Genomic DNA, 53,957 nt, shown 5'->3' with positions numbered 1-53,957 from the left:
GCATGTACCGACGCAGCCGATCGTGCGGATGAACGCGTCGGATTTGTGAGTTCTGCGACAGTGAAATTTGCCCCTTCTAGTTCTCCCGCGAAAGCGGAAGCCCAGGAGTCGCAGGCGCAGCGTTTGTGGTCCTGGGCCCCCGCCTTCGCGGGCGAACTAGAATGAGTCAGGCATTGCCCTCCCGCGAGGCGATCGTTGCTACCGCGCATGAGTCGATCTCGCGTGGGTCGAAGAGTTTTGCGGCGGCCAGCTTGCTGTTCGACAGGCCTACGCGCGAGCGGGCTTGGCTGCTTTATGCTTGGTGCCGGCGGTGCGACGATATCGCCGATGGGCAGGATCATGGGCACGGGATGACCGTCGTCGAAGACGCGCCGGCGCGGCTCGTGGCGCTGTCGGCGATGACCGAGCAGGCGTTGGCGGGCGACGTAGTCGGCGAGCCGGCGTTCGATGCGCTGCGGATCTTCGCCGCCGAGACTCGGCTGCCGAAGCGGTTCGCGCGCGACCTCGTTGAGGGCTTCGCGCTCGATGCACGCGATTGGCGGCCGCGGTCGGAGAACGACCTATACAAATATTGCTACCATGTCGCGGGCGTCGTCGGGTGCATGATGGCGATCGCGATGGGCGTCGATCCCGACGACGAGGATACGCTCGATCGTGCGTGCGACCTGGGGATGGCGTTCCAGCTCGCCAATATCGCGCGCGATGTCGAGGAGGATGACCGGGTGGGGCGGTGCTACCTGCCCGAGGAATGGCTGGTCGAGATGGACTTTCCGCCGGGTCAGCACATGAAGCCGCCGTTTCGGCCTCGGCTCGCGGTGTTGACGAAGCGGATGGCGGATCGGGCTGCGGCGTTCGAGGCTAGCGCGCGGGAGGGGACGCCGGCGCTATCGTTCCGGTCGGCTTGGGCGGTGCTGTCTGCGGCTGGGATTTATGGGGCGATCGGGCGGACTGTGGCGGCGCGCGGGGAGCATGCTTGGAATCACCGGGTGACGACGTCGGGGATGCAGAAGTTGGGGTTTATCGTGACGGCGGCGCGGGAGGCGGCGCGGCGAGATACACTGTATCCGCGGACTAAGCGGGATACTCGGTTGTGGACTCGGCCTCGCTGATTGCCGGCGTCTAGCTTGTTCTCCCGCGAAGGCGGGAGTCCAGTCTGGGTTCCCGCCTTCGCGGGGAAACAATCTAGCCCTGCGACTTGGCCTTGCCGGTCTTCGCCATCAACTGGCCTTGCGCGCGGCAGTTCGCGCCGATCATCGGATACGGAACGTCGGTGTTCTGCGCCAGCTGGTCGGGGAGCGCCGCGCGGCACTGCGCCATTGTCTCGTACCGCGCCGGAATGACCCGTGCCTCGGTGCAGCTCGTGTTGCCGTCACCGCAGCCCATGATGGCCATGACGTAGAACAGCGGTTCCATTTCATTCTCCAGTGGATCGCGGTGGCCGGCATCGGACACGATACCAAAAGCGACGAAGTGGCAGGATTGTTCCCCCAACTGCTTTCACCGGGGCTTGACTGCACCTACATCGCATCGATCCATGCCACCCGATACGTACACCTCCACCCGCGCGGACCAGCCGTTGCTGCCGACGCTCCGCCGCTTCCTGCCGTTCCTGTGGCCGGCGGGGCAGCCCAAGCTGAAGGCGCGGATCGTCGTTGCGATGCTGCTCGTGATCGCGTCGAAGCTGATCCAGGTCTTTGGCGCGGCGTTTACGCTCAAATACGCGGTCGACCGGATGGCGGGGAACGATCGCGGGGCGCTGACTTTGGTCGTGCTGCTGGTGGTCGGGTATGCCGCGTCGCGGTTCGGGACGACGCTGTTCGACAATCTGCGCAATGCGGTGTTCGAGCGCGTCGGGCAGGATGCGTCGCGGCGGCTGGCGGCGCAGGTGTTTCGCCATCTGCATGCGCTGAGCCTCGATTTTCATCTATCCAGGCGGACGGGCGCGGTCACCAAGGTGGTCGAGCGCGGCACCAAGAGCATCGACACGATGCTGTATTTCCTGCTGTTCAACATCGCGCCGACGGTGTTCGAACTGGTGCTGGTACTCGGGCTGTTCTGGACCAAGTTCGGCTGGCCGCTGGTCGTCGCGACCGTCGTGATGGTGGTCGGCTACATCCTCTTCACGCGGATGGTGACCGACTGGCGCAACGCGCTGCGGGCGCGGATGAACGACCTCGATACCGGGGCGGTCGCGCATGCGGTGGATTCGCTGCTGAACTTCGAGACGGTGAAGTATTTCGGCGCGGAGGAGCGTGAGGCACGGCGCTACGACAGCGCGATCACGGCGTATTCCGAGGCGGCGGTGAAGAGCGAAAATTCGCTCGCGTGGCTCAACCTCGGCCAGGCGCTGATCACCAACGTGATGCTGGCGGGCGGCATGGGCTTCGTCGTGTGGCGGTGGAGCCGCGGCGAGGCGTCGGCGGGCGACGTGGTGTTCGTGTCGACGCTGCTGGCGCAGCTGTTCCGGCCGCTCGACCTGCTGGGGATGGTGTATCGCACGATCCGGCAGGGTGCGCTCGACATGGCGGCGATGTTCGACCTGATCGATACGCCGGCGACGGTGGTCGATGCGCCGGGGGCGCCTGCGCTGGCGGTGAGCGCGGGGCATGTCCGGTTCGAGGGGGTGTCGTTCGGCTATGATGCCGGACGGCCGATCTTGCGCGACATGAATTTGGATGTACCGGCCGGGTCCACTTTGGCTGTCGTTGGGCCGTCGGGGGCGGGGAAGTCGACGCTCGCGCGGTTGCTATACCGGTTCTACGACCTGACGGGCGGGCGGATTACCGTCGATGGACAGGATATCGCGCAGGTTCGGCAGGCGTCTTTGCGCGCTGCGATCGGGATCGTGCCGCAGGATACGGTGCTGTTCAACGACACGATCGGGTACAACATCGCCTATGGCCGTGAGGGTGCGGCGATGCCTGAGGTCGAAGTTGCCGCCAAGGGTGCGGCGATCGCCGGGTTCATCGAGCGCCAGCCGCTGGGGTACGAGACGCGGGTCGGCGAGCGTGGGCTGAAGCTGTCGGGGGGCGAGAAGCAGCGGGTGGCGATTGCGCGGACGTTGCTGAAGAACCCGCCGATCCTGATCCTGGACGAGGCGACCAGTGCGCTCGACAGCCGGACCGAGGCGGAGATTCTGGGTACGCTGGAGGCGATCGAGCGCGGGCGCACGACGATCGTGATCGCGCACCGGCTGTCCACCGTGGTGCATGCGGACCAGATCGTCGTGCTGGAGGCGGGGCGGATCGTCGAGAAGGGGACGCATGCGGACCTGCTGCGGCAGGACGGCGTGTATGCGGAGATGTGGAACCGGCAGGCGCAGGAGCGCGCGGGCGAAGCGGACGGAGCGCTGGCGGCGGAATAGAGGGCGGATCGGCGCTGGCCGTCCCGCGGGCGTCGAGCGGGACATGCGCGCAGACGGTGTCCGGCGCGCACGTCCCCAAACCGCTTGCCGTTGCGATGTAATGATGTACCATACCTAACGGCGGTATCTATCGCGCCGCCATCCTCAAGGAGATGCGAAGGAGACGGGCATGTACGCGGATCGACTGAACCGGACGGGCGGATTCAAACCCGGGATGCTGGGCGCTGCGCTGGCGATCAATGGCGCGGTGATCGGGGCGCTGTTCTTTGCGGCGCCCAGGCTGCTGCCGTTCACGCCGCCCGACGGGCCGCTGATCACCTATGTTCCCTACACCCCGCCGCCGCCGCCCGAACCCGTGCCGCCCGCCGACCCGCTAGTCCGCCAGCAACCACGCCCCGCCCCGCGTCCCGACGCGCCGGCTCCGCAGGTGCCGACGCCGATGGATACCGGCTTCGCGATCACGCCCGACCCGCTCCCCTATACGCCGCCGATCGGGATCGAGGGAACCGGCATCGGGACCGTCGCGGTCGATCCGCCAAAGCCTGCGCCGGTGTTCGTCCAGCCCGGAATCGACCCGCGCTATGCCGCCGATTTCCAGCCGGGCTATCCGTCCGAGGAGCGCCGCGCCGAACGCGAGGGCAAGGTGGTGGTGCGCGTGCTGGTTGGTGTCGATGGCCGGGTGAAACAGGCCGAGCGGGTCAGCGCGACCACCGACACCTTCTACCGTGCGACGCTCGATCGGGCGCTGGCGAAGTGGCGGTTCACGCCGGCGACGCGCGACGGCGTTCCGGTCGAGGCGTGGCGATCGATGGCGCTGACGTTCGTGTTGCAGAACTGAAGCGCCAGAAACCAAAGCCGGGGGGCGCGGGGCTGGCCTAGCCGGCTCCGCCGCCCTATCTTGACGCGCATGGGCTTTTTCAGTCGTTTCTCGCCGATCGCCGCGTACCGGGACTTGCGGCTCTTCTTCAGCCAGCGCCGGCCGTACGAGCTGGTTTTCCTGGTGGCCGCGCTCGGCGTCACCAGCTTCCTGATCTACGCGTTCATGAAGGATTCGTACGTCGAGAAGGAATACCGTCCGAAGATCATCTATGTCGAGCAATGGCCGGCGGATCGCACCGATGCGCAGATCGTCGCGCAGCAGAAGATCGACGCGCCGATCCAGGCCAAGAGGCTCGCCGAGCAGAAGGCGCGCGAGGACGCACAGCGCGCATCGTTCAAGCGGCTGGACGACAAGCTGAAGGCCATGGGAATCTGACCCGGGCTGACGCGCGCTGGATGGGTGTCGCGCTGGCCCTGGCCGAACGTGGCCGAGGACGGACCGCGCCCAATCCCAATGTCGGATGCGTGATCGTGCGTGAAGGCCGGGTGGTCGGGCGCGGGTGGACGCAGACGGGCGGACGACCGCATGCCGAGGCGATGGCCTTGGCCGAGGCTGGGGCGAACGCCCGGGGGGCTATTGCCTACGTCACGCTTGAGCCATGCGCCCATCGGTCTCCGCGCGGGCCTGCGTGCAGCGACCTGCTGAGCGAGGCCGGCGTTGCGCGTGTCGTCGCCGCCCTCGAAGACCCCGACGCACGAACGGCTGGCGAGGGATTTGCCCGGCTGGAGGCTGCTGGCATCGCCGTAACCCGCGGCATTCGCACGGCAGAAGCCCGCCGTTCGATGGCCGGCTTTCTCACGCGGCAGGCGCTCGGCCGCCCGCACGTCACGCTCAAGCTCGCGACATCGCTCGACGGGTGCATTGCGATGGCGGATGGGTCGAGTCGCTGGATCACCGGTTCGCAAGCCCGCGCGCACGCGCATCTCGAGCGGAGTCGGCACGAAGCGATCCTCGTCGGGCGTGGTACGTACGAGGCTGACGCGCCGCGGCTCGATGTGCGGTTGCCGGGTTTGGAAGAACGCGGACCCATGCGTGTGCTTTTATCCTCGACTGTCCAAGACGTGCCCGGTTGGACCGTCATCGCCACCCCGCAGGACATCACCGCCCTTCCCCGCGTCGACCACATCCTCGTCGAGGGCGGCGAGGCCGTAGCGTCGGCGTTCCTCGCGGCCGATCTGGTCGACCGACTTCTTCTCTACCGTGCGCCGATCCTGATCGGCGGCGGCAAGACGGCGCTTGGCGACATCGGCCTTACCGACCTCACCGCCGCGCATCGCCGCTGGGCGATCGTCGACGCGCGGCAACTTGGCATGGACCGGCGCGAGGTCTACGAGCGCGAACGAAACGAGGGATAATGTTCACCGGAATCGTCACCGACATCGGCACTGTTACGCGCGTGGAGTCGCCTGGCGACACGCGCGTGGTCGTCAGCACCGCCTATGATACCGCCACCGTCGATCTCGGCGCGTCGATCGCGTGCTCGGGCGTCTGCCTGACGGTCGTGGACAAGGGGCCTAACTGGTTCGCGGTGGACGTCTCGGGCGAGACGATCAGCCGTACCGCCAAGGATCAGTGGACCGAGGGGCGCCAGTTCAACCTCGAACGCGCGATGAAGCTCGGCGACGAACTCGGCGGGCATATCGTCACCGGCCATGTCGACGGTCTCGGCACCGTCGTGGCGGTAACGGCGGACGGGGGCTCGCACCGCGTCACGATCCGCGCCGGCGCCGATATCGCGCCGTTCATCGCGCCGAAGGGCTCGGTGACGATCGACGGCGTCTCGCTCACCGTCAACAGCGTCCGCGACATCGACGGAGAGGTCGAGTTCGGCCTCAATATCATCCCGCATACCTGGGCCGTCACCACGCTCGGTACGATCCACGTGGAACAGTCGGTCAACATCGAGATCGACGTCCTCGCCCGCTACCTCCAAAGAATGGAGCATTACCGTGCCCCTGCCCGCTGAACGTTCGTCCGAATTGGCCCGTCTGAAGCACGGCTATCTGTCGAGCCCCGAAGAGATCATCGACGAGGCGCGCAACGGCCGGATGTTCATCCTGGTCGACGACGAGGATCGCGAGAACGAGGGCGACCTCGTCATCCCCGCGCAGATGGCGACGCCGGAGAAGATCAACTTCATGGCGAAGTTCGGTCGCGGCCTGATCTGCCTCGCGCTGACCAGGGAGCGGACCGAAGAACTCGGGCTCGAGCTGATGAGCCGCAACAACGGCACGCGGCACGAGACAGCGTTCACTGTCTCGATCGAGGCGCTTGAAGGCGTCACCACCGGCATCTCGGCCGCGGATCGCGCGCGCACCATCGCGGTGGCGGTCGATGCGACCAAGGGCAAGCCGGATATCGTCACCCCCGGCCATGTCTTTCCGCTGGTCGCACGCGACGGCGGCGTGCTGATCCGCGCCGGCCATACCGAGGCGGCGGTCGACGTCGCGCGGCTGGCCGGGCTCAATCCCTCGGGCGTGATCTGCGAGATCATGAACGAGGACGGCACGATGGCGCGGATGGACGACCTCGTCACCTTCGCGCAGTTCCACAACGTCAAGATCGGCACGATCCGCGACCTGATCGCCTATCGCCGCCGCCACGATCACCTCGTCGAGAAGCGCGCCGAGGCCAAGTTCACCTCCGAATGGGGCGGCGACTGGAGCGCGCTGACGTTCTGGAACAAGGCGACCGGCACCGAGCAGGTCGCGCTGGTCAAGGGCAAGATCGACCCCGCCAAGCCGACGCTGGTCCGCATGCACGCACTGTCGCCGTTCGCGGACATCTTCGGCGAATCGGGCGATCGCGGCCGGATCCTCGCACGCTCGATGCAAATGATCGCGGACGAAGGCGCGGGCGTGATCGTCGTCATCAACCGCCCCCGCGGAAACACCTTCACCTCGGCGGTGATGAAGAAGGCCGGCGCGGAGATCACCCCGGACATGGAGGAACTGCGCGACTACGGCGTCGGCGCGATGATCCTGACCGAGCTCGGCGTCCACGACATGGTACTGATCACCAACACGCATCACACGCTGGTCGGCCTCGACGGCTACGGCCTGTCGATCGTCGGCGAGCGCCCGATCGCGTCCCTGAACACCGAAAAGAGCAACTGATGGCGCATCTCCTCATCGTCGAAGCCCGGTTCTACGACCACCTCAACGACCTGCTGGTCGAGGGTGCGAAGGCTGCGATCGAAGCCGCCGGCCACACGCACGAGACGATCACCGTGCCCGGCGCGCTCGAAGTCCCCGGCGCGATCGCGCTGGCGGCCGAGAGCGAGACGTTCGACGCGTATGTCGCGCTGGGCGTGGTGATCCGCGGCGAGACCTATCATTTCGAGATCGTCGCGGGCGAAAGCGCACGCGGGATCATGCAGTTGACGATGGACGGCTTGGCCGTCGGCAACGGCATCCTGACGACCGAGAACGAAGCGCAGGCGTTGACGCGGGCGAAGCCGACCGAGGGCGACAAGGGTGGCGGCGCGGCCAACGCGGCGCTGGCGATGCTGGCGCTGAAGGACCGGTTTCTCGCATGACCGCGCGTGGGTGAGGTGATTAACCTGCGGCTCGCGCGGAAACAGCGGGCTCGGGTTCATGCTGCGGGGCGGGCGGACCAGAACCGGCGGGTGTTCGGGCGGACTGGTGCGGAGAAGGCGGCGGATGCGGCTGTGAAGGCTCGGCTCGAAGCGACGCTCGATGGGGCGAAACTCGATAGCCCAACACCCGAAAAGCCCGCGAAATAACCTCACCCTTTCCAGCGAAGCCGGCGAGGGGTGAGCGTGGTACTCGACGTTGTTCCTCATAATTCTCTTCGCGAGCGCGCCTGCAATCCTCCCCCGCCAGGGGGAGGTGGCGCCATAGGCGACGGAGGGGGAGGACACCGAACCTGCGTTGTCGCCCCCTCCCCCTCCGTCAGGCAAGCGCCTGCCACCTCCCCCTTGCGGGGGAGGATACTCGGGGTCTGCGATCTTGAACGCCAGATTTGCGATCCTCCCCCCGCCAGGGGGAGGTGGCGCCATAGGCGACGGAGGGGGAGGACACGGAACCTGCGTTGTCGCCCCCTCCCCCTCCGTCAGGCAAGCGCCTGCCACCTCCCCCTTGCGGGGGAGGATACTCGGTTCTGCGATCTTGAACGCCCGATTTGCGACCCTCCCCCGCCAGGGGGAGGTGGCGCCGTAGGCGACGGACGGGGAGGACACGGAACCTGCGTTGTCGCCCCCTCCCCCTCCGTCAGGCAAGCGCCTGCCACCTCCCCCTTGCGGGGGAGGATCGTGAAGTCTGCACCCTTGATGGGTGAAGACTGTGAGAGCACTGGTTGAATCGGAAGGCGTCCACTCCAACCTGTGCCATCGCCCGCTCCACAGGAACGTCGCGACCGCCGCGCCGTTATGCCTCCGTAACAAAGGGGCGATCATGATTTCGGATGCGAATGCGACGTTGCTCGCCAAGCTTGGCTTTGCCGCGCGCGGGGTGGTGTATATCCTCGTCGGGTGGTTCGCGGTCGATGCGGCGCTGCACGGCGGCGAGGTTGCCGACAACCAGGGCGCGATCGGGTCGATGGCGGGCGGACCGCTCGGGCCCGTGCTGCTGGCGGTCGTCGCGGCGGGGTTGCTCGGCTACGCGATCTGGCGACTGACCGAGGCCGCGGCCAACCCGGAGCAGATCACGCGCGACGCCAAGGGCAGCCTCAGGCGGATCGGCCATGTCGTCAGCGGGATCGCGCATCTCGTCCTCGCCTGGACCGCGACCCGGCTTGCACTCGATCTGGGCAAGGGCAAGATCGCCGTCTCGCCCGGCGACGAGAGTGCGCGCGACTGGACCGCGCTGCTGCTCGACCAGCCCGCCGGCCGCCTCCTGGTCGGCGCGGTCGCGATCGGGATCCTTGTCGCCGCCTTCCAGCAGGCGCAGAAGGCGTGGCGCGGCGACTTCATCCACGACCTGCGCGGCGATGCCCCTGCCCCCGGCTATGTCTGCACGATGGGCCGAATCGGCTACGGCGCGCGCGCGCTCGTGTTCCTGATCGTTGCCGGGCTGTTCGCCCTTGCCGCCTGGACCGCGCATGCCAGCGACGCAGGCGGGGTGGCGGAGGCGCTGGAGCGGCTGCAATCGCAACCGGGCGGCAAGTGGCTGCTAATGCTGACCGGGATCGGTCTGGCGCTGTTCGGTGCGTACAGCCTGATCGAGGCGCGCTTTCGCCGGCTTCATGTCGATCTTCCCGGGACCGATTAAGCGATGGCAGCATATCGTTAAGACGCGGAGATTAATGGAGATCAGGATGTACACGATCTCCTTCGACGTTCCGACCAAGACGCTCACCATCGTCACCGAGGGATTCTGGTCGGTCGCAACGACCGCGGCGTTTTCCGCCGAACTGCTCGCGCGCGGCACCGCGGCACGGCTGTATCACGGCCGCTTCGTCGTGCTCGCCGACCTGCGCAAGGCTGCGATCCAGCCGTTGAAGGTGGTCGATGCCCTCGAAGCGATGATGCCCAAGGCGCTCAAGGTGACGTCCGCGCCGATCGCGGCAGTGGTCGCATCGCATCTCGCCAAGCTCCAGACCGAGCGCTATCTGAAAGCCGAGAACTGCCGGACCTTCCTCGACATCGACGAGGCGAAAGCGTGGCTGGCGCGCGACAGCCAGGCCGCCTGACGGGGATCAGTCCTGCGGGGCGGTTTCCAGCAACGCCGCCTCGACCTCCTCAACCGTGATGCCGAACGCGCCGGCGAGCCCCGACACCGACGCGCCGCGATCGGCGAGCGTGCGGATGCGGGCGGTGTCGACGATCGTCTTGTAGCTGCGCGTGTCGCGGTCGGTCTTCGACTCGGCGCCGCTGCGGGCCAGCGCGCCCGAGCGACGGCGCTTGGAGATTTTCAGCGCCTCGACATCGTTGGTCGGGGGCGCATCGAGCCGCGCCTTGATCCGCTGATCCTCTTCGATCCGGCGGCTTTCGCGGGCACGTTCGCGCTCCTGGGACTGGAGATCACGTTGCGCGGCGCGCGATTCGGACCGCTGTTCGGACGCGGCGAGCCGTTCCTTCGCGCGCTGCTCGCGGCCGTTGGCGCGTTCCTCTGCGCGCTTTGCGGCACGGTCGGCGGTGCCGGGCATCAGCGGCCCCGTTCCCCTGCCGCCGCTCGGCCAGCCGTCGGTCATGTCTAATCCTGTCACCGATGCGCCGTACGACGCGGAGGCGCGCTGCTAGGCGATGGCGGTGCGGGTGACCAGGGGCCTAACGATCCTCCCCCGCCAGGCGGAGGTGTCGCCGCAGGTGACGGAGGGGGAGGACACGGAACGGCGGTTCGCGCATGCCTCCCCCTCCGTCAGGCTGCGCCTGCCACCTCCCCCTTGCGGGGGAAGATCGAGCGTCAGCCTCATTCACCGCTTACGCGTCCGCAGTTTCCAGCGCGGGGTAGTCGATGTAGCCCTCGGGACCCTGGCTGTACCACGTCTTCGCATCGTCCTTCGCGAGCGGTGCGCCGGTGCGCAGGCGCTCGGGGAGGTCGGGGTTGGCGATGAACGTGCGACCGAAGGTGATCGCGTCGGCATTGCCCGAATCAAGCTCAGCCTGTGCCTCCTCGACCGTCGTGTAGTCCGAGTTGACGACCAGCACGCCGTTGAAGACCTTGCGGATCGCCGGGCTGAGCTTCGGCACGTCGGTGCGGCCGAACGTGCCGTCGGGGCCGGGCTCGCGCAGTTCGAGGAACGCGATGCCGAGATCGGACAGCATCTTCGCGGCGGCGGTGAACAGCGGCTCGGGATTGCTGTCATCGACACCCTGCGACTCGCCGTTGGGCGACAGGCGCACGCTGGTGCGATCGGCGCCGGCGACCGAGATCACGCGCTCGGCGACTTCGCGGAGCAGGCGGATGCGGTTCTCGATCGAACCGCCATACTCGTCGGTGCGCAGGTTCGCGTTGTCACGCAGGAACTGGTCGATCAGATAGCCGTTCGCGGCATGGATCTGCACGCCGTCGAAGCCGGCCGCGAGCGCGTTCCTGGTCGCCAGCTCGTAATCGTTCAGCAGGCGCGGAATTTCGTTCAGTTCGAGCGGACGCGCGACTTCGAAATCCTGCTTGCCCTCGAACGTGTGCGCCTGGCCTTCGGTCCGGGTCGCGGACGACGAGACCGGCTGCGTGCCGATCACCGACGAATGGACCTGACGCCCCATGTGCCAGAGCTGCGCGACGATCCGGCCGCCAGCGGCGTGGACCGAGTCGGTGACGGGCTTCCAGGCGGCGACCTGCGCATCGGTCCACAGACCCGGCGCGAACGGCCAGCCGAGACCTTCGCGGCTGATGCCGGTGGCCTCCGAGATGATCAGGCCGGCGCTCGACCGCTGCGTGTAATACTCGACCATGATGTCGGTCGGCACGGCATCCTTGTCGGCACGCCCACGCGTGAGCGGCGCCATGAGGATGCGGTTCGGCGCGTCGACGGCGCCGATCGTTACGGGATCGAAAAGGCTTGGCATGGAGACTCCTTAATGCCTGACGGGCGGAAGATAGGAGGCTACACGGCCGCATGCATCGCCCTGACCCGCAAAGATTATCTAGCCTGCCCGATACGGCAACCGATATGGCGGGCGCGGTTTCGCCGGCCGCTCCGGGGCTGATCGCGTTCGCCGCGCTGGTCGTCGCCAACGTCGCGCTCGCGTTCGGACCGTGGTTCGTCCGCGCGACCGAGGTCGGGCCGGTCGCCGCAGGGTTCTGGCGGCTGATGCTCGCGATGCCGTTCCTGATCGCGCTCGCGGTCCAGCAGGGCGCACGCCCGACGCGGTTGAGCCGCGGCGTATGGATAGGGTTGATCGTCGGCGGCGTGTGCTTCGCCGCCGATCTCGGCAGCTGGCATCTCGGTATCCGGCGGACGACGCTCGCCAATGCGACGCTGTTCGGCAACGCGGCGACGCTGATCTTCCCGATCTACGGCTTCCTCGTGGCCCGGACCTGGCCGACGCGGACGCAGGGCTGGGCGCTGGTGCTGGCGGCGGCGGGCGCGACGTTGCTGCTCGGGCGATCGTATCAGCTCGACGCGAAGAACCTCGTCGGCGATCTGTTCTGCATCCTCGCGGGGCTGCTCTACACCGTCTATTTCATCCTGATGGCGCGCGCGCGGGCGACGCTCGCGCCGCTGTCCGCGCTGACGCTGTCGACATTGGCGGGGATCGTGCCGCTGCTGGTGTTCGCGCTGGCGATGGGCGAGCGCGTGATGCCTTCGCACTGGGGCCCGCTGATCGGGCTGGCGCTGTGCAGCCAGGTGCTGGGGCAAGGCCTGATGATCTACGCGCTCGGCCGCTTCTCGCCGCTGGTGATCGGGATCGCGCTGCTGATCCAGCCGGTGGTTGCCGGCGTGGTGGGTTGGCTGGTGTATGGCGAGCGGCTCGGCGCGGCGGATCTGGCCGGCGTCGTGATGGTGGCGGTCGCGCTGGTGCTCGTCCGCCGGGGACCTCCCCCGGAAGTCCCCCTTGAAGACACGCTTGATACGCCTGATTTTGAACGGCAGGAGACGGTATGACCCAGGACCTTACGCTCGACGAAATCCGTGCAACGCTCGCGCCCGGTATTGCCGCCAATGCGGCGTTCGACGGCTGGAGCGATGCCGCGCGCGACATGGCCGCGGACGGCGCGGGGATCGACAAGGACGTCGCCGCGCTCGCGTTCAGGCACGGCCCGGTCGAGATGATCGACGCGTGGTTCGCGCATATCGACGGCGTCATGCTCGCCGCGGTGCCGCCCGAACGACTCGCGTTCATGAAGGTCCGCGAGAAGATCACCGCGCTGATCGAGGCGCGACTCGACGCGACCTCGGCGGACCGCGAATCGTTGCGGCGGGCGCTGGCGATCCTCGCGCTGCCGCAGAATCTGGCGAAGGCGACGCGGCTCGGCTGGCGGACGGTCGACACGATCTGGCACGCCGCCGGCGACGTCGCGACCGACTATAACCACTATACCAAGCGGACCATCCTGCTCGGCGTGTACGCCTCGACGGTCACGGTGTTTCTCGACGACGAAAGCGAAGGCCTCGCCGACACCCGCGCGTTCCTCGCCCGGCGGATCGACGGGATCATGCGATTCGAGAAGGCCAAGGCGGGGTTCCTCAAGCGCACCGAGCATGGTTTCAGCCTGTCGCGATTCGTCGGTCGGCTGCGGTACCCGACGGCTTGAGGGCGGTACTCCATCCGGTCATTTTTGCCCGTCATCCTGGGCTCGACCCAGGACCCAGAGCCACGAACGCCGTCCTGTTTGGCTCTGGGTCCTGACTTTCGTCAGGATGACGACGTGGTGGCGTTCGCTGGATCGGCTAGGGGCTTTCCTTGACGGTCGGTTACTGATAATCACTCGCATCATGGACACTCGCCCCGATCGTTCCGTCAGCCTCGAAACGCTGCCTCGCAAGCAGCACGCTATTGTTGCGGCAATCGAGTGGGCGCGACTCGCCGGGCCAGAAGCACGTCGGTTGCGCGAACTGGGCTTCGACGAGGGTGTCGATGTCGAGGTCCTGCACCGCGCGACTCTCGGCCAGGGCCCGATCGCCTGCCGGATCGGCCGCATGACCGTCGCGCTGCGCCGGGCCGTCGCGGGCGCGATCCACGTCTCGCCAATGCCTGCCGCGGCTGAATAATCCCATAAAATGAACGCAGCACCGCTGGTTGCGCTGGTCGGCAATCCCAATGCCGGCAAGAGCGCGCTGTTCAACGCGCTCACCGGTGCGCGGCAGAAGGTCGGCAATTATCCCGGCGTGACGGTCGAGCGGAAGGTCGGGCGGCTGATGCTCGACGACGGCCGGCCGATCGAACTGGTCGACCTGCCCGGCGCATACAGCCTCGAACCCTCCTCCCCCGACGAGCGAGTCACCCGCGACGTCGTTACCGGCACGCAGGACGGCGAGCGCCTTCCCGACGCGCTGGTCGTCGTCGTCGATGCCGCCAATCTCGACAACCATCTCCGCTTCACGCTCCAGCTGATCGCGCTCGGCCTGCCGGTCGTGGTCGCGCTCAACATGGTCGATCTTGCCGAGCGCGACGGGCTGAAGCTCGATCCCAAGGTGCTCGAACGCGAACTCGGCGTGCCGGTGATCCCGACCGTCGCTGTGCGCAAGCGAGGCCTCGACGAACTGAAGGCCGCGCTGTCCGGCATCGTCGTCAATGGCCCGATGCGCCTGCGCAAATCCGACGGCAGCGTCCAGGACGATATCGTCACGCTCCAACGCCGTGCCCGCCAGATCGCGACGTCCGCGACCGTGTCCGAGACGCAGGTCCGCCGCTGGACGCACATGCTCGACGCGGTCGCGCTGCACCCGGTCGCCGGGCCGATCCTGCTGCTCGCGATCATGTTCCTGATGTTCCAGGCGGTGTTCAGCTGGGCGCAGCCGTTCATGGACGCGATCGACGCGGGCTTCACCGCGTTGCAGGGGTTCATCACCGCCGAAATGCCCGATTCGCTGCTCCGCTCGCTGCTGGTCGACGGCGTGATCAAAGGCGTCGGTGCGGTGATCGTGTTCCTGCCGCAGATCCTGATCCTGTTCCTCTTCATCCTCGTGCTCGAGGCGAGCGGCTACATGGTCCGCGCCGCGTTCCTGATGGACCGGGTGATGGCGAGCGTCGGGCTCTCGGGCCGCGCGTTCATCCCGCTGCTGTCGAGCTTCGCCTGCGCAATTCCGGGCATCATGGCGACGCGGACGATCGACGACGAGAAGGACAGGCTGACCACGATCCTGATCGCGCCGCTGATGACGTGTTCCGCGCGCCTGCCGGTCTACACGCTGATCATCGGCGCGTTCATTCCCAACACGAAGATCCTGCCGTTCGTGGGGCTTCAGGGCATCGTCATGCTCGGCCTGTACGTGATGGGCATCGTCGGTGCTTTCGTCGCCGCGCTGGTGCTGCGCCGGACGGTGACCAAGGGCGTGTCGTCGGGCTTCATGATGGAGATGCCCAAATACCAGTGGCCGCAATGGCGCGACGTCGGCATCGGCCTGTGGAGCCGCGCGCAGATCTTCCTGAAGCGCGCCGGCGGGATCATCCTGACCTCGACGATCATCCTGTGGGTGCTGCTGAGCTTCCCCAAGCCACCCGAGCAGCCCGCTGGTGCGCCGAAGATCTCGGCGGTCGATTATTCGGTCGCCGGGCGCATCGCCAACGGCATCGCGCCGGTGTTTGCGCCGATCGGTTTCAACCGCGACATCGTTCTCGCGCTGATCCCGGCGATGGCCGCGCGCGAGGTCGCCGTGGCGGCGATCGGCACGGTCTATGCGATCGACGATCCCGAGAGCAACCAGGGCGGCAAGGCGATGGTCGAGAACCTGCGCGGCCGCTGGAGCCTGCCGACCGCGCTCGCCTTCCTGATGTGGTTCGTGTTCGCGCCGCAGTGCATTTCGACGATCGCCGTCACCCGCCGCGAGACCAATGGGTGGAAATGGCCCGCCTTCATGGTTGGCTATTTGTTCGCCGCCGCCTACATCATGGCTGGCATTACATACTGGCTGGCGGTGTTCGCCGGCCTCTGAGGGGCATCATGGCAGGCAGCGTCAACAAGGTCATCATCGTCGGCAATCTGGGTCGCGACCCGGAGAGCAAGGCGTTCCAGAACGGCGGCAAGGTCGTCAATCTGCGCATCGCGACATCCGAGTCCTGGAAGGACAAGATGTCGGGCGAGCGCAAGGAAAAGACCGAATGGCATTCGGTCGCGATCTTCAACGAAGGTCTGGCCAACGTCGCCGAGAAGTATCTGCGCAAGGGCAGCAAGGTCTATATCGAGGGCGCGCTCCAGACCCGGAAGTGGCAGGACGCGCAGGGCCAGGACAAATATTCGACCGAGATCGTGCTGCAGGGCTTCAACAGCGTCCTGACGATGCTCGACGGTCCTAACGGCGGCGCAGGCGGTGGTGCAGGCGGCGGCGGCGGTAGCCGCGGCGGTGGCGACGACTGGGCCGGCGGTGGCGGCGGCAATGACTTCGGCGGTGGTTCGTCGAGTGGCGGCGGCGGTTACGGCGGCAGTGGCGGTGGTCGCGGCGGTAGCGCACCCTCGGGTGGCGGCAGCGGTGGCGGCGCACGCGGCGGCAGCTTCGGCCAGACCGGCGGCTTCTCGGACGATCTCGACGACGACGTGCCGTTCTGATCTCGATGACGACGCTGCAGTATGCCCCGCCCCTCTCGTTCGACGAGGCCGAGCGCTCACGCGTGATCTCGGCCTACGACGTCGCGGGCGCGCGCGCCAAAGGCCAGCTCGACGATATCGTGGCGTTCGCGGCGGAGCTCTGCGACGCGCCGATCGCGTTGCTGAGCCTGGTCGAGGAGGAATATCAGCGCTTCCTCTCGCGCACCGGCACCGATCTCGAGCAGACGCCGCGCAGCATGTCGTTCTGTGCGCACGCGATGCATCATCACGACGTGATGGAAGTGCCCGACGCGCGCGCGGACCCTCGCTTTACCGACAATGCGCTGGTGACCGGCGCGCCCTTCGTACGCTTCTATGCGGGGGCGCCGCTGGTTTCGAGCGAGGGCGTACCGCTGGGATCGCTGTGCGTGCTAGCGCCGGATGCGCGCGAGGGGCTGACGCGGTTCCAGCGCGACGGCCTGACGTTGCTCGCCAAGGCGGCGATGGGGCGACTCGACGATCGCCGCACGGCGCGCGAGCAGGCCTTTGCCGAGACTGAGGCACGCCGCGTGCTCGAGGCGAGCGACCTGAAGTTCCGCACGCTCGCCGACACGATGCCGCAGATGGTGTGGTCGACGCTGCCCGACGGCTTCCACGATTATTTCAATGCGCGCTGGTATGAATTTACCGGCACGCCCGCGGGGACGACCGACGGCGAGGGCTGGAACGACATGTTCCATCCCGAGGATCAGGATCGCGCCTGGTCGGTCTGGCGGCACTCGCTCGAGACCGGCGAGCCGTATAATATCGAATATCGGCTGCGGCATTGCGACGGCACCTATCGCTGGGTGCTGGGCCGGGCGCTGCCGGTGCGCGACGAGGGCGGTGCGATCCAGCGCTGGTTCGGCACGTGCACCGATATCCACGAACAGAAGCTCGCCTATGAAGAGCGCGAGATCATCAGCCAGGAGCTGAGCCACCGCATCAAGAACATCTTCGCGGTGATCGCCGGGCTGATCGCGTTTTCGGCGCGGGGGAAGCCGGAGTTCGCGGGGATCGCGACCGACCTGCGCCACCGGATCACCGCTTTGGGCCGGGCACACGACTTCGTCCGCCCGCACAGCGCCAACTCGCGTCCATCGGCGGCGCAGAACAGCCTGCACGGGCTGTTGCAGGAGTTGTTCGAGCCGTATCAGCGCGCCGACGGCGTCCGCCTCAGCGTGACGGGCGACGACGTGGCGATCGACGATCGCTCGGCGACGCCGCTGGCCCTGCTGTTTCACGAACTGGCGACCAACGCGACCAAATACGGCGCGCTAGCAGCCGAACTCGGCACCGTGAGAATAACCGTGACGGCGAACGACGAGACGGTCGCGCTGAACTGGTGCGAGGACGGCGGCCCGACGGTCACGAAGCCGACGACGCCAGCGGGCTTCGGCACGCAGTTGATCGAGATGAGCGCCGTGCGTCAGCTGGGTGGCAGCGTGACCCGAACCTGGAACGACGACGGCCTGATCGTCGACCTGACGATCCCGAAAGCCGCGTTCAGCCGTTGACGACGCGAATGACGTCGTCGTGCGCGATCGGCTCGTCGTTGCAGGCAAGCGCCGCGGCAGCCAGGATCGCGGCATCGCTGAACGGCTTGCGGATATAGCCGAGGCACTCCGCGTCGCCGATCTGCGCGGGGTTGGCGGTGACGAACACGACCTTGACGCCGTAATCCTGCGCCATCCGCCTGGCGATCTCCGGCCCGGTCGGTCCGTCGCGCAGGTTGATGTCGACGAACGCGAAGTTGCAGCCCGGTGCCGCCGCGATCGCACTGTCGCGATCCGCGGCGATCCCGGCGACGCCGTAGCCGGCATCCATCAGGATTCGCTCGAGATCGAGCGCGACGAAGATTTCGTCTTCGACAATGAGGGCGGTCTTGGTCATCGGCGAAGTAACCAGTCGCCAACCGATCGGTTCCGCCAAATCGGTAATTTGGATCAACGGCTTGTCCCGATATGGCCCGATTGTCGCACCGTTCTGCAATCGATTACCGTCGCAGCAGGAACACCGCGTGCTCGGCGAGCAGGTTGGCACCGCCCGCGCCGGTGCGCTTGTCGCCCGACAGGAACCACGCGTCCTCGACCGTGATCCCGCGCGCCTTCACGAAGCTGCGGAAATCGTCGATCGTGACGTGGTGGATGTTGGGCGTGTCGTACCAGCTCTCGGGCAATTGCCGCGTCACCGGCATCCGCCCACCCCACAGCAGCGACAGCCGCACGCGCCAGTGCGCGAAATTGGGGAAGCTGACGAACGCGCGGCGGCCGATCCGGAGCAGGTGATCGAGGACGAGATCGGGCGCGCGCGCGGTCTGCAGCGTCTGGCTGAGGATGGCGTAGTCGAAGCTCGCGTCGGGATAGCCGGCGAGGTCGATATCCGCGTCGCCCTGGATCACCGACAGCCCGCGCGCGACCGCCGAGGCGACGTTGCGCGCATCGATCTCCAGCCCGCGCGCATCGACGTCGCGGGTGTCGCGCAGCGCCGCCATCAGCGCGCCGTCGCCACAGCCGATATCGAGCACGCGGCTGCCTTGCGCGACGTTCTCGGCGATGACGGCGAGGTCGGTGCGTAAGGTCATGGTGCGGTCCGCAATTGCTCGGCCAAGCCCGGGGCGAGGCGTTCCATGTAGCGATCGGGGCGCACGAGCGAATGGAAACCAAGGTCCGCATACACGCCGTGCGCGTCGGCGGTGACGAGGCCGAACCTGCGCAACCCGGCGAACGACGGGTGATCGAGGAACCAGCTGACCATCCGCCGCCCGAGCCCCTGCCCGCGCACCGACTCGTCGACCCAGACGTCGGCGAGCCAGGCGAAGGTCGCGTGATCGGTGATCATCCGGGCGAAGCCGACCTGCGCGTCGTTCTCGTAGGCGCCGAGGCAGTGCGAGCCGGCGATCGCGCGCTCGACCAGCGAACGCTCGATGCCCGGCGCCCAGTAGCTGCTCGCCAGCCAGCCGTGGATGCGGTCGATCTGCAACCTGCCTGCGTCGTCGGACAGGATGACCGTCATCGCCCGGCCCTCAGGAAGCCGTCGACGACGCGATTGAGGTCGGGGGCTTCGAGCAGGAACGCGTCGTGGCCGTAGGGGCTCGACAGCTCGACGAAGCTGACCGGCGCGCCGGCTGCGTTCAGGGCCTGGACGATCGCGCGCGATTCGGCGGTCGGGTAGAGCCAATCGGTGTCGAAGCTGACGAGGCAGAACCGCGATCTGGTCGCACGGAAGGCATTTGCGAGCAGGCCGCCATGCTCCTCGGCGAGATCGAAATAATCCATCGCGCGCGTGATGTAGAGATACGAGTTCGCGTCGAACCGGTCGGTGAAGGCGAGCCCCTGATGGCGCAGATAGCTCTCGACCTGGAAATCCGCGTCGAACCCGAAGGATTTTGCGTCGCGCGCCTGGAGGCGGCGGCCGAACTTCTCGGTCAGCCCTGCCTCGGACAAGTACGTGATGTGCGCCGCCATCCGCGCGACCGCGAGCCCGGCGGTCGGCGCGTCGTCGTCATGATACTCGCCGCCACGCCAGTTCGGATCGGCCATGACCGCCTGCCGCCCGACCTCGTGGAAGGCGATGTTCTGCGCGGTGTGGCGCGCGGTCGAGGCGATCACGACGCACGCCTTCACGCGGTCGGGGAAGGTCGCGGGCCAGCTCAGCGCCTGCATCCCGCCCATCGATCCGCCGACCACCGCGTGGAGCACCTCGACGCCGAGATGATCGAGCAGCATCGCCTGCGCGCGCACCATGTCGCGGATCGTGATGACCGGGAAGCCCATCGCCCAGGGGCGGCCGGTCGCGGGGTTGATCGTCGCGGGGCCTGACGTGCCCATGCAGCTGCCGAGCACGTTGGCACAGACGACGAAGTGGCGCGCGGGATCGATCGGCTTGCCCTCGCCGACCATGCGCGTCCACCAGCCGGGTTTGCCGGTGCGCGGGTGGTGCGACGCGACGTGCTGGTCGCCGGTGAGCGCGTGACAAATGAGGACGGCGTTCGAGGCGTCGGCGTTGAGATTGCCGTAGGTCTCGTAGGCGATGTCGACCGGGGAGAGCTGCACGCCGCCGTCGAGCCTGAGCGGGCCGGGCAGCGTGACGCGGCGGGCGAGGCCGAAGCGCTGGTCGGTGCTGGTGCTGGTGCTGGGGTCGATGGTCGCGGGGTCGAGCATGACGCGCGCTACCATAAGCGGTCGCGAACATGCCAGCGTGGCGGTGCGTCCTGCGTGGGTACGAAGGCAGGCCATCTCGATCCTCCCCCGCAAGGGGGAGGTGGCTGGCGCTTGCCAGACGGAGGGGGCGGAAGGGAAAACCGCTGTTGCGCATCCTCCCCCTCCGTCGCTTCGCGCCACCTCCCCCTGGCGGGGGAGGATCGTTTGGGCCGTCCCCCCCTCTGTGACCCGTCATCGATCCCCCCGTGCTCCGTCCCGTCCTGCTCCGTCATCCTGACGAAAGTCAGGACCCAGAGCCATGAACGTCACCGCTTGTTACCCTGGGTCCTGACTTTCGTCAGGATGACGGGAGAAGGGTGGGCCTGTCGATCTTTTGCCGATGATCGCACGCATCGCCCCCCCACCCCCACGCACAAAGATTTGCCACTGCGCCACCGGGCCCGCTATGTCCCGCGGCCATGACACACATCACGCCCGCCCCTGCGCCGAAGCCCTGGATCATGGGGATCGCGCCGTACACGCCCGGTCGTTCGACGACCGACGATGGCCGCACGGTGATCAAGCTGTCGTCGAACGAGAATCCGCTCGGCACCAGCCCCGCCGCCAAGGCCGCGTTCGATGCCGCCGACCGGACGCTGGAACGCTATCCCGATGCGGGCGCGGTCGAGTTGCGCGAGGCGCTGGCGGCGCATTACGACCTCGATCCGGCGCGCGTGATCTACGGCACTGGCTCGGACGAGATCCTGCACCTGGTCGCGGGTGCCTATGCGGGCCCCGGCGACGAGATCATTCAGGTCCGCTACGGCTTCGCGGTGTACGAGATCGCGACGCGCCGCGTCGGTGCCGAGCTCGTCATCGTCGACGACCGCGACTATGCGACCGACGTCGACGCGATCCTCGCCGCGGTTACCGAGCGTACGCGCGTCGTCTTCGTCGCCAACCCGAACAACCCGACCGGCACGTTCACGCCGCGCGCGGAAATCGCGCGGCTGCATGCGGGGCTGCCGAAGTCGGTGCTGCTCGTGCTCGACCAGGCCTATGCCGAATATCTGTCGCCGGAAGAGGACGATGCCGGCCTCGCGCTGGCGATGACCGAGGCGAACGTGCTCGTCACGCGGACCTTCTCGAAGATCCACGGCCTCGCCGCCGAGCGGATCGGCTGGGGCTATGCCTGCGCGCCGATCATCGACGCGATGCACCGCATCCGCGCGCCGTTCAACGTGACGACCGCAGGCCAAGCCGCCGCGGTCGCCGCGATCGGCGACACCGCTTTCGTCGACGCGACGCGCGCACATAACGACACGTGGCGCGGCTGGTTCGTCGAGCAGATCGGGCAGATGGGCAATGCGGGCTTGCGCTGCGTGCCGTCGAAGGCGAATTTCGTGCTCGTGCTGTTCGAGGGCAAGCTGACCGCCGACGCCGCGTATCACGGGCTGATGGACGCGGGCTACATCGTCCGCTGGCTGCCCGGCCAGGGCCTGCCCAACGCGCTGCGCATCACGATCGGCACCGAGGCGGAAACGCGCGGCGTCACCGCGGCGCTGCGTACGTTGGTCGACAACGCCTGATGCTGCCGTTCGCGCGCGTCACGATCATCGGGCTGGGACTGATCGGCTCGTCGGTGGCGCGCGCGGTACAGGAAGCGATGCCGACGGTCCGCGTGACCGGCTACGATGCCGACGCGACCGTGCGCGACGCGGCGGACCGGTTGCAGTTCTGCGATGACGTTGCCGGTTCGGCCGGCGCGGCGGTGATCGATGCCGACCTCGTGATCCTGTGCGTGCCGGTCGGCATCATGGGCGAGGTCGCCGCCGAGTTCGCGAATGAACTCCCCGCCGATGCGGTCGTCAGCGACGTCGGCAGCTGCAAGGCCGAGATCGTCCGCGCGCTGACCGAGGCGCTGCCGAACGCCACCGTCATCCCCGCGCATCCGGTCGCGGGCACCGAGCGGAGCGGCCCCGAGGCCGGGTTCGCGACGCTGTTCCGTGGTCGCTGGTGCATCGTCACGCCGCCCGAGGGCGCCGATCCGGTCGCGGTCGAGCGCGTGTCGGAATTCTGGCGTCGGCTCGGCGCGCAGGTCGAGACGATGGCGCCCGAGCATCACGACCGCGTCCTCGCCGTCACCAGCCATCTGCCGCATCTGATCGCCTATACGATCGTCGGCACCGCGGGCGATCTCGAGGAAGTGACGCAGTCGGAGGTCATCAAATACTCGGCCGGAGGATTTCGCGACTTCACGCGGATCGCGGCGTCGGACCCGACGATGTGGCGCGACATCTTCCTGAATAATCGCGAGGCGGTGCTGGAGATGTTGCAGCGTTTTTCGGAGGATCTGAGTCATCTCCAGCGGGCGATCCGCTGGGGTGACGGCGATGCGCTGTTCGACCTGTTCACGCGGACCCGGGCGATCCGGCGGAGCATCGTCGAGCAGGGGCAGGACGACGACGTCCAGGATTTCGGGCGGACGCACGGGTGAGGGCTGAGCCCGCGCCGTACCGAAGAATGCCACCACCCCGGCGAAGGCCGGGGCCCAGTTGGGAGGTCGGCGTAACGACGCGCAACGCCTATTAGCGACGTCCCCCAACTGGGCCCCGGCCTTCGCCGGGGTGGTGACCGAGTGGTGGTCGACTGTCGGTGCTAATCGAGCGCGTTCATCGCCGCGTGGACGCGCTGCTCGGCCTCCTCGCGTGGGAGGCCGGGCGGGATCACCTCGCCGAAGCGGAAGGTGATGATGCCGGGCAGCTTCGGGCCCTTTTTCGGCCATACCAGTCCGCTGTCGCAGGCGATCGGCACGGTCGGCATCTTCAGCGCGCGGTAGAGCCCGGCGAATCCCGGCTTCAGCGGCGGATGCTCGCCCGGTAGAACGCGCGTGCCCTCGGGGAATATCAGGATCGAGCGGCCGGTCGCCTTGGCCTCGCCGGCTTCGCGCATCATGCTGCGGAGCGCCTTGGCCGAGGCTTCGCGGTCGACGACGATCGCACCGTATTTGCGCGCGGCCCAGCCCCAGGCCGGGATATCGGCGAGTTCGCGCTTCAGCACGATCGCCGGGCCGTCGAGCAGGGCCTGCAACTCGAGCGTCTCGAACATCGCCTGGTGCTTGCACGCATAGAAAGCGGGTTCGGTCGGGCGGGTCCCCTCGATCCGGATATGCACGCCGAGGATCACGCGCGCGCACCAGCGGTGGAAGCGCGTCCAGATCGTCGAATGTACGATCACCGCGCGGGTCCCGAACAACGCGGAGATCGGCACGGTCACCACGATCGGCACCGAGATCGTGTAGAAAACGAGCATGAAGGCCCAGTTGCGCAGCCAGATCATCCGCCAAATCCAATCCACAACGCGATCCGGCGAAGGATCAACTTGTTATATTCATTGACGAGCGTGCCCAGCCGCGGCGTACCCCCGACGCCGTCGCCGAGAATCACGACGTCCTTGCCGAGCGCCGCCGACAATTCCATCCGCGCGCGCGCCAGATGCCAGTCGGAGGTCACCAGCCGGACCGAGCGGTATCTGTGGACACGCACCCACCGCGCGGTCTCCTCGGCATTGGAGCGCGTGTCGACCGCGTCGCCGCCGAGATCGATGCAACAGGCGAACAGCGCCGGCGACGTGCGGTATTCGAGCGCGAGATCGATCGGTCGCACGCCCGGCGCAACGCCGGTGACGAGCATCCGCCGCGCCTGGTGACGACGCAGCAGGACGATGCCACGATCGATTCGCCCCGCCCCGCCGGTCGGCACGACGATCGCGTCGGTGGTGACACCGTCGAGCGGCTCGGGCAGCATCAGCATGAACAGCGCGAACCCGAACGCCCAGGCCAGGCCGAACACGCCGAAGAGGCGGACGATCATGCGACGCTCCTCACAGGATGCGCCGCAACGCACGGACGACCGTGACGCGCGCCGAGAGTGTCGCGAGCAGCACGAACGCGAGCGGCAGGCAAAGCAACAGGCCCCAATCGGTACCGGACAGCGTCACGCCGCCGATCAGTTCGGAGCCGAGTCCGTGCAGGCGCATGCCGATCGCCCCCACGACCAGCAACGCCGCCACGCCGCCGCCGATGCCGCCGATCGCCGCATCCAGCGCGATCCGCCGCTGGAACAGCCGCGCCACCTGGACGTCGGTCGAGCCGAGCATGTGCATCACCTCGATCGTCGCGCGGTGCGTCTCCAGCCCCGCGCGCGCGGCGAGCACGACCACGGCTGCGGTCGCGCTCGCCATCAACAGCACCAGCGCGAGCGCGAGCAGGGTCATCGACCGCATCACGCCGCTGACCGGGGACATCCAGCTTTCGTGCCGGTCGACGCGGACCAGCGGGCTCGATCGACGCACCGTCTCGGCGATTCGGGAGACGGCGGCGTCGGTGCGATCGACCAGGTCGACGTCGATCATCGCGGGCACCGGCAGTTGCGGATCCGCGCCGTCTTCACCCATCCAGGGTGCCAGCAGGCGGGTCAGCTCGGCGCGATCGACCGCGACCGCCTTCGCCACGCCGGGCATCGTCTTCAGCCGGGCGAGTATCTGCGCCGCAACGGCGTCGCGACGGACCGGATCGCCGCTGACGACCTGCACGGTGAGCCGCCCGCCGAGCTGCCGTTCGAGCAGCCGCGCGGCGCCGGCGGTCGCAAGCCCGAGCGCGGCGGCGAGCATCGTCAGGAACAGCATGATCGCCATCACCCACGTCATCGCGCGCAAGCCGCCGACCTCGTCGAGGACGCGGCGTTCCGCAGGGCGGCTCACGACCATATACTCATGACCGGACCCTCATGAATCCGGCCGCGTCGGGGGATAGCGGAGCGAGCCGGTCGGATCGATCAACCGGCCACGATCCAGCCGCATCATCTGCGCACCCGGGATCCGGCTCAGCAGGTGGAAGTCGTGCGTCGCGACGACCACAGTGGTGCCGAGCTTGTTGAGCGATTCGAACAGATGCAGCAGGCGCTCGGCCATGTCGGGATCGACGTTGCCGGTCGGCTCGTCCGCGACCAGGATCTCCGGCCGACCGATCACCGCGCGGGCGATCGCAACGCGCTGCTGCTCGCCGCCCGACAGCGTCGCGGGCCGCGCCTCCGCACGATCGCCGAGGCCGACCCAGGCGAGCATCTCGCGCACCGGCTGGACGATGTCGGCCTCGGGCATGCCGGCGACGCGCAGTGGCAGCGCGATATTGTCCCAGGTCGACAGATGCGGGACGAGCCGGAAATCCTGGAACACCACGCCGATCCGGCGACGAAACCCCGGCAGGCGATCGCGCGCGAGCACCACCGCATCCTCGCCGAACAGCCGGATGATGCCGCGCGTCGGGCGCTGCGCGAGATACAGCAGCTTCAACAGCGAGGTCTTGCCCGCGCCGCTCGCACCGGTGAGAAAATAGAACGCGCCGCTGCGCAGCGTGAAGCTCACGTCGCTCAGGGTCTCCTGACCCGTGCCGTACCGAAGACCGACATTTTCGAACTGGACGATATTCGCCATGACGTGGTTGCGTCCGCTCTCGCCCGCTTATGCCCTGCAACCCGCTTTCGCATGAAAGCGCGCGCCGCTTCAAGCTTGCCACGCGAGGCGGGGGCGTGCTTATTCGTCGCGATGAACGGCCGCGCTCCGGTGGCCGCTGGTGAAGCGTATCCATGATCCTCCAATGTCCCGAGTGCAGCACGCGCTATCTGGTGCCCGACAGCGCTATCGGCACCGACGGACGCACCGTGCGATGCGCGAATTGCCGGCATAGCTGGTTCCAGGCCCCTGCCCCCGAACCGATGCCGATCTCCGCGGACGCCATGCCGCCCCGTTCGACCCCCGCCCCGGTGCCGCCGCCGCTTGCGCCGCTGGTGCATCCACCGGTCGAGGAGTCGAACGCCGGGCCGGGCGACGGGTTCACGCTGCCGTCGTTCATGCCGCGCACGCCGACCTTCGCCGCGGCGCCCGACGCCGTCGCGCCGGAGGCACTGTTCGCTCCACCGTTCGCCGAGCCGGTCATGGCGCCGACCGCGGCGGCCGCACAGTCTTTCCGCCCGCGTCGCAACATGACGCGGCGCTGGACGATCGCCGCAGTGGCCGCCGGTCTGCTGATGCTGATCGCGGTCGGTGCGATCGTCTATCTCGGCGCGCCCGGTGTCGCCGCCAAGCTGAACCTCGGCCTGGGCAGCGAGGAGACCCCGCTGCGGCTGCGCGACAATCCGATCGAGCGGCGCGAACTCGACAATGGCTCCGAGCTGTTCGCGGTCAGCGGCCAGGTGACCAACCCGTCCGACCAGCGCCAGCGCGTGCCCGATATCCGCGCCGAACTGCGCGATGCGCAAGGGCGGCTGGTGTATAGCTGGACGATCACGCCGCAGCAGCGGACGCTGGCGCCGGGTGGCGCGGTCGACTTCAATTCGGCGACGCTGAATGTGCCGCCCAATTCGAAGCGGCTCGAACTGAGCTTCGCGGGCGAGGCCAAGCCCTGAATTTGCGGTCGATCGCATAGTTTGTCGCAAAGGGCGTTGCGCGAGCCGGAAACCCTTGCTAGTGGCGCTCGCCTACCAGATGCCGGGTTCGCCCGGTGATGTTTCATGGGCGGCCATGGCGGAACTGGTAGACGCGCAACGTTGAGGTCGTTGTGGGCGAAAGCCCGTGGAAGTTCGAGTCTTCTTGGCCGCACCATTTTTCCAGATCGAGTGAACCACCCCTTCGAGGGTCCCCCTTGCCGCGCTCGTGCGTTGGCGTGCGTGAAGAGATTTGGGCGCGCGTGAAGGATCTTGCATGAGTTCGATCGACGACACGATCATCGAGACGCCCGAGGGGCCGATGACGTTTGCGCAGTGGAAGAAGAAGAACCCGGTCCAGCTGCCGTCGCGGCGGACCAAGGGGAAGAAATTGCCCAACAAGGTGAAGCTGACCACCGACGAGAAATAGGTCGTCCTCGATCCTCCCCCGCCAGGGGGAGGTGGCGCCGAAGGTGACGGAGGGGGAGGCACGCGATGACCTCTGCTCCGTGTCCTCCCCCTCCGTCTGGCAAGGGCCAGCCACCTCCCCCTGGCGGGGGAGGATTTTGATTCATTGCCGACCCGGAGCGGAGCCGGAGCCGTTCTGCGCGCGAATCATGCGGGCCTGGAACTTCACGCGCTGCCAGAAGGTGGCGTCGTCGAGGCGCCATTGACGGATCGCCTGGGTCGCCAGCGTCTCGATCAGTGCCTCGCTGGTCGCTGCGTCCTGCTTGGCGAACTCCCGGGCAAGGTCTTCGACGCAGGGGCCGTGATCGGTAAAGTCGCGCGGCGGTGTCATCGGTGTGGCCTGGCTCGGCATCGGCATATGTCTCTCTCCCTGTTTATCGTCGGCTGCCGAACAGCGCGCGCGTGGCGCCGCCGAGAACGGGGCCGATCGTCGTCTGGTCGAATTTCAGCCGCATCGTGACGTACGGCCCCTGCCGCGTGTAGCGGTCGTCCTCGAAATCGCGGTCGCGGTAGCCCGAGACATTGTAGCCCGCGGTGATCCACATGTTCTGCGCGGGCGACACGCCGACCGACGGCCCGCCGCTCCACGACCAGGCGCCGCGCGACCAGGCATGCTGGACCGAGCCCGCCACGCCGACGTCGATCCGCGTGCCGACATCCTGGCGCAGCTCGAACCCGGTAACGTCGATATAGCCGTCGTACGTGTCGTCGGCGAAGCGCCCGGCGACGTATTTCGCACCGTAATACAGCGTCGCCTCGGTACCGTGGCCAAGCCCCTCGGGGCCGGTGCGGTAGTTGACGGCGAGGTTGTTGATCGCGCGCGTCGTCACCTGATCGCCGCCGCCATAGGCGGGCACGCCCAGCGCATTGGAGTCGGTGAACCCGGCATCGGCGCTTTCGTGGCGCAGTTCGAGGCGTTCGAGCAGCGACCAGCGGCTGTCGAGCGGGCGGAAGGCGAGCGCGACGTCGGCGGTGGCATAGGTGGCGACCGCGCCGGTCTTGTCCTTGATCGTGTACGCCTTGACGCTCGAGGCGAGCGTCTTGCCCTGCCCCAACGTGCGCAGGAAGTTGGTGGTGATCCCCCAGCGATCGCCGCTATCGGCGTTGCGATATTCGAGCCGTCCGTTCACCGACCAGCGCGCCTGGCGGTAGGTCGCGCCCAAGGTGGCGGCCGCGTAATCGCCGTTGGTCTGGTCCTGCCCGACATAGCCGCCCGAGGTGACCGGCTGGAACGCGTTGACGACCGCGCCGTCCGGAATCCGGCCCTTCAGCGTGTTGCTGGCGTCGAGGGTCCCGTCGACCGTCCAGTGCTTGCCGAGCGGCACCGACTGGCTGAGTCCGTATTGCGCATAGGTACGCGCGCCGTTCTCGCCGATTGCCTGCTGGTTGAGCGTGCTCATCAACTTGGCACCGGTCCACGGCGCGACATCGACACCGAACTGCTTGGTATGCGCGACAAAGCCGTCGCCCTTGGCGATCTCGTAGCCGCCGATCAGGCGGATGCCGGGCTTGATCCGGTAGGCGAGCTGGATCTGGTGGCGGATCGGAAAGTCGACGCTGTCGCTGTCGCCGCCGGGCGCGAACTGGGTCTGCGCGGTGACGGTCACCTTGTCGCCGAACAGCGCCTGCGTACCGCCCAGCGTCAGCAACCGGCTGTCGCGATCCTTGCCGTCCATGCCGCGATCCGACGCGTACTGGCCGCCGACGAAGATCGTCCCGGTGTCGCGGCGATATTCGATCCGCGCATCGGCGGCGGTGCGCGTGCCGGCGCTGTCGAGCTGCTGCTGGTGCCACGCGACGCCGGACAGGCTCAGCCGATCGGTGAGGTGGAGGCGACCGTCGAGCCCGAACTTGCGCGTGCCGGCCTCGACGAGGTTCTGCTGACCGACGCCGAACGCGGTATCCTGCTGGCGGGCATAAGCGAGCAGATCGAGCTTCGTGCCGTGGTGATCGACCTCGGCGAGATAGGCGAGGCCTTGTCCGAGACCCTGGCGCCCCCCCTTGGCGATCTCGCCACGCAATTCGGTGTTGGCGGTGACGCGCGCCTTGATATCGGCGCCCAGCACGGTGGCCTTGTCGACGGTCTCGTCGCGGATCGCGGCGACGCCGACCTCGACGCGGCCGTTCGCCAGCTTGGTCGCCACGCGCGCGGCGGCGGCGAGCTTCGACGACTTGCCGCCCTCGACCTCGTAATCGGCGACGATGAAGATCGGGTTCAGGCTGCTGTCGCGGCTCAGGATCGGCTGGCGGAAGCGGATCGTGCCCATCGACGTGTCGATGTCGTAATCGATGTGGCGCGTCAGCTCGGTGCTCGCGACGATCAGCTCGGAGCGGAAGCGGTCGCGCGTCTCCAGCCGCAGCTTGTCGCTGTTCGGCACGATGTCGCGCCCCGACAGGCGGTAGGGGCCGGACAGGCCGTTGCCCTGGATCTCGTCGCGCGAATACAGCGTGTCGGTATTGGCGGCGAACCCGGTCGCGCGGATCCGCTTGCCCTCGTAGGCGGCCTTGATGCCGTTGAGCGTGCGGTTGTAGCGGGTCAGTTGCGTGTCGGTGAAGCCGGTCTCGAAATCGCCGAACAGCGCGTAGAATTCGCGACGCTCGAGCCGCAGATACAGCTTCCGGCGGGTCGCGGCGTCATAACCCTGGCGCGAGCCATCGCCATAGACGGTGTAATAGCGGTCGGGATCGATCGTCCCGAGCAGGCCGCGGTCGGGATCGTATTTGCGGTCGCTGTCGTACGCGATCGTCGCCAGCCACGAACCCTTGACGCGGCCCTTGGCGTAGAAGGCGAGCTGGCCGTCGGTGACGACGCTGTTACGCTGCGCGCGCGGCAGGCCCGACTGGCGCTTGCTGAGCATGTCGTAGCCGATCGAGCCGGCCCCGAAGCCGACCACGACCCAATCCTTCTGGGATGCGGCGAGCCAGGCGCGGATCTCGTTGCTGTGGACGGTCTTCTCGTCGGTGAGCGAGACGATCGCGTGGACCGCGCCGGCCTGCGTGGTCGGCTGGAGCGCGATGAAGGCGAGGCCGTCGTCGCCGACCACCTGCGCGGTGGTCGCGGAGCGGTCACGACCGGCGAGCTGGCGGCCCTGTTCGAGCTCGGCCTCGACCGCGGCGGTGTAGGGCTGGTCGACGGCGAAGGGCACGAGCGTACCGGCGCGAACCGGGCGACCGGTCTTGTCGGTGACGCGCACCGCGAGCAGCGGGCGAGTGAGACCGTCGGCGACGAGCCGGCTGCTGGCCGCGTCGAACACCGCGCGGACGCCGATCCCCGAATAATGCACCACCCGGTCGAGCGTCTTCACGACGCTGCCGTCGGCGGCGAGGACGCGCGCCTGAAGCCGGTTGTCGCCATCAATGAGCGGGATGCCGGTCCAGCGCGAGACCGCGATGTCGGTGCCGTCGCGCGCGTCGGTGCCGTCGAACGCGAGCGGCTCGACCTGCTTGCCATTGATCGTGAGCGCGACGCGCTGGCCGGGCATATGCTTCACCACGGCACGGACGATCGGGGCGCGCGGGTTGTGATCGGCGCTGGGGAACAGCCAGTCGATACCGGGAGTCTGGCCTGCGCCGAGCCAGTCGCGGCTGCCCGCCGCGGTGGCGTCGTCGAGGATCGCGACGGGGAGCCCGGCATCGGCCGCGGCGGCCTTGCCGGTCGGCTTGAGCTGGAAATCGACACGCTTGAGCAAGCCGCCATCGCCCTCGACGAAGCGCGAGATCGGGCTGTTGGCCTGGCGCGTGTCGATGTCGCAGGCGACCGGTGCGTGCGTCGCGGGGATGCTGGACGTGTCGATCTGGACGACGTGACGCCCGGCGCGGACGCCCTCGAAATGGTACAGGCCGTCGCGATCGGTGACGACGAACGTGCCGTCCTCCATCAGCAGGCGGATTCCGGGCACGCCCTTGCGCTTGTCGACCGGATCGCCGCAATTACCCTCGGTCACGCGGCCGATGATCGTCATCGCGTCGGTGAACAGCAGCGGGCGCAGCCGTACGGAGGCGGCGGCTTCGTTGCTGGTGACGCTCCCCTGCCCTGCGACCCGCGCACGGTTGAGCGCTTCGCCGGTGGGGGCGCCGGGGGCGATGCTGACGACGTATTTCAGCTCGGTCGACGCACCCGCGGCCAGCAGCGGGATCGCGAAGTCGAGATTGCGGCCATCGCTGGAGACGGTCGGCTCGTCACCCCCGCGCGCGGAATTGCGTTCGTAGCGCAGGCCGCGCGGCAACGTGTCGGCGACGTGCAGCCCGCGCGCCGGCACCGAATCGCGGTTGGTGATGCGCAGCAGATACTGGACGAAATCGCCGGGCGCAGCTTCGCGGACCGAGGCGACCTTGGTCAGCAGCAACGTGCCCGCGCCGGGGCTGTCGAGCGGGATGTCGGCGGAGAACGGCTCGGGCGTCGACAGCGTCAGCGCACCGCCGAAGCTGGTGTCGTTGAGGATGAAGCTGCGGCCTTGCGGATCCTTGAGCGCGGCCAGCGTGGCGCGATCGACGGTGGAGGGCGCGGTGTAGGTGCCGGGCGGCGTGACCTTCAAGTAATAGCGGCCGGGCGCCGACAGCGGGAAGCGGTAACGCCCTGTTTCGCCTAGATAAATGCGCCCGCTGGCGTCGGTGACGGGCTGGCCGGTGACGACGGTGGAGGGGTAGCGGCTGGCGCCGTCGTCACCGAAGACGGTGGCCGGCGCACCTGCCTCGTCGACCAGCGACACGGTGGTGCCGTCGACCAGTGCGCCGGTCCGCGAATCGAACGTGTAGCCGGCCGGATCGATCAGCAGCGAGGCCGTCGAGGCGAGGCTGTAGCCGTCCTCGACAAAGGCGAGCTTGATCGTCGCGCCGCGCATGTTGCGGATGTCGCACGCGGCGAGTTCGGGATGCTTGCCGGTCGCGGAAGCGGGGATGCCGCCGGCGAAGATGCCGCTGTCGGCCGCGGTCTCGGTGAGGGTGAGCATGGTGTGGATCGTGCCGACATCGACGGAGATGATCGACGTCTCGCGTACCGTCGCGTCGTGATTGCCGGCCTGGTTGTCGAGCACCAGGATCATGTCGGCATAGATATCGATCGCGGCGACCCAGGGCGAAGCCGCAAACGTAGCGGCGTCGATCGGCGCTGGCGTGAACAGCAAATTGGGTGCGGTCTGGCACGTCGCGCCGGTCAGGTCGTAATTGGGCGGCGGCAGATGAAAACTGAGCGTCGTCGGACGCTTGGCACGGTTCACGTCGAGCGACACCGTGTTGGACTGCACCGTGCGTACGCCGGAGTCGCTGCCTGGACCGTCGAACGACAGGACTGCGGTATTCTGGATACGCGTCTGCGCACTCCCCTGTGCTGCAGCCGGCAGACTGCCGACGGCAAGCTCGAGAAGGGCTCCCAAAACGGGGGCGCCGAAGCGCGCAAGGGCGGGAAATCTGGGCATGAAGGGTCCTCTCCCGGCACGCGTCGCCACGCGCCGGGATCGGGCGATCCTTGTGTTCGAGGAGTGGGAGTTAGTTGACCGTCACGCGGAAGCTGGCGGCAACCGAGGCACCACCGATCAGCACCGGGATCGTCGCGGTCACCTTCTTCGTGCCGGCATTGTACGAGCCGGTGTAGGTGGTGAGCGGGATCGCCGATCCGTCGTCGTTCGCGGTGAACCCGTTCAGCACGCATGCGCCGGCCAGACCGAGGCCGCCGATCGTGATCGAACCCGGTACATAGGTGGTGTTGGTCGGGATGGTGTCGGTCAGGTTGACGTTGTTGGCGGGCACCAGCAGCGTCGCGTTGTTGACGATCAGGCAATATTGCACGATCGCGCCCGGAATCGCCTTTGGCAGGACGATGCCGGTGACCGGATCCGAGATCACGACCGAGCTCTTCGACACGGTCAGCGCGACGTTGCGCGTCGTGATTTCGTAGCCGAGCGAAGCACGACCCTGGCCGTTGTTGGCGACATCGAGCCCGAGGCCGTCCGAATCATTGTCGGCGAACACCACGTCGACGGCATTGTCGTCGTTGGCGAGGATGCTCGGCACCAGCGGGGTACCCTGCGCGGCGGCATCGCCACCCGCGGCAACCTGAGCGATCAGCGTGATGCCGGCGAGCGCGGCGGTCTGCTGGTTGGGAATGTCGGCGACGATGAACACGACCGCCGACTGATCGGCCGCGAGTTCGTTGATGTAGGTGCCGACGTCGACGCCCGCATCATAGGTGCCGTTGCCGTTCGAATCGACATAGACGTGGATGTTGCTCACGTCGAAATTGTCGCCGGTGAACAGCCCCTGGATCGGCGTCTGGCTGGTCGACAGCAGGAAATCCTGCGTACCGTTGGTGTTGTTGGTCACCTTGAACGTGGTGACCGCAGCCGCCTGGCCGATCGCGACCTGCGTGTTGGCCGGCTGGTTGGTGGTGACGGTCAGGTTGACCTTGCGATCGACCACGAACGTCGCCGCGTTCGACGTCGCCGATTGCTGGACGCCGTTGACGGTGTAGCTGGCCTGCGCGGTGTTGGTGATGGTCGTGCCGGCAGCGGTGCCGGCCGGGCCCGGCGTCTGCGCGCTGGCGGTGCCCGTCATCGTACCGATCGACACGATGGCGGCCGTACCGGCCAGCAGCGTGCGTATTACCCCTTTTGTATGCATGTCTCGGTCTTCCTTCTGCGTGATAGCGTGTTTGAGTGGTCAGGCGTGGTGGTGGGAGGAGGTCATTTCAGGACGGCCTGGAACGCGAACTGGCCTTGCGCGCCGGCCGGTATCGGGCTCGCGAGGCGCCACCGGACGCTGGTGACATCGTTGGGGCTCGCCGCACGCGTGCTGCCGTCGAGGCTGCGGACGCTGAGGGCGGCAAGCGACCCGAAAGTCTTGCCGTCGACCGAGACCTCGGGCGCAGGCGAGCCCGGATTGGCCGAGCGATAGGCGATCGAACGGGGCAGCGGGTTGGCCAGCACGACGTTGGCCAGCGGCTGTGCCCCGGTGTTGCGATAGGCGAGGACGACGATGACCTTGTCGCCCGGCGTGACCTTGGACGGCTTCACCAGCGTGACGCGGGTGGTCCCGTCGGATGCGGCGCTGCGCGCTTCGACCAGCATGCTGCTGGTGACCTGCAGCGGCCCCGCGGCAGCGGGCGCAACGGCGGCGGTGGTCGCCAGGATGGCGGCAATCATGGGACGCGTGATCATGGTAATGCTCCTCCTAAAAATCAGGGTCACTGGATCTTGGCTTTGAACTGGACGGTGTGGATCGAGGTGGCGGCGACCTGGCCGAGCGCGACGGCGATCGCGGCGCCGTCGAAGCGGCCGGCATCGCCGTCGTCGGCATCGGTCAGCGGCGCGCCATCGAGCGTGAGGCTGCCGGCCACGAAACTGGTGCCTTGCGGGATCGGATCGACGATGCGCGCGCCGCCGACGGCATCGGTGAAGCGCGCTTCGAGCGTGTAGGTGATGACCGCATCGCGCACCGCGTTCTGCGATCCGTCGGCGGCGCGCACCGACTGGCTCTTGATCAGCGCCGGGCCGGCAAGCGCGGTGGTGAGCGGGACGGTGACGCTGGCCAGCGCGCCGGTCGGGCCGACGACCGCATCGCCGCCGCCGTCGCCCAGGCCGGGATAGGCGTCGCCGGTGGCGCCGGACCCGGTGATCGATCGCGCGGTCAGCGTCAGCACGGCGTCGGCGGTGGCGCCCGGACTGGACGCGACGACGATCGCAAGCAGCTTGATCGACTGGCCGGGCGCGAGCGATGGCGTCCTGCCGTCGACCGGGGCAAGATCCTTCGCCGGATCATAAAGCCCGTCGCCGTCCGCATCGATCACCAGCGCCTGCACCACGAACGGACCCGGCGAGAGGGTAGCCGCCAGCGCGAAAGCCTCGTCGCCATTGTCGAGATTGGTCAGTGTGAAGGGAATCGCCGTCGGCTGCGGCGTGACGACGATCGCGCCGCGCCCATCGCGCACCAGCGCCACGTCGAGCCGCTCGGCGACGATGATCGTCACCGTATTCGAGGCCGTCGACCGGCTCTCGCCATCGACATCGTAGCGCAGCCCCGCGGTGTTGACGATCGGCGTGCCCGCCCGCGTCTGCGCAAGTGCGGGTTGCGGCAGGAGGACAGCCAGGACGGCACCGGCGATGCCGACCGGAGCTGCGCGAAACACGGCCATGTCCGACAAGGCCGCAAACGCATGCCGATACGGCGCGCTCTTTACTGCAAACCTTGAATACGGCCGAATCAACATATGCCCCCAATCCTTCGATGGGGCCCAAAATGTCCGATGTGGCTTAATCAAATACTACAAAATCAAAACGAGCATATGTCATGATGTTTTGATGATTAATAAAATCAGATCCGGTTCGCGGACGAATTCATGGATTTATCGGTCACAGTGGCGTTTTATTGCATTATGGCTCGACTATTCTACTGGGGCGTCCGTTTCGGTTTTATGCGATCGACCGGAAAGAGAGGCCGGGCAGGCCGACGTGCGCAAAGGCTCGCCGACACTCGGGGTCGTGCGTCGGCGGCGCGCAGGGACACTGGCGGAGGATGCCGGGATTTCCGGTCACGCGACGGTTCAGACCAGTCTGCCGGCCGTGAATGCGCGAAGTAGTGCCGGGTTACTGGCGGACGAGCGCGCGCAGATAGGCTTTCATGGCCTGATCGCCGCTATGGCTGAGCGATATCTCGACGCGGCGCCGATCGGTCGGGTCGATGACGCGATCGATCAGTTTCAGCTTGTGGAGATGCTCGATCCAGCGCTGCGACGTGGTGACCGGCGCATCGGACATGCTGACCAGTGCCTTGATGTTCATCGGCAGCCGATCGTCGCGCGAGGCGAACAGCGCGAGCAGCATATCCCAGGCGGGTTCGTGGAACAGTTCGCCGGGCAGGAACTGGCGACGCATCCGCCGCTGGATCAGGACGGACCTGGCATGATCGACCAGCGCGGCTTCACTCGGTTCGTCGCCGGGAATGACGGGTTCGACCGCCTGTGCGGCACGCCCGTTAAACTCCTCGGCCACTGCGGACAGCTTGGCGGTCAGATCCTTGATCAGTTCGACTACGGACTCGTTTTTCACCAAAGGCTCCCCTTGCCCCCATTGATATTCCGCCGACCGGCCGAGCTTGCGTGCCCGCGACGTGATGTCGCTATCGCACGGTCCGCCCGATCGCGCGGTTTCGTCGCCGGACCTGCTATTCGCCATGTCCCAGCGCATTGTCCGCTTCTTTGCTGCAAATTCAACCATATCCTTTGAAAATAAGTGTCTTTTCGGTTGATCGATCCGCACAAAGTCTATCTTTCCGGTGACGATCATGATCGATGTTATGGGACGATTGGTTCATTATGGTTTTACCTGTCCCAATATGATGCTTTTCACTGGACATACTCTATCGGATAGTTGTGGCGGTGCAAACCGGAGCCGCACTATTGCGCGATCCACTCCGTCGCGTATCGCAACCCTGAGCCCGCTACCGCGAGTCGTCCGATTCACAGGCGTCTGGTCCTTGTCCTGCTGGAGATTGCCTGCCGCGCGCGACACGATCGTCCGGTTCGGCGTATCGGTTCGGCGTATCGGTTAGCGGTTTCTCGCTGCTGGACATGCGGATTATTGGGGTCGGCGACGTCTATTATCGCCGACCGTGCGTTAATCGGTTGAACCGCGTGCCATTCCGCACGGACGAAAGGATCTCGTGCCCGCTTCGATGCCTGCTTCTCAGCCCGTTTTTCTGAACGCCGTCGGCACTGCCGTGCCCGATCACGACATCCACGACGCCTTCATAGCGTGGGCGCGCGCGCGGACCGATGCGCGCGCGACCAAGGTGTTCGACCGGATGGCGTCGCGGTCGGGCATCGCGCATCGCTGGTCGGTGCTGCCGCCGACCGCCGACGGGGGCTCGCCGGTCGACGCCGCGGGCTTCTATGCCGCCGAACCGCATCCCGGCACCGCCGCGCGGATGACGCTGTACGCCGAGCACGCGCCCGATCTCGCGATCCGCGCGATCGAAGCCTTGCGGACGGAAATCGCGGTCGAGGGGATCACGCATCTGGTGGTGGCGAGTTGCACGGGCTTCGTCGCGCCCGGCATCGACCAGATCATCGCACGCCGGCTTGGGCTCTCGCCGAGCGTCGAGCGGCTGCTGATCGGCTTCATGGGATGCTACGCGGCGGTCGTCGCGTTGCGCAGCGCACGCCACATCGTCCGCTCGGAGCCACACGCACGCGTCCTCGTCGTGACGGTCGAGCTCTCGACGTTGCACCTCCAGCCGGCCACCGATATCGAGCCGTTGCTGGCGATGCTCCAGTTCGGCGACGGCGCCGCTGCCGCACTGGTCACCGCGGACGCGACCGGGTTCGAGCTCGGCACGCCGTTCGCCGCCGCGCTGCCCGATACCGAAATGCTGATCCGCTGGGACGTCACCGATGCCGGGTTCGCGATGCATCTGTCGGGCGAAGTCCCCGCGCGGATCGCGACCGCGCTGGCGGATACCGCATTCCGGACGATCGTCAGCGACGGCCAGCCCCCCGAGACGATCGACGGCTGGGCGGTCCATGCCGGCGGACGCTCGATCCTCGACGCGGTCGAGCATGCGATGCAACTGAAACCCGAGGCGCTCGACGCGTCGCGGCAGGTGCTGGCGGAGAACGGCAACATGTCGTCGGCGACGCTGATGTTCGTGTTCGAGCGCCTGCTAGCGGGGCCTAAAATCGGGCGAGGCGTCGCGCTGGCGTTCGGGCCGGGGCTTGCAGCGGAGGGCTTCGGATTCCGGAGCGCGGCATGAGCCTCGCCGTGCGCTCCCAGGCCGAAGAGCTGATGGACGCCGACGATCTCGACTCGGCGACGTACGCGGACGTGGTCGGCGATCTTGCGACGGTCAACACCGTGACGATGGCGCGGCGGCCGACACTCGATTTCCTGGACCGGGCGATCAAGGGGCGGAAGCGCGTCCGGTTACTCGACGTGGGTTTCGGCGACGGCGACATGCTGCGGCGGATCGCGCGCTGGGCCGAGGCCAAAGGCATCGAGGCGGAGCTGGTCGGGGTCGACCTCAACCCGCGCAGCGAACAGGCGGCGCGGGCGCATGGCGGGGCCAGCGGCGGGGCGAGCAGCGGGGCGATCCGCTACGTCACCGGCGACTATGCCGACCTTGCGCATGAGCCGTGGGACGTGATCGTCAGCAGCCTCGTCGCGCATCACATGACTCACGACCAGCTCGTCGCGTTCCTGCGCTTCATGGAGGCCCATGCCAGCGCCGGGTGGTTCGTCAACGACCTCCACCGCCACGGCTTCGCGCATTGGGGGTTCCCGATTCTTGCAACGGTCGCGCGCTGGCACCGGATCGTGCGGCACGACGGCACGCTGTCGATCGCGCGCAGCTATCGCCCCGACGAATGGCCGCCGATCCTCGCCGAGGCGGGGATATCCCAGGCGACCGTGAGCCGCGTCTTTCCGTTCCGGTTATGCGTCGAACGCCTGCGCTGATCGTCGGCGGCGGGCTCGCCGGGTCCGCGACCGCGATTCAGCTCGCGCGCGCGGGGCGACCGCATCTGCTCGTCGAGCGATCGCGGGATACGGGTGATGCGATCTGCGGCGGGTTCCTGAGCTGGCGGACGCTGGAGACGCTCGCCGGGCTCGGGATCGATGCCGATGCGCTCAACCCGGCGCGGGTAACGCGCGCGCGGATTTACGCCGGTACGCGGCGCGCGGAGGCGGCGCTGCCGCATCCCGCGGTGTCGGTGACGCGCCGGCGGCTCGATACGGTGCTGCTGGCCGAAGCCGAGCGGCTTGGCACGCCGGTCGAACGCGGCGTCAGCGTGCGCGAGATCGACGGCACGACGGTTCGCACCGCGGATGGCGCGACCTTCGCCCCCGACGCGCTGTTCCTCGCCAGCGGCAAGCACGACGTTCGCGGGATGGCACGCCCCGAGGCGGCGCGCGGCGACGATCCGACGCTCGGGCTCCGCGTGAGGATCGCCCCGTCGTCCGCGCTGCGCCGGTCGCTCGACGGGGGCATCGAGCTGCATCTGTTCGATCGCGGCTATGCCGGGCTGGCGATGCAGGAGGATGGCACCGCGAACCTGTGCCTCGCGGTGCATCGCTCCCGCCTCCAGGCGGCCGGATCGCCCGCAGAGTTGCTGGCGGCGCTGGGCCGCGAAATGCCGGCGCTCGGCGAATGGGTCGCGCTGATCGATGGCACCGCGACGATCGATGCGATCGCCAACGTCCCCTATGGCTGGCGACAACGCGAAGGCGCGGACGCGCTGTTCCGGCTCGGCGATCAGGCCGGTGTCATACCGTCGCTCGCGGGCGAGGGCATGGGCATCGCGCTCGCCAGCGGAGTCGCCGCGGCCAATGCCTATGTCGAAGGCGGGACGAACGCCGCCGCCCATTGGCAGGAGGATTTCGCGCGTCGCCTCGCGCGCCCGATCGGCATCGCCGGCATCGTCCGCCAGGTCGCCGAGAACAGCCGCGCGGCATGGCTGCTCCCGTTGCTGCGCCCCGCCTTGATCCAGGTGATCGCGAGTGCGACAAGGATAGGCCACATCTAGACTCCGGTCGTCCGCCATCTTGCAATCCGTCCCGCCAGCACGAGATTCGAACCATGGACCAGCTGAATCTTTCCGAAGCCGAATGGCGCCAGCGCCTCACCCCCGAGCAATATCACGTGCTGCGCGAGGCGGGCACCGAACGCGCGTTCGCCGGGGTGCTCAACGACAACAAGGCCGATGGCATCTATCGGTGCGCGGCGTGCAGCAACGAACTGTTCGACAGCGCGGACAAATATGATTCCGGTTCGGGCTGGCCGAGCTTCACGCAGCCGATCGGCCCCGACGCGGTCACCGATCACGCCGATCGCAGCCACGGCATGACGCGCATTGAAACGCGGTGCGCACGCTGCGACAGCCATATGGGGCATGTTTTCCCCGATGGTCCGCCGCCGACCGGGCAGCGGTATTGCATGAATTCGCTGTCGCTCGAATTCCGACCGCGCAAAGCGAACGCCGCGGCCTGATCGCGCTTGTAGGGTAGGGACGGAACGCGTAATTCTTCGCGCCACATGGCCCGTACGCGTTCTGCTTCACCGTCCCGTCGGCCCCCGTCTGCCCCGGCGTCTCGCTGGCGTCGCCGGTTGGTCGTCTCCCTGCAGATTTGCATCGGGATCGGCGTGCTCGCGCTCGGTGCGCTCGCGATCGCGGTGTATGTTGCGATGTCGCAGCTGCCGAGCTTCGACAGCCTGAAATCGTCGCCCAATGGCCAGATGATCCGCGTGCATGCCGCGGACGGCACCGTGATCGTCTCGATGGGGCCGAGCTTCGGCGAGTGGCTGCCATACAACCAGATCCCGCAGGTAATGCGCGACGCGACCGTGTCGGTCGAGGATCGCCGCTTCCGCTCGCATATCGGCATCGATCCGATCGGCGTCGCGCGCTCGGTGAAGGTGCGATTCGACCGCGGCCACTGGACGCAAGGCGGGTCGACGATCACCCAGCAGCTCGCGCGTACGGTGTTCCTCAACAACCAGAAGAAGTTCGGCCGCAAATTCCGCGAGGGCATCCTGGCGTTCGCGCTTGAGTGGAAGTTCAGCAAGGACCAAATCCTCGAGCTCTATCTGAACAAGGTCTATTACGGCGGCGGCGCGTATGGAATCGACGCGGCGAGCCGGAAGTTCTTCGGCCACGGCGCGGATCATTTGAGCCTTGCCGAGGCGGCGGTCATCGCCGGACTCGTCAAGGCACCGTCCAACTATTCGCCCACCGCGGACGCCGAAGCCGCCGTCGGGCGTGCAGGCGTGGTGCTGGAGACGATGCGCGAGACCGGCGCGATCACGGCGGAACAGTCCGCCGACGCGGACGTGTCGGGGCTGAAGCTCGCGCCCGAGCCCAAGCAGAACAGCGTGCGGTATTTCACCGACTGGGCGCTGCCGCAGCTCGATACGCTGATCGACGAGACGACCGAACCGCTCGAAGTCTGGACGACGCTCGACCTGACGATGCAGCGCCAGGCGGACGATGCGATCCGCGCGAACGTGCCTTCCGGAGCGCAGGGCGCACTGGTCGCGCTCGATCGCGGCGGCGAAGTGCGCGCGATGGTCGGCGGCAAGGATTACGTCTCGTCGATCTACAACCGCGCGACGCAGGCGGTCCGCCAGCCGGGCTCGTCGTTCAAGCTGTTCGTGTACCTCGCGGCGCTGGAGGCGGGGCACAAGCCCGAGGATTCGATCGTCGACGAACCCGTCACGATCCAGGGCTGGAGCCCGCGCAACGATTCGCGGCGCAATTCCGGCGCGGTCTCGTTGCGGACTGCGTTCGCCTATTCGCTCAACACCGTCGCCGCGAAACTCGGCCAGGAGGTCGGCTTCAACACGGTGGCGGACATGGCACGGCGGTTCGGCATCACCACGCCGGTCAACGTGCATCCGTCGATGGTGCTGGGCACGTCCGAGGTCCGCGTGATCGACATGACGCGCGCGTTCGCGTCGGTCGCCAACAAGGGCGTCGCGGTGACGCCGTACGGGATCACGCGGGTCACGGCCAATGGCCAGACGATCTACACGCACGAGGTCGACCGCAGCCACGTGCTGGTCGCGCCCTATGTCGCCGCCGAGATGACCGACCTGCTGCAGACCGCGGTGAACACCGGTACCGGCCGCGCCGCGCAGATCGGTCGTCCGGTCGCGGGCAAGACCGGCACGACCACTGCGTCGAAGGATGGCTGGTTCCTCGGCTTCTCGAGCGGCATCACCACCGGCGTGTGGATGGGCCGCGACGATGCCAAGCCGATCGCCGGGCTGCACGGCGGCACCGCGCCGGCCAAGGCGTGGGCGGCGTTCATGAAACCCGCCACCGCAAGCCGCCCGATCGAGCAGTTCGATACGCAGGTGACGTTGCCCGAATGGCAGCTCGAGCCTGACGAAGAGAGCTATTTCGGCCAGCCCGACAATGGCCAGATGATGGTCGACGAGAACGGCAATCCGATCGAGCAGGGCGCACCGCCGGTACCGACCGATGCGCAGACCGGCGACACGATCCCGCGGCCGGATGCGGACCAGCCGGATGCGACGCAGGCCGCTCCGGCTGCACCGCCGCAGCAGATGAATCAGGACTGGATCAACCGGGTCACCGGGCGGGATCAGCCTCGGGACCAGCCGGCCGGACGGCAGCCGCTAACGCGCGACGTGCCACGCGATCGGGTCCAGACCGACCGCTATCAGAGCGATCGCAACCAGGATGGCCGTTATCAGGATGGCCGCTACGAGGATGGGCGCCCGAACCAGTGAAGTTCCGCCCCGTGCGTGCGTAGCCACGCGCGCGCCGGAGTAGGGTCCTCACCGTACAGCTGCTCGACCAGCGCGTGGAAGACCGGCGCGTGGTTCATGTGGACTCGGTGTGCGACCTCGTGCGCGACAGTGGCGCGGCGGACCCAGCTCGGCGCAAGGATCAGCCGCCAGCTGTAGCGGATGATGCCGCTGGACGCGCAGCTGCCCCAGCGGCCTTTCGCGTCGCCGACCGCGACCTGCGCCACGCTCACCTTCGCCTTGGCGGCATATTCCGCGGTTTCGGCTTCGAGCACGGCGAGCGCGGTGCGTTTCAGCCACGCCTCGACGCGGCGCGCGATGGTTTCGGGCGGACCGGACAGCGACAGGACCGATCCTTCGCGGAGCACGGTCCGGCGGCTGCCGGGAGCCCAGTCGATCGTCAGCGGCTCGTCGGCGACCGTCAGGACGGCGCCGGGGACGAACGGGCGGGGCTGGGGAAGCAGCGCGCGCTGTTCGGCGATCCAGCCGGCCTTGTCCTCCGCCCAGGCCAGCGCCTGCTTGAGGGCCGCTCGCTTGGGGAGGACGAGGCGCGCCCTGCCACTCGCAGGATCGATCGTCAGACGCGCGCGCCGCGCGCGCGGATGACGGACGATCTCCAGACCCTCAATCATCGGGCGATCACCGGGCGATCACCGGATCAGAGCTCGCGCTCGATCACGTGGTATTCGAGGTCGCCCGCCTCGTCCTCGCTGATCGTCCAGCCGCGCACCGATTGCTTGGCACGGTGGACCGCCTCGCGGTCGCCGCAGACGAGGTAATGCCATTCGGGCAATTGCTCGCCGGCCGCGCGCAGGCGGTACGCGCAGGTCGAGGGCAGCCAGTCGATCCCGCGGACGTTGCCGGTCGTGAGCCGCACGCATTCGGGAACATAGGCGTGGCGGTGGCGGTAATCGGAGCATTGCCCGCTGCGGCGGTCGAGCAGCCGGCACGAGACGTTGGTCGGCACGAGCTCGCCCGTATCCTCGTCCTCGAGCTTGTGAATGCAGCATTTGCCGCAGCCATCGCACAAGGCTTCCCACTGGCCGCGATCGAGCTGGTCGATCGGCGTATCTTCCCAGAAGCGCGCGCTCATCGCACCCAGCGCTTGATTTCCGTCACCACCGCGTCGGGCCCTTGTTCCTGTGGCAGCAAGGCGATCGGCTTGCCGTCCGGGCTCATCAGATAGGCCTGGCGCGAATGGTTTACGAGGTAGCCGCCACCGGGGGAGGCGTCGCCCTTGCTGGAATAGACGGCGTACTCGGTCTTGATCCTGGCGATCTGCGCGTCGGTGCCGGTGAGACCGACCATGCGCGGGTGGAACGCCGAGACGAACTGCTTGAGCACGGCGGGGGTATCGCGCGCCGGGTCGACGGTCACGAAGACGGGGACGATCTTCGCGGCCAGCGCGGGGTCGCTCGTCTCGAGTTTCTTCACCGCGGCGCCGATCGCCTGGACATCCGTCGGACATACATCGGGACAGAAGGTATAGCCGAAATACATGATGCGGTATTTGCCGGCAAAATTACGCTCGGTGACGGTCTGCCCGTTCTGATCGGTCAGCGTGAAGGCGCCGCCGATCCGGGCCCCCTCGAGCGGCGGTCTTGCGGGGGGCTGGGAGGTGTCGCACGACGCCAGGGCGAGTGCACCGAAGAGGATGAAACGGATGTTCATGATGCCGCCAGCCTTGATCTGTTAGCGACTGCGGCGCAAGCGTCGCCCCTGTCCAGGACGAACCAAGGAAGCCTCTCGATGCGTATTCGCCTGATCCTCGCCGCTACCCTCCTGACGCCCGCGCTGGCGTGCGTCTCGGCGCCCGCGTTCGCGCAAGGACAGTCGGAGGGGTACAAGTTCCTCTCCGCGGTGCGCGATGCCAAGAACAACGACGTGCTCGAGATGCTTGGAAGGCCCGGGAGCAACATCATCAATACGCGCGACGTGACGACCGGGGAGGGCGCGCTCCACATCGTTATCAAGCGCGGCGACGAAGTGTATCTCCGCTTCCTGCTGCAGAAAGGGGCCGATGCGAACCTGCGCGACGGCAAGGGCAACACGCCGCTGCTGCTGGCGGTGACGCTGGGGCAGGCCGGCATGATCTCGATCCTGACTGCGGCGGGGGCGAACCCGAACCTGGGCAATTCGGCGGGGGAGACCCCGCTGATCCGCGCCGTGCAGCGACGCGACGTGGTGATGATCCGGACGCTGCTGACCGAAGGCGCGGATCCCGACCAGGCGGATATCATGGCGGGCATGTCGGCACGCGATTACGCCAAGCAGGACGGGCGCAATCCGGTGGTGACGAAGATGCTGGCCGATGCGCCGAAGAAGGTGAAGAAGGCGGTGTCGGGTCCGAAGTTCTGATCGTCTTTGATCCTCCCCCGCCAGGGGGAGGTGGCACCGAAGGTGACGGAGGGGGAGGGCACGGAACAGCGGTTACCCGTACCGCCCCTTCCGTCTGGCAAGTGCCAGCCACCCCCCCCTGGCGGGGGAGGATTCCGTTTCAAAATGCCAACCCGTCCGCGTCGGGGTCCATCTGCGCGATCAACCGCCGCGCCGCGCGCCGGGCGAACGCCAGCGTACACCGCTTGCGGACGTGCGCGGGGAGGGGGGTGGTATGCGCCTCGCGCACGATCGCCGCGTCGTAGCGGTCGGCGATGATGATCCCGGTGCGCTCGGGCAGGAACGCAGGACCGTGCAGCGGCCCGACGTCGAACCCCGCCGGAACCGCCCAGAAATAGCGATCGCAATGGCCGAGATAATCGGGCCATTTACCGTCGCCGAGCAGGTCGGCACGCGACACCTTGATCTCGACGATGACGATCTGGCCGCGTGCGTCGACCGCCATCAGGTCGGCGCGACGACCGCCGTCGAGCGGAACTTCGGTCATCGCGGTGAGGTCGTGACGGAGCAACATGCGGATCACGCCGCGCGCCACGTCGGCGGCGCACAGCATTGCATCCGGGGGCGATCCGGGTTTGTCGATGCAGGAGTCCGGTGGCATGTCGAGCATGGCGCAGAAATAGAACAATCCGCGAACGAGGCAAGCTCATTCACGGATCGTGGTCGTGGTATCAGGGGAGTTCTGGTCCGTCGCTGTCGCCGTCGCCGTCCCCAACCCCATCATCGTTCGTGCTGAGCGAAGTCGAAGCACCTGCCCTTGGGGCATACCCTTCGACTTCGCTCTGGGCGAACGGGGGAGGGAAGAAGGGAAAGGGATAAGGTTTGGCTTGGAACCGCCGCTCAGGCTCAGCGGTAGAAGACGTGGTTGCCGATCGAGGCGACCTTGATCGCGCGGACGCTGGGGCGGCGATCGGGAGTGTTGAAATACAGCGCCTTCTGGGCAGGGCTGTTCCACGCATCGGCGAGCGCGACCTTGGCGACCGCGATCGCGGTGCGGTAGGCGGTGCCGGCGTTGATCGTGGGGATCTGGCCACCACGGACGAAGCTGAACTGGCCGCGCTGCTTGACGACGGCGCAGACGTCGGCGGGGAAACGACCCGACTTGGCGCGGTTGATGATGACTTCGGCGACTGCGAGTTGGCCGGTCAGCGGCTCGCCCTTCGACTCAAAATAGATCGCGCCGGCAAGGCACTGGAGCGCGTCGTCGGCGGCGGCGCCATCCTGCGCGGCAACGGCCTGGGCGAGCGTGTCGAATTCTTCGGCTTCTGCAACGGCAGGGCTAACTGCGGCAGCGTTCTCGGCGTTCGTCTCGACAGGTGCGACGGTCGTGGCAACTGGAGCGATCTGCGGAACATTCTGCGGGGAGAGGGCGTTTAGATTGGCGAGAGCGGTGAGATTGACCGCTGGCTTGTCGATCCCGGTGGCATGGCCGGGTGCGCTGTTGCCGAGCAGGCCGGCGAGAGAGAACGTCATGGCTGCGATCGTCGCGGCCCGCTGCAAAATCGTCATTCAAACTTATTCAGGTGCGGTTGGACCGTGGAAGCGATCGTACAAGCCGATCGTCCAGGCATCCCCCCGACTGCGTAACCGATCCGGATCGCACCCGTACCAGCACAACGCCAATCAATGTTGCAATCCCCCTCCATTGGGGGGGCTTTCGAGTCAATCGTTCAGGATCGTTTCAGCGGCGAACCGTTCCGCCGCTGCGATGTCCACCTCGACGACCCACAAATCGGGGTCGCGCGCGCGCCGCCGTCGCCAATAGCCGTCAAGGTCTTCGGCCGGAGTCGAATCGATCAATGTCGTCCGTCCGTCCGGCCCGATTCCGCGCTCCAGCAGGCGCGGCGGGGCATTCTTGTCGACCGCAATGACCAAGATTGCGCCGCCTTGCGCGTCACCCTTCGCCATCACCGCGCCGAAGCCGCCGGCGTCATTGACGCGGCGCAGCAGCGCACTGACGAGCATCGCGCTGGGCAGCCGATTGCTCATGCTGCGCTGCGGTATCCGGGCAGGCCGGCAAGCGCGATCCGCGAGCGCATGAACGTGCCCGTGCCGCGCGCCGCCTCTTCACCGTCCGCGTCGATCAGTCTCGCGTCGGCGACGAAGACGCGCCGCTTGCCGCTGATCCAGCGGCCTTCGGCGATCACCGGGCCGACCTTCAGCGGACGGGTGAGCAGCAGGTTGAACGCGGTCGTCAGCAGGAAGCGGTCGGTGACGAGGCTGTTCGACGCATAGAACGCGGCATCGTCGAGCATCTTGAAATAGCTCGTGCCGTGCGCCGCGCCGCCGGCGTGATAGTGGCGCTCGTCGATCGTGAAATGGATGCGGGCGACGCCGGCCTCGGGAATTTCGAGCGACGAGTCGAAGAGGCGGTTGATCGGCGCCTGCGCGTACAGCGACTCCAGTGCGCGGAAATGCGCGTCTGCGCCGGCTGTGTTTGGGGTGTCAGACATTTGTTTCGCTCGCGGCCAGCCCACGACCATCATCCTGACGAAAGTCAGGATTCAGAGTCATGAAGGGCTGTCCTTTGGTACCCTGGGTCCTGACTTTTGTCAGGATGACGGGGGAGGGGACGGCCTCACGCGGCATCGCGCACCTCGTCGGCGGTAAACAGCGCGTAAAGCGCGTCGGGCGAACCGGCGCCACGCAGTTTATCGAGGAATGCCCGGTCGCGGAGCCGCCGCGAGACGCGGGCAAGCGCCTTCAAATGGACCGCACCGGCGTCGGTGGGGGACAGCAGCATGAAGACGAGATCGACGGGGAGATCGTCGACCGCCTGGAAATCGACCGCTTGTGCAAGCCGCACGAAGACACCGGTTACCTGCGCAAGTCCTTCGAGCTTGGCGTGCGGGATCGCGACGCCGCCGCCGAACCCGGTCGAGCCGAGCTTCTCGCGCGCAGCCAGCCGATCGGCGATCAGCCTGGGATCCGCATCGACGATCTCGGCGGCGATGGCTGCGATGTGTTGAAACGCCGCCTTCTTGTTGGTGGCGATCACGCCCGTCTGCACTGCGTCGGGACGCAGCAAATCGCTGAAATCGGTCATGGTCTTCATGTGTCTCGAGACGCCCCCGCGCGCGTCCGCCTTAGCGGGTTGCGCGGGGGCGTAAAGGCGCGGCCGTCAGACGCGCGCCTTTATGGACCTTTCTTACTGGGGAGGCGAGGCCGCGCCCATCGACGCGGCGCGCTGTGGCTCGACCCACCCGATCGTGCCGTCGCCGCGCTTGTACACCATGTTGTGCGCGCCGGTGCCCGCATTCTTGAACAGCAGCGCGGCGGTGTTGCGCAGATCGAGCATCATCACCGCATCCGAGACGCTCGCCTCGGGGATATCGACGCGCGTTTCGGCGATGATCAGCGGTGCATCCGCGACATCGTCTTCCTCGATGCTTTCCTGGAACAGCGTGTAGCCGGCATTGTCGTAGCCATTGCTCTCAGCGATCGCGACCGCTTCGCCAGCGTGGCGATCCTTCAGGCGGCGCATGTAGCGGCGGAGCTGAGTCTCGATCTTGGCGGCGGCGGCATCGAACGCGGCGCGCGCGTCGTAGGCGTCGCCATGCCCCTTGATCACGAGGCCCTTCATCACGTGCGAGACGATGTCGCATTTGAAGCCGGCGTCGTGCGGGCCCTTGCCGAACGTGACCTCGGCCGAGATGGCGCGTGAGAAATACTTGTCGGCGATACCCTGGAGTCGGTCTTCCACGTGGCTGTTGAGTGCTTCGCCCGTGTCAACCTGATGACCAGAAATCCGGATATCCATTGTCGTCTCCTTGTCGGCGTTACAGTCTTCGGGCGGTCCTATTGGCTCCACCCTGCCAGCGTCATCCGGACGCCACGGCCCCCCAAATCGGATCCTTGATCCCCTTCATAAACGCAGCATGGGCCGCAAGGTCTCCCTCGCTCACCGCGAAAACGCGGGCTGGGCGAACGACCCGAGGCGCCTGTGCGACGATCGGAGTCGCGGCGGTGCTGCCGGTATCGCCGAGCAGGCCGAGGCCGATCTGACGACCGCCCATCAGCTCGACATAGACCTGTGCCAACAACTGTGCGTCGAGCAGCGCGCCGTGCAGGACGCGGTGGCTGCGATCGATCCCGAAGCGCGAACAGAGCGCATCGAGCGAATGCTTGGCGCCGGGATGACGGCTGCGCGCGATCTGCAGCGTGTCGACCATCCGCTTCATGTGGATGATCTGGCGGCCGCACTTGGTCAGCTCGCCGTTAAGGAACGAGAAATCGAAGCCGGCATTGTGCGCGATCATCGGCGCGTCGCCGACGAATTCCAGCAGATCCTCGACCGCGTCGGCGAACTTCGGCTTGTCGGAGAGGAATGCCTGGCTAAGCCCGTGGACGTTGAATGCCTCGACCGGCATGTCGCGTTCGGGGTGGTAATAGGCGTGGAAGGTGCGGCCGGTCTCGACCCGGTTGAGCATCTCGACGCAGCCGATTTCGACCATGCGGTCGCCGCCGGAAAAACTGAGGCCGGTGGTTTCGGTATCGAAGACGATCTCACGCATCCCGATGGTATCGGCTCAGATTTCCAAGGATGCAAGCACCGCCCGGACTTGCGCGCGTGTTGCGTCGAAGCTGGTGTCGGTGTGGATGACGTGATCCGCCCGGGTGCGTTTCTCGGCGTCGGGGGTCTGGCGGGCGAGGATCGCGACGAACTTCTCCGCGGTCATGCCGGGACGGGCGAGAACGCGGGCGCGCTGGACGTCGGGGGCGGCGGAGACGACGACGATCACGTCGACGTTGCGGTCGCCGCCGGTCTCGAAGAGGAGGGGGACGTCGAAGACGACTCTCTGGCCGGCGTGTTTTGCGAGGAAGGCGGCGCGTTCTTCGCCAACGGCGGGGTGGACGATCGCTTCGAGCCGCTTGATCGCGGCGTCGTTGCCGAACACCGCTGCGCCGAGTTTTGCGCGGTCGACTGCGCCGTTGCCGGTGGTGCCGGGGAAGGCGGTTTCGATGGCGGGAACGAGTCGCCCGCCGATGCCTTGCAGTCGGTGGACGGTTGCGTCGGCGTCGAACACGGGAACGGCTTCGTCGGCGAACATCGCGGCGACGGCCGACTTGCCCATGCCGATCGAGCCAGTGAGGCCGATGATCATTTTGTCAGCAACGCGCGGAGTTCGTCGTCGCGATCGCGCGGTGGTTCCACGTGGAACAATATCTCGAACGCGACTGCCGCTTGGCCGATCAGCATCTCCAAACCATCGACGGTTTCAAGATCGCGCGCGCGCGCCGCTTTCAGAAGGCCGGTTTCGAGCGGGGAATAGACGATGTCGTAGACCAGCGAGTCCGGCTCGAGCGCGCCGAGATCGATGTCGAGCGGAGGCTGACCGGCCATGCCGAGTACGCTGGCGTTGACGAGCAGGCGCGAGGGCGGGGCAGCGGGGCCGATGGGGAGCGCCTGACCCTTAAGGCCGAACGTCGACAGCAGCGCCGCGCCCTTGAGCGGATTGCGATTGAGGATGGTGACGGGGCCGACACCCATTCGCGACAGCGCGAACAGGATCGCACGGGCTGCGCCGCCCGCGCCGATTACCGTGACGGGCTGGCCGGCGATGTCGAGGTCGTCGATCGGAGCCCAGAATCCGGCGGCGTCTGTATTAGTGCCGATGCAGTCGCCCGCCTGGTTGCGGAACACCGTGTTGATCGCGCCGATCGTCCCGCGGACGTTGCCGGGGTCGGAGACATGGTCGAGCGAGGCGAGTTTGTGCGGCATCGTGATGTTGCACCCGCGCCAGGCGAAGTCGGCTTTGCGTTCGGCGAAATAGGCAGGGAGGTCCGCGGCGGTGACGAGCTTGTGGCGGTATTCCGCGTCGATCCCGAGCGCGTCTAGCCAGAAGCCGTGGATCAGCGGCGATTTCGACTGCGCGATCGGATCGCCGATCACTTCTGCATAGGGACGGGCGGCTAGGGTCATTCGTAGCTCCGTGTTTCCCCGCGGAGGCGGGGATCCAGTCTGGGCACCCGCCTTCGCGGGTGAACATTGTTTAGTCTAGCGCGGGCGGATTGCCATGCGCGACCCTCCTCCAATCCTCCTCCGCAAGGGGGAGGTGGCACCGAAGGTGACGGAGGGGGAGGACACGGCACAAACGTGTCGCATGCCGCCCCCTCCGTCTGGCAAGAGCCAGCCACCTCCCCCTGGCGGGGGAGGATTGAGCGCTTCGGGTTACGCCGGCAGCTCGCCGCGTACGCGGAGGAAATCGAGGACGTTGAGCAGCGGCATGCCGAGTACGGTGAACTGGCTTCCTTCGATCCTGGCGAACAGTTGCGCGCCCGGGCCTTCGATCCGGTAGCAGCCGACGCAGCCCGCGATCGCAGGCCATTCCGCATCGAGATAGGTTTCGATGAACGCGTCGGACAGCGGGCGGACGTGCATTTTGGCTCGCTCTACGTGGCGCCAGATCGCCTGGCCGTTCTCGGCGATGACCGCGGCGCTCCAGAGGTCGTGGCGCTTGCCGGACATCAGCCGCAGATGCGCCGCCGCATCGTCTCGGTCCACGGGCTTGTCGAGGATGGTGCCGTCTTCCAGTGCGACCAGCGAGTCACTGCCAAGGACGAGATAGCCGGGCATTCTCGCGGAGACCTTCAGCGCCTTCAGTTCGGCCAGTGCATCGGCGAGATCGCGGGGCGACAGGTCGCGTAGCGCCGCCTTGGCTGCATCCTCGTCGACGCCGGCGAAGGTCGCCTCGAACGGCACACCGGCAGCGGTCAGCATCGCGCGACGCGAGGCGCTTTGCGAGGCAAGGATAAGGCTCATGCTTCCTCCGGCGTCACGGCGTCGGTCCGCCGCTGGTTGCACAGCGCGATGATCGCCGCCGCGGTTTCCTCGATCGAACGCCTAGTGACGTCGATCACCGGCCAGCCATTGTCGGCGAACATCCGGCGCGCAAAGGCCAGTTCGCGCATCACCGCTTCCTCCTCGACATAGGACGTGTCGGGTTGCTGGTTGAGCGACAGCAACCGGTTGCGGCGCACCTGGATCAACCGGTCGGCGCTGGTCGTGAGGCCGACGATCAGCGGGTTGGCGAGCTTGTAGAGGTTCAGCGGTGGTGGGCTTTCCACAACGATCGGGATGTTCGCGGTCTTGTAGCCGCGGTTGGCGAGATAGATCGAGGTCGGCGTCTTCGACGAACGCGATACGCCCGCCAGGACGATATCGGCCTCCTCCCATTCTTCCGAAGCGATCCCGTCGTCGTGCGCGATCGTCCACTGGATCGCGTCGACGCGCGCGAAATACGCGGCATCGAGCACGTGCTGGCGGCCAGGTCGCGCCTTTGCCTGCTGCCCGAGCAAGCCGGAAAGCGCGTCGTTGACCGGGTCGAGCGGCGCCACTGCTGGCAACCCTAACGCGAGGCACCGCTGCTCCAGAATCCGGCGCGTCGCGGGGTTCACCAGCGTGAACACGACCAGCCCCGGGTTCTGCGCAATCTCCTGGAGGATGCGTTCGAGATGCGCTTCGGTCCGTACCATCGGCCAGAAATGGCGGACCGTCTCGACGTCGTCATATTGCGCCAGCGCCGCCTTCGCGATGTTCTCCAGCGTCTCGCCGGTCGAGTCCGACAGCAGGTGAAGGTGAAGCCGGATCATCGGCATCTTGTCCCCAGCGACGGGGTCCCTGGGCGTGGATCTGTGGATAACATGGGGAGAAGGGCTAGCGTAACTCATCCCCCTCGCCAAGCGACCGGTGTGCCGTGGATAACACCCATTCTATCCACACGCCCGCGCACAGGGGCGGAATTTATCCACAGGCTGTGGGTAACGGGGAGCCTTGAATCGAATCAGCGCGTTTGTGGGCGTGCCGAGGGGTCAAGCTGTTGGCATTTCCGGGATCACCGCATAAGTCCCGGGTTCAACCGCCCAACCACTGCAACAACCTATTTCTAGAATCTTCTTATAGTAGAAGAAGGGTGCTCCGCTGACCGATCCGACCCCCAATACGCCTGCCTTCAAGCCGCTCCTGGCGACCCTTCGCGGAGAGCGTCAGGCCGTGCCGCCGCTGTGGCTCATGCGGCAGGCGGGGCGGTATCTCCCCGAGTATCGCGAATTGCGCGCCCAGAAGGGCGGGTTCCTCGCGCTCGCCACCGATCCTGACGCGGCGGCCGAAGTCACGCTCCAGCCGATTAGTCGGTTCGGGTTCGACGGATCCATCCTGTTCTCGGACATCCTGATGATCCCATGGGCACTCGGACAGGATTTGAGCTTCGGGGTCGGCGAGGGGCCACGGCTCGAGCCGGCGTTGGTCGACCATGCGCTCGATCGGTTGCAGCCCGTGATGGAGCGGCTGGAGCCGGTCTACGGCACCGTCGCGAAGGTCGCCGCTGCCTTGCCTCCCGAGACGACGTTCCTGGGCTTTGCGGGGTCTCCCTGGACGGTCGCGACCTATATGGTGGCGGGGAAGGGGAGCAAGGATCAGTCCGAGACGCGGCGTTTCGCGTATCGCGACCCGGAGGCGTTCGGTGCGATCATCGATGCGATCGCGGACAACACCGTCGAGTATCTCGCGCGGCAGGTCGAGGCGGGCGTCGACGTGGTGCAGCTGTTCGACAGCTGGTCGGGGTCGCTGTCGCCTGCGCAGTTCGAGCGCTGGGTGATCGCGCCGACCGCGTCGATCGTCGAGCGGTTGCATGCGCGGTGTCCCGGTGTGCCGGTGATCGGCTTTCCGAAGGGGGCAGGGGGCAAGCTGCCGACCTATGCACGCGAGACGGGCGTCGATGCGATCGGGCTGGACGAGACCGTCGATCCGGTCTGGGCGCACGCGTCGTTGCCTGCGGACATGCCGGTGCAGGGCAATCTCGATCCGCTCGCGCTGATCGCTGGCGGGGCGGATCTCGA

60 protein-coding genes and 1 tRNA gene (2 of these 61 cut by a window edge) are annotated in these 53,957 nt (G+C 67.2%); 30 read left to right on the top strand and 31 right to left on the bottom strand.

Annotated elements, in window-relative coordinates; translation table 11 throughout:
• Positions 1–49, top strand: partial view of a TIGR00730 family Rossman fold protein gene (locus tag O6Y00_RS13855; protein ID WP_353443177.1) — the 3' end only. 533 nt of this gene lie to the left of the window's left edge; the window shows 49 of its 582 coding nt (coding positions 534–582); the start codon falls outside the window, past its left edge; its stop codon occupies positions 47–49.
• Between the two features lie 112 nt (positions 50–161).
• Complete coding sequence (locus O6Y00_RS13850) at positions 162–1,109, top strand: phytoene/squalene synthase family protein (protein WP_353443176.1); 948 nt, start codon at positions 162–164, stop codon at positions 1,107–1,109.
• A 73-nt stretch (positions 1,110–1,182) separates the two neighbouring features.
• Here O6Y00_RS13850 and O6Y00_RS13845 read toward each other — a convergent pair whose 3' ends face one another.
• Positions 1,183–1,413, bottom strand: coding sequence for a hypothetical protein (locus O6Y00_RS13845; RefSeq protein WP_353443175.1), 231 nt, complete (start codon positions 1,411–1,413; stop codon positions 1,183–1,185).
• Between the two features lie 121 nt (positions 1,414–1,534).
• Here O6Y00_RS13845 and O6Y00_RS13840 point away from each other — a divergent pair, with 121 nt between their 5' ends.
• The 10 genes from O6Y00_RS13840 (at position 1,535) to O6Y00_RS13795 (ending at position 9,896) form a co-directional block, all read left to right on the top strand.
• Positions 1,535–3,364 (top strand): ABCB family ABC transporter ATP-binding protein/permease, encoded by a 1,830-nt coding sequence (locus tag O6Y00_RS13840; protein ID WP_353443174.1) that lies wholly within the window; start codon positions 1,535–1,537, stop codon positions 3,362–3,364.
• 169 nt (positions 3,365–3,533) lie between these two features.
• Positions 3,534–4,202, top strand: coding sequence for a TonB family protein (locus O6Y00_RS13835; RefSeq protein WP_353443173.1), 669 nt, complete (start codon positions 3,534–3,536; stop codon positions 4,200–4,202).
• A gap of 69 nt (positions 4,203–4,271) precedes the next feature.
• Positions 4,272–4,619 (top strand): hypothetical protein, encoded by a 348-nt coding sequence (locus O6Y00_RS13830; RefSeq protein ID WP_353443172.1) that lies wholly within the window; start codon positions 4,272–4,274, stop codon positions 4,617–4,619.
• On the top strand, positions 4,616–5,599 hold the full coding sequence (gene ribD / locus O6Y00_RS13825; protein WP_353443342.1) for a bifunctional diaminohydroxyphosphoribosylaminopyrimidine deaminase/5-amino-6-(5-phosphoribosylamino)uracil reductase RibD: 984 nt from the start codon (positions 4,616–4,618) through the stop codon (positions 5,597–5,599). The genes O6Y00_RS13830 and ribD overlap by 4 nt, the downstream gene beginning before the upstream one ends.
• Entirely contained in the window at positions 5,599–6,210 is a 612-nt protein-coding gene (locus O6Y00_RS13820) for a riboflavin synthase (RefSeq protein WP_353443171.1), read from the top strand. The genes ribD and O6Y00_RS13820 overlap by 1 nt, the downstream gene beginning before the upstream one ends.
• Positions 6,194–7,360 carry a 3,4-dihydroxy-2-butanone-4-phosphate synthase gene (gene ribB / locus O6Y00_RS13815; RefSeq protein ID WP_435368631.1) on the top strand — a complete coding sequence of 389 codons (1,167 nt, stop codon included), beginning with the start codon at positions 6,194–6,196 and terminating at the stop codon, positions 7,358–7,360. Before O6Y00_RS13820 ends, ribB begins: the two co-directional genes overlap by 17 nt.
• A complete protein-coding gene (gene ribH, locus O6Y00_RS13810; protein WP_353443170.1) occupies positions 7,360–7,782 on the top strand; it encodes a 6,7-dimethyl-8-ribityllumazine synthase in 423 nt (140 codons plus the stop codon). The genes ribB and ribH overlap by 1 nt, the downstream gene beginning before the upstream one ends.
• A gap of 6 nt (positions 7,783–7,788) precedes the next feature.
• On the top strand, positions 7,789–7,989 hold the full coding sequence (locus O6Y00_RS13805; protein WP_353443169.1) for a DUF4169 family protein: 201 nt from the start codon (positions 7,789–7,791) through the stop codon (positions 7,987–7,989).
• A gap of 670 nt (positions 7,990–8,659) precedes the next feature.
• A complete protein-coding gene (locus tag O6Y00_RS13800) occupies positions 8,660–9,475 on the top strand; it encodes a DUF1206 domain-containing protein (protein ID WP_353443168.1) in 816 nt (271 codons plus the stop codon).
• Positions 9,476–9,521: 46 nt separating this feature from the next.
• Positions 9,522–9,896 (top strand): hypothetical protein, encoded by a 375-nt coding sequence (locus O6Y00_RS13795; protein ID WP_353443167.1) that lies wholly within the window; start codon positions 9,522–9,524, stop codon positions 9,894–9,896.
• A gap of 6 nt (positions 9,897–9,902) precedes the next feature.
• Here O6Y00_RS13795 and O6Y00_RS13790 read toward each other — a convergent pair whose 3' ends face one another.
• Positions 9,903–10,397 (bottom strand): hypothetical protein, encoded by a 495-nt coding sequence (locus O6Y00_RS13790; RefSeq protein WP_353443166.1) that lies wholly within the window; start codon positions 10,395–10,397, stop codon positions 9,903–9,905.
• A 229-nt stretch (positions 10,398–10,626) separates the two neighbouring features.
• Positions 10,627–11,715, bottom strand: coding sequence for an alkene reductase (locus tag O6Y00_RS13785; protein WP_353443165.1), 1,089 nt, complete (start codon positions 11,713–11,715; stop codon positions 10,627–10,629).
• A 50-nt stretch (positions 11,716–11,765) separates the two neighbouring features.
• On the opposite strand from O6Y00_RS13785, the gene O6Y00_RS13780 reads away from it, so the two are divergent.
• The 6 genes from O6Y00_RS13780 to O6Y00_RS13755 all read left to right on the top strand — a co-directional run bounded on the left by O6Y00_RS13780 (position 11,766) and on the right by O6Y00_RS13755 (position 17,892).
• Positions 11,766–12,755, top strand: coding sequence for a DMT family transporter (locus O6Y00_RS13780; protein WP_435368630.1), 990 nt, complete (start codon positions 11,766–11,768; stop codon positions 12,753–12,755).
• Complete coding sequence (locus O6Y00_RS13775; RefSeq protein WP_353443164.1) at positions 12,752–13,405, top strand: COQ9 family protein; 654 nt, start codon at positions 12,752–12,754, stop codon at positions 13,403–13,405. The genes O6Y00_RS13780 and O6Y00_RS13775 overlap by 4 nt, the downstream gene beginning before the upstream one ends.
• A 181-nt stretch (positions 13,406–13,586) precedes the next feature.
• Positions 13,587–13,862 (top strand): FeoA family protein, encoded by a 276-nt coding sequence (locus O6Y00_RS13770; RefSeq protein ID WP_060526089.1) that lies wholly within the window; start codon positions 13,587–13,589, stop codon positions 13,860–13,862.
• A 9-nt stretch (positions 13,863–13,871) separates the two neighbouring features.
• Complete coding sequence (gene feoB, locus O6Y00_RS13765; RefSeq protein WP_353443163.1) at positions 13,872–15,746, top strand: ferrous iron transport protein B; 1,875 nt, start codon at positions 13,872–13,874, stop codon at positions 15,744–15,746.
• An 8-nt stretch (positions 15,747–15,754) separates the two neighbouring features.
• Positions 15,755–16,357: a single-stranded DNA-binding protein gene (ssb, locus tag O6Y00_RS13760; RefSeq protein WP_353443162.1), complete on the top strand. Its 603-nt coding sequence runs from the start codon at positions 15,755–15,757 to the stop codon at positions 16,355–16,357.
• A 5-nt stretch (positions 16,358–16,362) separates the two neighbouring features.
• On the top strand, positions 16,363–17,892 hold the full coding sequence (locus O6Y00_RS13755) for a sensor histidine kinase (protein WP_353443161.1): 1,530 nt from the start codon (positions 16,363–16,365) through the stop codon (positions 17,890–17,892).
• On the opposite strand, the gene O6Y00_RS13750 is transcribed toward O6Y00_RS13755, so the two are convergent.
• The 4 genes from O6Y00_RS13750 to metX form a co-directional block, all read right to left on the bottom strand.
• Complete coding sequence (locus tag O6Y00_RS13750) at positions 17,882–18,268, bottom strand: response regulator (RefSeq protein ID WP_353443160.1); 387 nt, start codon at positions 18,266–18,268, stop codon at positions 17,882–17,884. The two genes, O6Y00_RS13755 and O6Y00_RS13750, sit on opposite strands and share 11 nt — an antisense overlap.
• A 103-nt stretch (positions 18,269–18,371) precedes the next feature.
• Entirely contained in the window at positions 18,372–18,959 is a 588-nt protein-coding gene (metW, locus tag O6Y00_RS13745; RefSeq protein ID WP_353443159.1) for a methionine biosynthesis protein MetW, read from the bottom strand.
• A complete protein-coding gene (locus O6Y00_RS13740; protein WP_353443158.1) occupies positions 18,956–19,390 on the bottom strand; it encodes a GNAT family N-acetyltransferase in 435 nt (144 codons plus the stop codon). The genes metW and O6Y00_RS13740 overlap by 4 nt, the downstream gene beginning before the upstream one ends.
• A complete protein-coding gene (gene metX, locus O6Y00_RS13735) occupies positions 19,387–20,553 on the bottom strand; it encodes a homoserine O-acetyltransferase MetX (RefSeq protein ID WP_435368629.1) in 1,167 nt (388 codons plus the stop codon). Before metX ends, O6Y00_RS13740 begins: the two co-directional genes overlap by 4 nt.
• 443 nt (positions 20,554–20,996) lie before the next feature.
• On the opposite strand from metX, the gene hisC reads away from it, so the two are divergent.
• Complete coding sequence (gene hisC / locus O6Y00_RS13730) at positions 20,997–22,106, top strand: histidinol-phosphate transaminase (RefSeq protein ID WP_353443157.1); 1,110 nt, start codon at positions 20,997–20,999, stop codon at positions 22,104–22,106.
• Positions 22,106–23,014, top strand: a complete 909-nt coding sequence (locus tag O6Y00_RS13725; protein WP_353443156.1) for a prephenate/arogenate dehydrogenase family protein — start codon at positions 22,106–22,108, stop codon at positions 23,012–23,014. The genes hisC and O6Y00_RS13725 overlap by 1 nt, the downstream gene beginning before the upstream one ends.
• Before the next feature lie 161 nt (positions 23,015–23,175).
• On the opposite strand, the gene O6Y00_RS13720 is transcribed toward O6Y00_RS13725, so the two are convergent.
• Genes O6Y00_RS13720 through ftsE form a run of 4 tightly spaced genes read right to left on the bottom strand, consistent with a single transcriptional unit; the run spans position 23,176 to position 26,010 of the window.
• Positions 23,176–23,856 carry a lysophospholipid acyltransferase family protein gene (locus O6Y00_RS13720; RefSeq protein ID WP_353443155.1) on the bottom strand — a complete coding sequence of 227 codons (681 nt, stop codon included), beginning with the start codon at positions 23,854–23,856 and terminating at the stop codon, positions 23,176–23,178.
• Entirely contained in the window at positions 23,853–24,389 is a 537-nt protein-coding gene (locus O6Y00_RS13715) for a YdcF family protein (RefSeq protein ID WP_353443154.1), read from the bottom strand. Before O6Y00_RS13715 ends, O6Y00_RS13720 begins: the two co-directional genes overlap by 4 nt.
• A 10-nt stretch (positions 24,390–24,399) precedes the next feature.
• On the bottom strand, positions 24,400–25,284 hold the full coding sequence (locus tag O6Y00_RS13710) for a cell division protein FtsX (protein ID WP_353443153.1): 885 nt from the start codon (positions 25,282–25,284) through the stop codon (positions 24,400–24,402).
• 18 nt (positions 25,285–25,302) lie between these two features.
• Entirely contained in the window at positions 25,303–26,010 is a 708-nt protein-coding gene (ftsE, locus tag O6Y00_RS13705; RefSeq protein WP_353443152.1) for a cell division ATP-binding protein FtsE, read from the bottom strand.
• A gap of 152 nt (positions 26,011–26,162) precedes the next feature.
• On the opposite strand from ftsE, the gene O6Y00_RS13700 reads away from it, so the two are divergent.
• The 3 genes from O6Y00_RS13700 (at position 26,163) to O6Y00_RS13690 (ending at position 27,429) form a co-directional block, all read left to right on the top strand.
• On the top strand, positions 26,163–26,981 hold the full coding sequence (locus O6Y00_RS13700) for an MJ0042-type zinc finger domain-containing protein (RefSeq protein WP_353443151.1): 819 nt from the start codon (positions 26,163–26,165) through the stop codon (positions 26,979–26,981).
• 109 nt (positions 26,982–27,090) lie between these two features.
• Positions 27,091–27,177: transfer RNA gene (locus O6Y00_RS13695), tRNA-Leu, on the top strand.
• A gap of 99 nt (positions 27,178–27,276) precedes the next feature.
• Positions 27,277–27,429: a hypothetical protein gene (locus tag O6Y00_RS13690; protein ID WP_175518116.1), complete on the top strand. Its 153-nt coding sequence runs from the start codon at positions 27,277–27,279 to the stop codon at positions 27,427–27,429.
• A gap of 141 nt (positions 27,430–27,570) precedes the next feature.
• Here the strand turns inward: O6Y00_RS13690 and O6Y00_RS13685 are convergent, their stop codons facing one another.
• From O6Y00_RS13685 to O6Y00_RS13660, 6 genes are all read right to left on the bottom strand, one after another.
• Complete coding sequence (locus O6Y00_RS13685) at positions 27,571–27,825, bottom strand: hypothetical protein (RefSeq protein ID WP_353443150.1); 255 nt, start codon at positions 27,823–27,825, stop codon at positions 27,571–27,573.
• Positions 27,826–27,841: 16 nt separating this feature from the next.
• The gene (locus O6Y00_RS13680; protein WP_353443149.1) at positions 27,842–32,881 is read right to left on the bottom strand and encodes a hypothetical protein; all 5,040 of its coding nucleotides are present in this window, start codon (positions 32,879–32,881) and stop codon (positions 27,842–27,844) included.
• 70 nt (positions 32,882–32,951) lie between these two features.
• On the bottom strand, positions 32,952–34,082 hold the full coding sequence (locus O6Y00_RS13675; RefSeq protein WP_353443148.1) for a hypothetical protein: 1,131 nt from the start codon (positions 34,080–34,082) through the stop codon (positions 32,952–32,954).
• Positions 34,083–34,144: 62 nt separating this feature from the next.
• Positions 34,145–34,618, bottom strand: a complete 474-nt coding sequence (locus O6Y00_RS13670; RefSeq protein ID WP_353443147.1) for a hypothetical protein — start codon at positions 34,616–34,618, stop codon at positions 34,145–34,147.
• A gap of 26 nt (positions 34,619–34,644) precedes the next feature.
• A complete protein-coding gene (locus tag O6Y00_RS13665; RefSeq protein ID WP_353443146.1) occupies positions 34,645–35,592 on the bottom strand; it encodes a hypothetical protein in 948 nt (315 codons plus the stop codon).
• A gap of 451 nt (positions 35,593–36,043) precedes the next feature.
• Positions 36,044–36,673 carry a MarR family winged helix-turn-helix transcriptional regulator gene (locus tag O6Y00_RS13660; RefSeq protein ID WP_353443145.1) on the bottom strand — a complete coding sequence of 210 codons (630 nt, stop codon included), beginning with the start codon at positions 36,671–36,673 and terminating at the stop codon, positions 36,044–36,046.
• A 457-nt stretch (positions 36,674–37,130) separates the two neighbouring features.
• Between O6Y00_RS13660 and O6Y00_RS13655 the strand changes: the two genes are divergently transcribed.
• The 5 genes from O6Y00_RS13655 to O6Y00_RS13635 are packed head-to-tail and all read left to right on the top strand — an operon-like array spanning position 37,131 to position 42,704.
• Positions 37,131–38,207, top strand: a complete 1,077-nt coding sequence (locus O6Y00_RS13655; protein WP_353443144.1) for a type III polyketide synthase — start codon at positions 37,131–37,133, stop codon at positions 38,205–38,207.
• Positions 38,204–38,908, top strand: coding sequence for a methyltransferase domain-containing protein (locus tag O6Y00_RS13650; protein ID WP_353443143.1), 705 nt, complete (start codon positions 38,204–38,206; stop codon positions 38,906–38,908). Before O6Y00_RS13655 ends, O6Y00_RS13650 begins: the two co-directional genes overlap by 4 nt.
• On the top strand, positions 38,887–39,975 hold the full coding sequence (locus tag O6Y00_RS13645; RefSeq protein WP_353443142.1) for an NAD(P)/FAD-dependent oxidoreductase: 1,089 nt from the start codon (positions 38,887–38,889) through the stop codon (positions 39,973–39,975). Before O6Y00_RS13650 ends, O6Y00_RS13645 begins: the two co-directional genes overlap by 22 nt.
• Positions 39,976–40,028: 53 nt before the next feature.
• Positions 40,029–40,439 carry a peptide-methionine (R)-S-oxide reductase MsrB gene (gene msrB / locus O6Y00_RS13640; protein ID WP_353443141.1) on the top strand — a complete coding sequence of 137 codons (411 nt, stop codon included), beginning with the start codon at positions 40,029–40,031 and terminating at the stop codon, positions 40,437–40,439.
• A 45-nt stretch (positions 40,440–40,484) separates the two neighbouring features.
• Positions 40,485–42,704: a transglycosylase domain-containing protein gene (locus tag O6Y00_RS13635; protein WP_353443140.1), complete on the top strand. Its 2,220-nt coding sequence runs from the start codon at positions 40,485–40,487 to the stop codon at positions 42,702–42,704.
• Here O6Y00_RS13635 and O6Y00_RS13630 read toward each other — a convergent pair.
• From O6Y00_RS13630 to O6Y00_RS13620, 3 genes are read right to left on the bottom strand one after another with little or no spacing between them, the layout of a single operon-like run.
• A complete protein-coding gene (locus O6Y00_RS13630; protein WP_353443139.1) occupies positions 42,677–43,354 on the bottom strand; it encodes a M48 family metallopeptidase in 678 nt (225 codons plus the stop codon). The two genes, O6Y00_RS13635 and O6Y00_RS13630, sit on opposite strands and share 28 nt — an antisense overlap.
• Positions 43,355–43,380: 26 nt before the next feature.
• Positions 43,381–43,815, bottom strand: coding sequence for a YcgN family cysteine cluster protein (locus O6Y00_RS13625; RefSeq protein WP_353443138.1), 435 nt, complete (start codon positions 43,813–43,815; stop codon positions 43,381–43,383).
• A complete protein-coding gene (locus tag O6Y00_RS13620; RefSeq protein ID WP_353443137.1) occupies positions 43,812–44,393 on the bottom strand; it encodes an SCO family protein in 582 nt (193 codons plus the stop codon). Before O6Y00_RS13620 ends, O6Y00_RS13625 begins: the two co-directional genes overlap by 4 nt.
• A 78-nt stretch (positions 44,394–44,471) precedes the next feature.
• Between O6Y00_RS13620 and O6Y00_RS13615 the strand changes: the two genes are divergently transcribed.
• Positions 44,472–45,080: an ankyrin repeat domain-containing protein gene (locus O6Y00_RS13615; protein WP_353443136.1), complete on the top strand. Its 609-nt coding sequence runs from the start codon at positions 44,472–44,474 to the stop codon at positions 45,078–45,080.
• Between the two features lie 139 nt (positions 45,081–45,219).
• Here O6Y00_RS13615 and O6Y00_RS13610 read toward each other — a convergent pair whose 3' ends face one another.
• The 11 genes from O6Y00_RS13610 to O6Y00_RS13560 form a co-directional block, all read right to left on the bottom strand.
• Entirely contained in the window at positions 45,220–45,729 is a 510-nt protein-coding gene (locus tag O6Y00_RS13610; protein WP_353443135.1) for an MmcB family DNA repair protein, read from the bottom strand.
• A 236-nt stretch (positions 45,730–45,965) separates the two neighbouring features.
• Positions 45,966–46,628, bottom strand: coding sequence for a cell wall hydrolase (locus O6Y00_RS13605; protein WP_353443134.1), 663 nt, complete (start codon positions 46,626–46,628; stop codon positions 45,966–45,968).
• Positions 46,629–46,781: 153 nt separating this feature from the next.
• Positions 46,782–47,108, bottom strand: coding sequence for a DUF1491 family protein (locus O6Y00_RS13600; RefSeq protein ID WP_353443133.1), 327 nt, complete (start codon positions 47,106–47,108; stop codon positions 46,782–46,784).
• Positions 47,105–47,572, bottom strand: a complete 468-nt coding sequence (locus O6Y00_RS13595) for a PaaI family thioesterase (protein ID WP_353443132.1) — start codon at positions 47,570–47,572, stop codon at positions 47,105–47,107. Before O6Y00_RS13595 ends, O6Y00_RS13600 begins: the two co-directional genes overlap by 4 nt.
• Positions 47,573–47,697: 125 nt before the next feature.
• Positions 47,698–48,165 (bottom strand): PTS sugar transporter subunit IIA, encoded by a 468-nt coding sequence (locus tag O6Y00_RS13590; protein WP_353443131.1) that lies wholly within the window; start codon positions 48,163–48,165, stop codon positions 47,698–47,700.
• Between the two features lie 102 nt (positions 48,166–48,267).
• Positions 48,268–48,879, bottom strand: coding sequence for a ribosome hibernation-promoting factor, HPF/YfiA family (hpf, locus tag O6Y00_RS13585; RefSeq protein ID WP_353443130.1), 612 nt, complete (start codon positions 48,877–48,879; stop codon positions 48,268–48,270).
• A 61-nt stretch (positions 48,880–48,940) separates the two neighbouring features.
• Positions 48,941–49,633 (bottom strand): DNA polymerase III subunit epsilon, encoded by a 693-nt coding sequence (gene dnaQ / locus O6Y00_RS13580; RefSeq protein WP_107964309.1) that lies wholly within the window; start codon positions 49,631–49,633, stop codon positions 48,941–48,943.
• Between the two features lie 15 nt (positions 49,634–49,648).
• Positions 49,649–50,224 (bottom strand): dephospho-CoA kinase, encoded by a 576-nt coding sequence (gene coaE, locus O6Y00_RS13575; protein ID WP_353443129.1) that lies wholly within the window; start codon positions 50,222–50,224, stop codon positions 49,649–49,651.
• Positions 50,221–51,042 (bottom strand): shikimate dehydrogenase family protein, encoded by an 822-nt coding sequence (locus O6Y00_RS13570; protein WP_353443128.1) that lies wholly within the window; start codon positions 51,040–51,042, stop codon positions 50,221–50,223. Before O6Y00_RS13570 ends, coaE begins: the two co-directional genes overlap by 4 nt.
• Positions 51,043–51,291: 249 nt before the next feature.
• Positions 51,292–51,882, bottom strand: a complete 591-nt coding sequence (locus tag O6Y00_RS13565) for a Maf family protein (protein WP_353443127.1) — start codon at positions 51,880–51,882, stop codon at positions 51,292–51,294.
• Positions 51,879–52,712 carry a pyruvate, water dikinase regulatory protein gene (locus O6Y00_RS13560; RefSeq protein WP_353443126.1) on the bottom strand — a complete coding sequence of 278 codons (834 nt, stop codon included), beginning with the start codon at positions 52,710–52,712 and terminating at the stop codon, positions 51,879–51,881. Before O6Y00_RS13560 ends, O6Y00_RS13565 begins: the two co-directional genes overlap by 4 nt.
• Positions 52,713–53,040: 328 nt before the next feature.
• Between O6Y00_RS13560 and hemE the strand changes: the two genes are divergently transcribed.
• A protein-coding gene (hemE, locus tag O6Y00_RS13555; RefSeq protein WP_353443338.1) for a uroporphyrinogen decarboxylase crosses the window boundary here: on the top strand, positions 53,041–53,957 show its 5' portion. The gene runs 133 nt beyond the window's last position; 917 of the gene's 1,050 nt are visible here — the first part of the coding sequence; it begins with the start codon at positions 53,041–53,043; its stop codon lies off the right edge, out of view.

The sequence above is a fragment of the Sphingomonas faeni genome, from assembly GCF_040407565.1.
GTDB classification, from domain to species: domain Bacteria; phylum Pseudomonadota; class Alphaproteobacteria; order Sphingomonadales; family Sphingomonadaceae; genus Sphingomonas; species Sphingomonas faeni_F.
Note: the sequence above shows the minus strand (reverse complement) of the source record. Positions and strands in the feature narration are given on the sequence as shown.

What these genes read in the sequence shown, in the direction of transcription:
- O6Y00_RS13830 (WP_353443172.1), top strand. Translation starts at nt 4,272, where the DNA reads ATGGGCTTTTTCAGTCGTTTCTCGCCGATCGCCGCGTACCGGGACTTG.
- O6Y00_RS13700 (WP_353443151.1), top strand. Translation starts at nt 26,163, where the DNA reads ATGATCCTCCAATGTCCCGAGTGCAGCACGCGCTATCTGGTGCCCGAC.
- msrB (WP_353443141.1), top strand. Translation starts at nt 40,029, where the DNA reads ATGGACCAGCTGAATCTTTCCGAAGCCGAATGGCGCCAGCGCCTCACC.
- O6Y00_RS13850 (WP_353443176.1), top strand. Translation starts at nt 162, where the DNA reads ATGAGTCAGGCATTGCCCTCCCGCGAGGCGATCGTTGCTACCGCGCAT.
- O6Y00_RS13620 (WP_353443137.1), bottom strand. Translation starts at nt 44,393, where the DNA reads ATGAACATCCGTTTCATCCTCTTCGGTGCACTCGCCCTGGCGTCGTGC.
- O6Y00_RS13820 (WP_353443171.1), top strand. Translation starts at nt 5,599, where the DNA reads ATGTTCACCGGAATCGTCACCGACATCGGCACTGTTACGCGCGTGGAG.
- O6Y00_RS13560 (WP_353443126.1), bottom strand. Translation starts at nt 52,712, where the DNA reads ATGATCCGGCTTCACCTTCACCTGCTGTCGGACTCGACCGGCGAGACG.
- O6Y00_RS13615 (WP_353443136.1), top strand. Translation starts at nt 44,472, where the DNA reads ATGCGTATTCGCCTGATCCTCGCCGCTACCCTCCTGACGCCCGCGCTG.
- ribH (WP_353443170.1), top strand. Translation starts at nt 7,360, where the DNA reads ATGGCGCATCTCCTCATCGTCGAAGCCCGGTTCTACGACCACCTCAAC.
- O6Y00_RS13630 (WP_353443139.1), bottom strand. Translation starts at nt 43,354, where the DNA reads ATGATTGAGGGTCTGGAGATCGTCCGTCATCCGCGCGCGCGGCGCGCG.
- O6Y00_RS13710 (WP_353443153.1), bottom strand. Translation starts at nt 25,284, where the DNA reads ATGGTCGTGAGCCGCCCTGCGGAACGCCGCGTCCTCGACGAGGTCGGC.
- O6Y00_RS13795 (WP_353443167.1), top strand. Translation starts at nt 9,522, where the DNA reads ATGTACACGATCTCCTTCGACGTTCCGACCAAGACGCTCACCATCGTC.
- O6Y00_RS13785 (WP_353443165.1), bottom strand. Translation starts at nt 11,715, where the DNA reads ATGCCAAGCCTTTTCGATCCCGTAACGATCGGCGCCGTCGACGCGCCG.
- coaE (WP_353443129.1), bottom strand. Translation starts at nt 50,224, where the DNA reads ATGATCATCGGCCTCACTGGCTCGATCGGCATGGGCAAGTCGGCCGTC.
- O6Y00_RS13690 (WP_175518116.1), top strand. Translation starts at nt 27,277, where the DNA reads ATGAGTTCGATCGACGACACGATCATCGAGACGCCCGAGGGGCCGATG.
- O6Y00_RS13780 (WP_435368630.1), top strand. Translation starts at nt 11,766, where the DNA reads ATGCATCGCCCTGACCCGCAAAGATTATCTAGCCTGCCCGATACGGCA.
- O6Y00_RS13740 (WP_353443158.1), bottom strand. Translation starts at nt 19,390, where the DNA reads ATGACGGTCATCCTGTCCGACGACGCAGGCAGGTTGCAGATCGACCGC.
- metW (WP_353443159.1), bottom strand. Translation starts at nt 18,959, where the DNA reads ATGACCTTACGCACCGACCTCGCCGTCATCGCCGAGAACGTCGCGCAA.
- ssb (WP_353443162.1), top strand. Translation starts at nt 15,755, where the DNA reads ATGGCAGGCAGCGTCAACAAGGTCATCATCGTCGGCAATCTGGGTCGC.
- O6Y00_RS13655 (WP_353443144.1), top strand. Translation starts at nt 37,131, where the DNA reads ATGCCTGCTTCTCAGCCCGTTTTTCTGAACGCCGTCGGCACTGCCGTG.
- O6Y00_RS13685 (WP_353443150.1), bottom strand. Translation starts at nt 27,825, where the DNA reads ATGCCGATGCCGAGCCAGGCCACACCGATGACACCGCCGCGCGACTTT.
- O6Y00_RS13680 (WP_353443149.1), bottom strand. Translation starts at nt 32,881, where the DNA reads ATGCCCAGATTTCCCGCCCTTGCGCGCTTCGGCGCCCCCGTTTTGGGA.
- O6Y00_RS13845 (WP_353443175.1), bottom strand. Translation starts at nt 1,413, where the DNA reads ATGGAACCGCTGTTCTACGTCATGGCCATCATGGGCTGCGGTGACGGC.
- O6Y00_RS13600 (WP_353443133.1), bottom strand. Translation starts at nt 47,108, where the DNA reads ATGAGCAATCGGCTGCCCAGCGCGATGCTCGTCAGTGCGCTGCTGCGC.
- O6Y00_RS13595 (WP_353443132.1), bottom strand. Translation starts at nt 47,572, where the DNA reads ATGTCTGACACCCCAAACACAGCCGGCGCAGACGCGCATTTCCGCGCA.
- O6Y00_RS13650 (WP_353443143.1), top strand. Translation starts at nt 38,204, where the DNA reads ATGAGCCTCGCCGTGCGCTCCCAGGCCGAAGAGCTGATGGACGCCGAC.
- O6Y00_RS13670 (WP_353443147.1), bottom strand. Translation starts at nt 34,618, where the DNA reads ATGATCACGCGTCCCATGATTGCCGCCATCCTGGCGACCACCGCCGCC.
- hpf (WP_353443130.1), bottom strand. Translation starts at nt 48,879, where the DNA reads ATGGATATCCGGATTTCTGGTCATCAGGTTGACACGGGCGAAGCACTC.
- O6Y00_RS13800 (WP_353443168.1), top strand. Translation starts at nt 8,660, where the DNA reads ATGATTTCGGATGCGAATGCGACGTTGCTCGCCAAGCTTGGCTTTGCC.
- O6Y00_RS13790 (WP_353443166.1), bottom strand. Translation starts at nt 10,397, where the DNA reads ATGACCGACGGCTGGCCGAGCGGCGGCAGGGGAACGGGGCCGCTGATG.
- O6Y00_RS13610 (WP_353443135.1), bottom strand. Translation starts at nt 45,729, where the DNA reads ATGCTCGACATGCCACCGGACTCCTGCATCGACAAACCCGGATCGCCC.
- O6Y00_RS13570 (WP_353443128.1), bottom strand. Translation starts at nt 51,042, where the DNA reads ATGACCCTAGCCGCCCGTCCCTATGCAGAAGTGATCGGCGATCCGATC.
- feoB (WP_353443163.1), top strand. Translation starts at nt 13,872, where the DNA reads ATGAACGCAGCACCGCTGGTTGCGCTGGTCGGCAATCCCAATGCCGGC.
- O6Y00_RS13675 (WP_353443148.1), bottom strand. Translation starts at nt 34,082, where the DNA reads ATGCATACAAAAGGGGTAATACGCACGCTGCTGGCCGGTACGGCCGCC.
- O6Y00_RS13590 (WP_353443131.1), bottom strand. Translation starts at nt 48,165, where the DNA reads ATGACCGATTTCAGCGATTTGCTGCGTCCCGACGCAGTGCAGACGGGC.
- O6Y00_RS13635 (WP_353443140.1), top strand. Translation starts at nt 40,485, where the DNA reads ATGGCCCGTACGCGTTCTGCTTCACCGTCCCGTCGGCCCCCGTCTGCC.
- O6Y00_RS13565 (WP_353443127.1), bottom strand. Translation starts at nt 51,882, where the DNA reads ATGAGCCTTATCCTTGCCTCGCAAAGCGCCTCGCGTCGCGCGATGCTG.
- ftsE (WP_353443152.1), bottom strand. Translation starts at nt 26,010, where the DNA reads ATGGCGAATATCGTCCAGTTCGAAAATGTCGGTCTTCGGTACGGCACG.
- O6Y00_RS13625 (WP_353443138.1), bottom strand. Translation starts at nt 43,815, where the DNA reads ATGAGCGCGCGCTTCTGGGAAGATACGCCGATCGACCAGCTCGATCGC.
- O6Y00_RS13755 (WP_353443161.1), top strand. Translation starts at nt 16,363, where the DNA reads ATGACGACGCTGCAGTATGCCCCGCCCCTCTCGTTCGACGAGGCCGAG.
- O6Y00_RS13775 (WP_353443164.1), top strand. Translation starts at nt 12,752, where the DNA reads ATGACCCAGGACCTTACGCTCGACGAAATCCGTGCAACGCTCGCGCCC.
- hisC (WP_353443157.1), top strand. Translation starts at nt 20,997, where the DNA reads ATGACACACATCACGCCCGCCCCTGCGCCGAAGCCCTGGATCATGGGG.
- O6Y00_RS13660 (WP_353443145.1), bottom strand. Translation starts at nt 36,673, where the DNA reads ATGGTTGAATTTGCAGCAAAGAAGCGGACAATGCGCTGGGACATGGCG.
- O6Y00_RS13665 (WP_353443146.1), bottom strand. Translation starts at nt 35,592, where the DNA reads ATGGCCGTGTTTCGCGCAGCTCCGGTCGGCATCGCCGGTGCCGTCCTG.
- O6Y00_RS13720 (WP_353443155.1), bottom strand. Translation starts at nt 23,856, where the DNA reads ATGATCTGGCTGCGCAACTGGGCCTTCATGCTCGTTTTCTACACGATC.
- O6Y00_RS13645 (WP_353443142.1), top strand. Translation starts at nt 38,887, where the DNA reads ATGCGTCGAACGCCTGCGCTGATCGTCGGCGGCGGGCTCGCCGGGTCC.
- O6Y00_RS13715 (WP_353443154.1), bottom strand. Translation starts at nt 24,389, where the DNA reads ATGATCGTCCGCCTCTTCGGCGTGTTCGGCCTGGCCTGGGCGTTCGGG.
- dnaQ (WP_107964309.1), bottom strand. Translation starts at nt 49,633, where the DNA reads ATGCGTGAGATCGTCTTCGATACCGAAACCACCGGCCTCAGTTTTTCC.
- O6Y00_RS13840 (WP_353443174.1), top strand. Translation starts at nt 1,535, where the DNA reads ATGCCACCCGATACGTACACCTCCACCCGCGCGGACCAGCCGTTGCTG.
- O6Y00_RS13750 (WP_353443160.1), bottom strand. Translation starts at nt 18,268, where the DNA reads ATGACCAAGACCGCCCTCATTGTCGAAGACGAAATCTTCGTCGCGCTC.
- O6Y00_RS13725 (WP_353443156.1), top strand. Translation starts at nt 22,106, where the DNA reads ATGCTGCCGTTCGCGCGCGTCACGATCATCGGGCTGGGACTGATCGGC.
- O6Y00_RS13770 (WP_060526089.1), top strand. Translation starts at nt 13,587, where the DNA reads ATGGACACTCGCCCCGATCGTTCCGTCAGCCTCGAAACGCTGCCTCGC.
- metX (WP_435368629.1), bottom strand. Translation starts at nt 20,553, where the DNA reads ATGGTAGCGCGCGTCATGCTCGACCCCGCGACCATCGACCCCAGCACC.
- O6Y00_RS13605 (WP_353443134.1), bottom strand. Translation starts at nt 46,628, where the DNA reads ATGACGATTTTGCAGCGGGCCGCGACGATCGCAGCCATGACGTTCTCT.
- O6Y00_RS13835 (WP_353443173.1), top strand. Translation starts at nt 3,534, where the DNA reads ATGTACGCGGATCGACTGAACCGGACGGGCGGATTCAAACCCGGGATG.